This window comes from Pseudomonas sp. KB_15 (genome assembly GCF_052114525.1).
Taxonomy (GTDB): domain Bacteria; phylum Pseudomonadota; class Gammaproteobacteria; order Pseudomonadales; family Pseudomonadaceae; genus Aquipseudomonas.
Window position 1 is genome coordinate 1 of the sequence record NZ_JBFREX010000008.1, and the last position, 57,671, is coordinate 57,671.

Consider the following 57,671-nt stretch of genomic DNA (forward strand, 5'->3'; position numbering starts at 1 on the left):
GCACGATCTCTCTGACGTACCGCGAACTCTGATTTTACGACTGCTGCGCAGCCGGACGCAGGCTACGCCAGCTGCTACAAGGAAGGTGTAGCGTCTGGGTTCGCCTAACTGATCGGCATTAGGCTAGTTGGCATTATTCATGTCGGTCATTTGGCCTGCATGCAGAAGGCCTGTATTTTCCAGAGTGACTGAATCAGAACGACCGATCGATGAATCCTGAAAAACTCGAACTGCTGATCACCCGCGAAATGCCCTTCGGCAAGTACAAGGGGCGAATCATTGCCGACCTGCCCGGCCCTTACCTTAACTGGTTCGCCCGGGAGGGTTTCCCCCATGGTGAGTTGGGTGGCCTGCTGGCCCTGATGCAGGAAATCGATCACAACGGTTTGTCGGACTTGCTCGAACCGCTGCGCGCCAAACACGGCAAACCGGCCCCGCGCCACTGAATCACCTAGCGAGTACCCCATGCCCGACAACACCCGCCGCGCCCGTGATGAAGCCTTCTGGCAAACCTTTGCCGACCGTTACGATGTCGAACCCGGCCCGCTCAACCTGGAGAACGGTTACTTCGGGCGCATGTCGCGCACGGTGGTCGAGGAGTACCAGCGCAACATCGAGCTCATCAACCGCAGCAACTCGGTGTACGTGCGTCAGCGTTTCGAACAGGGCGACAGCCTGAAGATCCGCGCGCAACTGGCCAGGATGATTGGCGTACCCGCCGACAGCATCGCCCTGACCCGTAACGCGTCGGAAGGTTTGCAATCGCTGATCCGCAACTACAACCGGCTCCAGCCCGGCGATCAGGTACTGATTTGCGATCTGGAATACGACACCGTCAAAGGCGCCATGCGTTGGCTGGCACGCAATCGTGGTGTCGAAGTGATCGAGATCGAACACGCGCACCCGGCAACCTTCGACAGCCTGCTCAATACCTATCGAGAAGCCTTCGCGCGGCACCCACGGCTGAAGTTGATGGCCCTGACCCACGTCACCCATCGCACGGGCCTGGTAATGCCGGTGCAGGCGATTGCAGCCGCCGCGAAAGAACATGGCATCGACGTCATCCTCGACGGGGCCCATGCCCTCGGCCAATTCGAATTCGACCTGGCCGAACTCGGTGTCGCCTTCGCCGGCTACAACCTGCACAAGTGGATCGGCGCACCGCTGACGCTCGGTTTCATCTACATCGCCCCCGAACGCCTGGCCGACATCGATCCTGACATGGGCGAAATGCATTTTCCGCCCACTGACATTCGCGCCCGTACCTCGTACAGCACCCCCAACATCCCGGCGCTGCTGACCCTGCCGCTGGTGCTCGAAGAACATTGGGCGATGGGTGGTGCCGCGGCCAAGGGCGCGCGGCTCAATTATCTGCGCAATCGCTGGGTCGGTGCGGCGCGGCAGCTACCGGGAATCGAAGTCCTGACCCCGGATGACCCGCGCCTGTATTGCGGCATTACGTCGATGCGCTTTACCCGGCATGCCGACCAGCAAGTCATGGTCGAGCGCCTGCTCAATGAGTACAACCTGTTTACCGTGACGCGCAGTGGCGCGGCGTGCGGTCCGTGCATCCGCATTACACCGGGGCTGACTACTACGGCGGCCGACATGGATGTACTGACCAGGGCACTGACCGAACTGGGCTGACCTCAGACGGTGTACTTGTCGAAGTCTTCGGGCTTGATCTGTGTCGACACGGCGAACGTGTCGATGCCGATGGTCATCTGCCCGAAGTATCCGTCTTCAGCCGAATCCCGCCCCAGGGTGTGCACGCTCAAGGTCGATTTGTCACCACCCATGGTTGTATAAAAAAAGTCCTTATCGTTGCTCAATACCGGTACGGCTCGGCCGCTGTACGGTCGGCTGCCGAGCACCGAACGCGAGGCCACCTCAGGCAGGTAAAGCTGCCCGACCCAGGCGACATGCCGCTCCTGCAAATAGTTGTTGCCGGTCGTGATGCGCACGGCGACGTGAATGTGCAGGGCGCGACCGGCGTAAAAGCCCGGATAGATCGTGGTGAAGCGCACGATGCCCGACTTGTCGGTGAACTGCCCGCCGCGCAGGTAGGTATCGTCATCGGTTCGCGGGACAGCGCCGATGTCACCGGTATCGACCTCGACATCCGGGTTGATCTTGCTCCAGCCGGAATAGGCCCCCCGCGCATTGCAATGCCAGATATCCACCAGCGCATCGGGGACTGGCTCACCGGTCATGGCATCGACAATGGTCAGCCGCAGCACCAACGGAATGCCATCGGCACCTTCGCTGATGTTTCTGCGGATCAGTTTCGGATTGCGGAAATACGGGCCGGCAATCTGTTCGGGGGACAACAGGTAAACCGGTGCCGAGGGGACTGCGTAGGTGTTGTCTTCCATGACGTTCTCTCTTCCATAAGATGAACGCAGGCTAGCACCGGTCGACTTTCGGTATGCGGTAACTATGTATCGCATGATGTCCCTGCCCCTGCCCCTGCCCCTGTGGGAGCGAGCTTGCTCCGGGCAACTTTCTTCAGGCAAAAAAAAACGGTGCACCGACCAAGCGCACCGTAAAGCCGTAGAACACACAACGAGGTGTCGGGTGAAGCGATCAGTCCAGCAGCGCCAAAGCCTCGGCGGTGCATTCCTGAATGCGGGCCCAGTCGCCGTTCTTGATCCACTCCGGATCAAGCATCCAGCTACCGCCCACGCACATGACGTTTTTCAATGCCATGTAGCTCTTGATATTGGCAGGTCCCACGCCGCCGGTCGGGCAGAATTTCACTTCGCCGAACGGGCCGCCCAGGGCCTTGATGGCCGCGACGCCGCCGCTGACTTCCGCCGGGAACAGCTTGAAGCGGCGGTAACCCAGACCGTAGCCTTCCATGATGCCCGAGGCATTGCTGATACCCGGCAACAGTGGAATCGGGCTGGCGACACTGGCTTCGAGCAGGTCACGGGTGATGCCCGGCGTAACGATGAATTGCGAGCCCGCCGCCTCCGCCGCAGCCAGCATGTGGCGATCGAGCACAGTGCCGGCACCGGTCACCAGCTCCGGGCGCTGCTCGCGCAGAATCTGGATCGCCTTGAGGCCGAATTGCGAACGCAGGGTCACTTCCAGGGCCGTCAGGCCACCGGCCGCGAGAGCGTCAGCCAGCGGCAGAATGTCCTGCTCGCGGGCGATGGTGATCACCGGCAGAATCCGCGCTTTTGCGCAGAGGCTGTCGATCAGGGCAACTTTGTCCGCCATGGAAACGGTCGGGGATGGGTTTGTCATAGCGGCTGTTCCTTGGCTCATGGGCACCAGTAAATCTCTAACGTGGGTTGCAGAAATGCGCGAACCGGCATTGCGGCGACATCGTCACCCGCCAGTGCGGTACTCAGGGTAGTCAACTTGGACTGACCGGAAATCGACAGAACTTTGTGCTTGGCCGAGGCCAGCAGCGCGCGGCTCATGGTCAGGCGCTGATGCGGCACGGTTGGCGCCAGCATCGGCCAGCAACGACGGACACCGTCGGCCTGCAATGCCTCGGCAAGGTTCGGACTGTTGGGGAACAGCGACGCAGTGTGGCCGTCATCGCCCATGCCAAGGATCAGCACGTCGATCCCCGGCAGCTCGGACAGCAAACGGTCCGCCTGCTCGGCAGCCTGCTCAAGGTTGGCACTGGCGCTGTACAGACTCAGGAATTGCGCCTTGGCCGCCTGGCCTTGCAACAGATAACGCTTGATCAGGCCGGCGTTGCTGTCGGCGTGTTCGACCGGCACCCAGCGTTCGTCGGCCAGGCTGACCACCACGTTCGACCAGTCCAGCGTCTGCCTGGCCAGGTGCTGGAAAAACGCCACCGGGCTGCGGCCACCGGAAACCACCAGGGTCGCAGTGCCCTGGGCTTCGATCGCGTCGCTCAATTGTTTGGCCACATTCAGTGCCAAGCCTTCGGCCAGCAACACCGGGCTCTTGAACGCATGGGCGCTGACGCCCTGCGGCAGTTTCAGTTTAGATATCGCCATACCACGACCTCCCGTCCCGCGTGATCAGAGCAATGGAGCTCATCGGCCCCCAGGACCCGGCCGCGTACGGCTTGGGCGCATCACCGGATTTCTTCCACCCGGCGATCAACTGGTCACACCACTTCCACGCGGCTTCGATTTCATCTTTACGGACAAACAGGTTCTGATTGCCGCGCATCACTTCCAGCAACAACCGTTCGTAGGCATCGGGAATCCGTGCGCTGCTCCAGGTGTCGGAAAAATTCAGCTGCAACGGACCGCTGCGCAGCTGCATGCCTTTGTCCAGGCCTTGGTCTTTGGTCATGACACGCAAGGAAATGCCTTCGTCCGGTTGCAGGCGGATAATCAGCTTGTTGCTGATTTGCAGGCGCTGCTCGGGAGCGAAAATGTAGTGCGACGGTTCCTTGAAGTGGATGACGATCTGCGACAGCTTCTGCGGCATGCGCTTGCCGGTACGCAGGTAAAACGGCACGCCGGCCCAGCGCCAGTTGCGGATGTCGGCACGCAGGGCGACAAAGGTTTCGGTGTCGCTCTGGGTGTTGGAATTGGGTTCTTCCAGGTACCCCGGCACCGCTTTGCCTTCGCTGTAGCCGGCGATGTACTGGCCGCGCACCACCTGAGTGGTCAGGCCTTCCGGGCTGATCGGCGCCAGGGCCTTGAGCACTTTGACCTTCTCGTCACGGATGCTGTCGGCGGACAGGTCGGCCGGCGGGTCCATGGCGATCAGGCAGAGCAGTTGCAACAGGTGATTCTGAATCATGTCCCGCAGCTGGCCGGCCTTGTCGAAGTAGCCCCAACGGCCTTCGATGCCAACCTTCTCGGCCACGGTGATTTCCACGTGGGAAATGTAATTCTGGTTCCACTGGGTTTCGAACAGGCTGTTGGCGAAACGCAGGGCGATCAGGTTCTGGACGGTTTCCTTGCCCAGATAATGGTCGATGCGGTAGGTGCGGTTCTCCGGGAAGAATTGCGCCACGGCGTCGTTGACCTTGCGCGAGGATTCCAGGTCCGAGCCGATGGGCTTTTCCAGCACCACACGGGTGTTTTGCGCGAGGCCGACCTTGGCCAGGTTCTCGCAAATCGCGCCGTAGACCGCTGCCGGCGTGGCGAAGTAGGCAATGACACGTTGCGTGCTACCGGCAACTTCGGCCAGGGCCACATAATCTTCGGACTTGAGGAAATCGACGTGCAGGTAACTCAGTCGCGCCAGAAAACGCTCGACCACGGCTTCGTCCAGCTCTTTGGCACCGACATAGCGGCGCAACTCGGCGGCGATGAAGGTCAGGTGTTCCTGCTCGCTGCCAGCCTCACGGGCCAGCGCGATGATGCGCGTGTCCTCGTGCAGCAGGCCGGCACCGTCAAGTTGATAGAGGGCAGGAAACAGCTTGCGCAAGGCCAGATCGCCAAGGGCGCCGAACAAGGCAAAGGTGCACGGTTCAACCGTAATCGAGAGCATGATGTTTGTTCTTTTATCAAGTTAAGCTACAAATACCTTTTTTCAAGGCATCACTCAAGGGAAAATGTAGTAATAACCACAACATTTTCGCAAAATACAGATTCCGAGTGGTGGTCGGTCGGAGCCATCAGTAGGATAGGCCACCGTTACGGGCCTCACCAAAGGCCCTTTTTGCATTAGCCGCGCGCTTATCGGCGCCGGTGAATCAAGGAATCCCATATGGACCGCGTGCGAAATTTACTGGAACAAATCCAGAATCGCCTTGAAGAGCTGAACAAGGCCGAGCGCAAAGTCGCCGAGGTGATCCTGCTCAACCCGCAGCAGGCTACCCGGTTCAGTATCGCCGCCCTCGCCCAGGCTGCTTCGGTCAGTGAACCGACGGTCAACCGTTTCTGCCGTTCGTTCGGCGTCAGCGGTTACCCCGAGCTCAAACTGCAATTGGCGCAAAGCCTGGCCAGTGGCGCCGCGTATGTCAGCCGCGCGGTGGAAGCCGACGACAACCCTGAAGCCTATACCCGGAAGATCTTCGGCAGCGCCATCGCCTCGCTGGACAGCGCCTGCCAGGCCCTGGACCCGAACCTGATCAGCCGCGCTGTCGACCTGTTGATCCAGGCGCGGCAGATCCACTTCTTCGGCCTCGGCGCCTCGGCCCCGGTGGCACTGGATGCGCAGCACAAGTTCTTCCGCTTTAACCTCGCCGTCACCGCCCACGCGGACGTGCTGATGCAGCGCATGATTGCCTCGGTGGCGCATACCGGCGAATTGTTCGTGATCATTTCCTACACCGGCCGCACCCGCGAACTGGTGGAAGTGGCGCGCATCGCCCGGGAAAACGGCGCCTCGGTCCTTGGCCTGACCGCCGAGAACTCGCCACTGGCCAAGGCCAGCACCCTGAGCCTGAACATCCCACTGCCGGAGGACACCGACATCTACATGCCGATGACTTCGCGGATCATTCAGTTGACCGTGCTGGACGTGCTCGCCACCGGCATGACGTTGCGCCGGGGTGTGGATTTCCAGCCGCATTTGCGCAAGATCAAGGAGAGCTTGAATGCCAGCCGGTATCCGGTGGGTGATGAGTTCAACTGAGGCCAGATGCTTCTGTGTTGAATGATCCGGCCCCTTCGCGGGCAAGCCCGCTCCCACAGTGTCCGCGTCGAGCACAAAACCTGCGGCTGCCATTGAACCTGTGGGAGCGGGCTTGCCCGCGAAGGGGCCAGTCAAGACACCGCAATATCCTGAACTAAACCCCCACCCGCGCCTGCAAACTCAAATGCGCCCGCTCCCCCGGTTTGAGGCACAGGCTGTCGGTGCCGCCGCTTGCTGCCTCTACGCAAACGAATTCGGATATCTCGTTCCAGGTCACGCCAAGCAATGGCCGTGAACCGGGATGCCAAACCACCGTGTCGGCCGTTTCACCCGTATCGATGCACAACGCCCGCTGCCAGGCATGGTCATTGAGTTGCAATTCACCGTCGTGCTGGAACACCCGCTGACAACCGCCGTCCACGCGTAATTCGCCTTCCTGCTGACAAACCTGCCGGCTCAACTGGTCGTAACCCTGCGCACCTTCGAGCCCAGACAGCGCTACCTCACTGACATCGCCGATACGCCAGTAAGCATGCAAAGCCTGGCTCAACTGGCACGGCATGTCATCCTGATGCTCGGTGCTCAGGCGCAACTCCATGCGCTCACCCAGGTGCGCGTGCAGGTCTACCTGCCAGTCGCACAACTTCAGTTGCCAGTGCAACCGCACACCATCGTCGCCACTGTTGCTGTCGAGCAGTTTCCAGTCGAGCAATCGGGCCCAGCCATGGGACGGCCAGGCGTTTTCGCTCGGATGCCGGCCATACCACGGCCAACACACCGGCACGCCACCGCGAATGGCACCGACCTGCGGCCACTTCGCCGCGCACCACAGCCAGGGCTTTTGTCCCTTGGGCTGGAAGTGCAACAACTGCGCCCCCTGACGACTGAACACCGCCTGACACAGCGGATGATCGATCACCAGCACGTCGCGCATCTGATAGCGCTCCCACGCGAACACGGAACGCTCGCGCAAGGATTTGAAGAAGCGTTGTAGCGGATGCTCAAGCATGTGCCACGATCCTGAAAATCATCGGTCACCGGGGTGCGCGGCCCGCAAAAAAAAGCGGACAGCCATGGCTGTCCGCAAATATGCGCACATGGAGAGAAGCTTATCGCAGACGCGTCAGAACACCGACTGAATTTTCAGGCCAGCCACCAGCGCGTTGTCGACTTGATCCACACCACCCGGGTGCGTGATGTATTGCAGGTTGGGACGTACGGTCAGCCAGTTGGTCACGTGGAAACCATAGTTGAGCTCGTAGTTGTATTCGGTTTCACGAATGGGCGAGAACACCGGATCGTTGTAGTCCGAAACACCGTTGGCCGCGTTGGTCAGCTCGGCGTTTTTCTTCACATCATCGTTGACGTGGATACGGGCGAAACCGATGCCCACGTCATCCTTCGGACGCGCGTCGAACGGGCCCTTGTACACAAACATCAGCGACTGGTAGTTGTCGATGAAGTTGGTGTCCTTGTCGTGGAAAGTGGCGTTGGCGGCAATGTTCAGACCACGAGAGGCGTCGCCATTGTGGCTGGTGAGTTGCTGTTGCGCGACGAACCAGTAGCCATGCTTGCTATCGTGGACGCGGAATGCGTTGCCGGTGGTCGCTGCGTCCTGACCATTGTCGTCCTTGAGAACGTCATCAGCAGGGGCTGTGCTTTTGTAGTAACCGACACGGTATTCGCCCGGCAGGTTGTTGACCTTTGGCGACCAGACCAGCTCGACCGGCAGGACGGTGCCATTGGTACCACTGCCGCTGAGCTTGAAGCCGTTACCGTGCTCCAGTTGCGACGTGTTCTGGTTGTACGCGCCGATCTGGGCGTAGAGCTCGTCATTGATGTTGTACTTCACGCGGATCGCCGCCTGCATCACCGGCCAGTTGTACCAGATGTTGGTGGCCCAGTTACCCACCTGGGATCCGCAGAACGCCAGGTTCTGGAATTCGCACGGGAAGGTGTTGAAGTCTTCACCTTCACCGAAGTAACCGGCCTTGACGTCCAGTTTGTTGTCGAAGAACTGGTGCTGGATCCACAGCTGGGTCAGACGCACCATATGGCCACGACCGAAGACTTCCTGGGAGGAACTCAGGGTGCCGGCACGCGGGTCGCCGATACGGTCATTGGAGATGTTCTCGCCGTTCCGGTTGGTGAGCTGGATCTTGGCCTGGGTGTTGTCCCAGCCGAACAGTTTTTCCAGGTCCAGCGCCGCGCCCAGGCCGAACTGATCGCTGTAGCGCGCGGTCTTGTCATCGTTGAACCCGCCATGTAGGTTGGCCCCCACTTCACCGACGTAGTCCATCTTGATGTCGATGCCTTGCTCGATCAGCTTGGTACGCTCGCCACCCCAGTCGCCCGTCATCCACTTGGAGTCGGAGCTGAACGCTTCATCGGCCATCGCATTGCCGGCCAGAACCAGTGCTGCCGCTGCTGACACTTGGCAGATCAACCGGGCCTTGTTCTTCATCTTCATCCCTACATCCTCGTTTTATTGTTATTAACTTTTCTTTTTTAACGCGGTTACAACGGTTGCGACGGATGTCTCCACCCGACGCATATCCCCCCCTGTGGGAGCGGGCTTGCTCGCGAATGCGGTGTGCCATTCAACGCAGATGTCGACTGATCCATCGCCTTCGCGAGCAAGCCCGCTCCCACATTTCTTGTTCTTCAGCGGCTTTTGAATTGCGCTACGTTGGCAGCGTGAGTCTCCGCTTTTGGCACACCGGCAACCCCCAGCCGCTCCCCGCTCTTGGCATCGAACAGCAGCACTTTCGCCGGATCGAATTGCAGGGTCAGGGTCTCGCCCACCGCCGGCGCCACGTCCGGTGCCAGGCGGCAGCAGACCTTGGTGTCGTTGAGGTTGACGAAGACCAAAGTGTCGGGACCGGTCGGTTCGGTGACCTGGACTTCGGCACGAATGGTCGGCAAGCCATTCGCATCGCCGTTGGCCAGAATGATCTGTTCAGGGCGCATGCCGAGGATCACTTCACGATCTTCAAGACCGGCGTCCTGCATGCCCAGCGGCAATTCGCAACGAGCCTGGCCGCTGTCGAGCAGCGCCAGCAGACGACCGTCCTTGCGCTGCAGGCGCAGCGGGATGAAGTTCATTGGCGGCGAGCCGATGAAGCTCGCCACGAACAGGTTGGCCGGGTTGTTGTAGATGTCTTTCGGCGTGCCGAACTGCTGGATGATCCCGTCCTTCATCACCGCCACCTTGTCGCCCAGGGTCATGGCTTCGATCTGGTCGTGGGTCACGTAGACCGTGGTGGTTTTCAGGCGCTGGTGCATCAGTTTCATTTCGGTGCGCATCTCGACCCGCAGCTTGGCGTCGAGGTTGGACAGTGGTTCGTCGAACAGATAAATCTTCGGCCGCCGCGCCAATGCACGACCCATCGCCACACGTTGCTGCTGGCCACCGGAGAGCTGGCCAGGCTTGCGACTGAGCAGGTGCTCGATCTGCAACAGCTTGGAAACCCGAGCGACTTCTTCGTCGATTTCGGCAGTCGGCATTTTGCGAATCTTCAGGCCGAAGGCGATGTTGTCGCGCACGCTCATGGTCGGGTACAGCGCGTAGGACTGGAACACCATGGCGATGTCGCGATCCTTGGGGCTCATGCCGCTGATGTCCGCGTCGTCCACCAGGATTGCGCCACCGCTGATGGTTTCCAGGCCGGCGATGCAGTTCATCAAGGTCGACTTGCCGCAGCCCGACGGGCCGACCAGGATCAGGAACTCACCGTCATCGATTTTCAGTTCGATGTTTTTCAGGGTGTCCGGCAGGCCGGGGCCGTAGGTCTTGTTGACGTTGCGTAATTCGAGAGTTGCCATTTTTCTACCCCTTGACCGCGCCGGACGTCAGCCCACGCAGGAAATACTTGCCAGCGAATATGTAGACCAGCAGTGTCGGCAGCCCGGCGATCATCGCGGCGGCCATATCAACGTTGTATTCCTTGGCCCCGGTGCTGGTGTTGACCAGGTTGTTCAGGGCCACGGTAATTGGCTGGGCGTCGCCACTGGCGAAGACCACGCCGAACAGGAAGTCATTCCAGATCTGGGTGAACTGCCAGATCAGGCAGACCATCACGATCGGGATCGACATCGGCAGCAGGATCTTCAGGAAGATCGTGAAGAAGCCCGCACCATCGAGCCGCGCCGCCTTGACCAGCGCATCCGGAATGCTCACGTAGTAGTTGCGGAAGAACAGCGTGGTGAACGCCAGGCCGTAGACCACGTGCACCAGCACCAGGCCGGTGGTGGTGTTGGCCAGGCCGAACTTGCCGAGGGTGAACGAGGCCGGCAACAGCACGGTCTGGAATGGCAGGAAGCAACCGAACAACAGCAGGCCGAAGAACAGTTGCGAACCACGGAAGCGCCACATCGACAGCACGTAGCCGTTCATTGCGCCGATAAAGGTAGAAATCAAAACCGCTGGCACGGTGATCTTCACCGAGTTCCAGAAGTAGCCGCCAACCACATCCCAGGCCTTGATCCAGCCAATGCCGTCGATCACGGTCGGCCAGCTCAACAGGTTGCCGGTGCGGATGTCTTCCGGGGATTTGAAACTGGTCAGCAGCATCACCACCAGCGGGATCAAATACACTGCAGCCGCCAGCAGCAGGGTTGCGTAGATCGCAATGCGGCTGAAGCTCAAGGCTGGCTTGCCGAGTTGATTAGTCATGGCGTTTGCCTCGCAGCTCGGAGTACAGGTACGGCACGAGGATGGTCAGCACGGCACCGAGCATCAGCATGGCGCTGGCCGAACCGATGCCCATCTGGCCACGGCTGAAGGTGAAGGAATACATGAACATCGCCGGCAGGTCGGAGGAGTAACCCGGACCGCCCGCGGTCATCGCCGCGACCAGGTCGAAGCTCTTGATCGCAATGTGCGCCAGGATCATGAACGCACTGAAGAACACCGGGCGCAGGCTCGGCAGGACGATCTTCAGGTAGATGGTCGGCAGGCTCGCACCATCGACTTGCGCGGCACGGATGATCGATTGATCGACACCGCGCAGGCCGGCGAGGAACATCGCCATGACAAACCCGGAGGCTTGCCACACGGCGGCGATCACCAGGCAGTAGACGACGCGATCCTGATCCACCAGCCAGTCGAGACGGAAGCCTTCCCAGCCCCAGTCACGCAGCATCTTGTCCAGGCCCAGGCCGGGGTTGAGCAGCCATTTCCACGCGGTACCGGTGACGATCATCGACAGCGCCATCGGGTACAGGTAAACGGTGCGGATGAAGCCTTCCTTGCGAATGCGCTGGTCCAGCAGCACGGCGAGGAACACACCCAGCACCAGACTGATGCCGATGAACATGCCGCCGAACACCGCGAGGTTCTTGCTCGCGACCCACCAGCGGTCGTTGTCCATCAGGCGCATGTATTGCTGCAGGCCAACCCACTTGTAGCTCGGCATGAAGCTGGAATTGGTGAAGGACAGAATGAATGTCCAGATGATGTAACCGTAGAAACCAACCAACACGATCAGCATGCTCGGCGCGAGTACCAACTTGGGTAGCCAGCGTTGCAGGGCATCGAACGGTGAGGCTTTGCTGAAAACCGCCACAGAGCTCATCGGGATTATCCAGGTTTAGATGTAGGGATCGGAGTGCAATCCCTTGTAGGAGCGAGCCTGCTCGCGATAGCGGTGTATCAGTCGACATTGATGTTGAATGTCAGTCAGCTATCGCGAGCAGGCTCGCTCCTACAGGGTCACTCACAGCTGGGGATTACTGGGCAGCCTTGACAGCCGAAGCCAGTTGGGCGCTGGCCTTGGCCGGGTCTGCGTCCTTGTCGTTCATGAAGTTGGTGACCACGTCGAAGATCGCACCCTGCACGGCCAGAGACGTGGCCATGTTGTGCGCCATGCTCGGTTGCAGGCCGCCGGTCTTGTCGTCCGCGATGAAGTCCTTCGCCGACTTCTGGGCACACTCGTCGAAGCCGAGCTTGTCCATTTCGTTCAGCATGTCGTTGCGCACCGGGATCGAACCCTTGTTCATGCTGAAGACTTTCTGGAAGTCGGTACCCAACGCGACCTTGGCCAGGTCTTGTTGCGCGGCGATGTCACCCTTGCGATCAGCCTTGAGCTTGAACACCGCCAGGGAGTCGATGTTGTAGGTGAAGGCTTTTTCAGTACCCGGGAACGCTACGCACTGGTAGTCCTTGCCCGCGACTTTCTTCGCCGCAGTCCACTCGCTTTTCGCCCAGTCGCCCATCATCTGCATACCGGCCTTGCCATTGATGACGTCGGCGGCGGCGATGTTCCAGTCACGACCGGCGCGGTTCGGGTCCATGTAGCCGGTGATCTTTTTCAGCTCGGCGAACGACTTGGTCATCTCCGGGCCGGACAGGGTTTTCTGGTCCAGGTCGACCAGGGCTTTCTTGTAACCGTCAGCGCCCATCACCGAGAGCACCACGTCTTCAAACACGGTGCTGTCCTGCCAAGGCTGGCCGCCGTGGGCGAGCGCGATGAAACCTGCGGCTTTGAGCTTGTCGCCAGCGGCATAGAATTCTTCGAGGGTGGTCGGGGCCTTTTCGATCCCGGCTTTCTTGAACACCTCCGGGTTGATCCACAGCCAGTTGACGCGGTGGATGTTCACCGGCACGGCGACATAGTCACCTTCGTACTTCACCGTGTCGGAGACTTTTTTCGACAGCAGGCCATCCCAGTTTTCCGCCTTGGAAACGTCTTTCAGCGCGTCGGTGCTGAGCAGGCCAGTGCTGCCCCACTCCTGGATGTCCGGCCCCTTGATCTGTGCAACGCCCGGCGGGTTGCCGGCTACGGCGCGACTTTTGAGTACGGTCATGGCCGTGGAACCGCCACCACCGGCGACCGCGCCATCCTTCCAGGTGAAGCCGTCTTTTTCGACTTGTGCCTTCAGGACATCGACCGCTGCTTTTTCACCACCGGAAGTCCACCAGTGAACGACTTCAACGGAACCTTTGGATTCGGCGGCAAGGACACTGAGAGGGAGTGCAGACAGGGAAGCGAGAGAAATGACAGTAGCGAGGCGAGAAATCGCATTCATCTAGGAGCACCTTTCTTGTTGTTATGCATGCAAGTCTGTTGCTTGCGCTGCATAGGATTTTAAACAGGCGCCATCCCCCGGCAGGTAACGAAGGGACGCGCATATGTCACCGTATGGTTACATAGAACCGCTCTGGGACAGCTGTGCCAGCGCACTGGCCATGCTCGGCGCCAGGGGCAGGCGCGGAATCAGCACGGCTTGCCAGGCGTGATAAAGGTCAGGTTTGCCGGGCCAGATATCGGCACTCGGGCGGTTCAGCGGGTCGAGTTCGTGATGCCAGCTGCCGCCTTCGCGGTCGATGAAATGACGGTCACAGAACTCCCAGAATAGTCGGTACCAGTGTTCGTATTGCCCCTCTGCAGTGCGCTTGAGCAAGGCACTGGCGGCGGCGCTGGCCTCGCAATGGGTCCAGTGCAGGCGGTGGCGGACCACCGCTTTGTTGTCCCAATCGAGGGTGTAGACAATGCCCGGCGCGCCATCGATGTCCCAGCCGTGGAGGCAATTGTGCTCGAACAGTTTTTGCGCGTCGGTGACCAGCCAGCCCGGTGTGAGCATCCCGGCTTTCACCCGCGAAGCTTCGAGGTGCAGCAACAGTCGCGCCCACTCGAAACCGTGGCCCGGGGTGGTGCCGTAAGGGCGGAAGCCGTCGGCCGGATTGTCGCGGTTGTAGTCCCGCAGTGGCTGCCAGTCGCGGTCGAAATGCTCGATCACCAGGTAGTCGTTGGCGGCGGCGTGGCCATGGATCACACGCTCCACGATGCGCTGGGCGCGGCACAACCAGCGGTTGTCATCGGTGACATCGGCCAGGGCGAGGAAGGCTTCGGTGGCGTGCATGTTGCTGTTGGCGCCGCGATAGGCTTCTTCGCAACTGAAGTCGCGGTTGAAAGACTCGCGCATCGCACCTTCTTCTTCGCTCCAGAAACAGGTGTCGATGATGTCGATCGCATCATCGAGCAGGGCTTGAGCACCGGGACGCTGTGCGACCACCGCAGAGCTGGCGGCCAGCGCGACGAAGGCATGCAGATAGGCGTTCTTGCCGGTGTTGCCGTAGCGATGTTCGGCAGTGGCGAACCAGCCGCCGTGAACCGCATCGCGCAACGGCCCGCGCAGGGCCGCAACACCGTGATCGACCAGCTCGGCGAAACCCGGCAAGCCCTGAATATGGGCCATGGCGAAGCTGTGGGTCATACGCGCGGTGTTCATGGTCTGGGCTTGTGCATCAGCCGGGAGGCGACCTTTTTCATCGAGGTTGCCGAAGCCTTCAGGGAGTTTTGAAGCCCTGGCAAAACTCAACAAGCGCAGGCCTTCGGCGGCGAGCCATTGCTGATGGGCAGGTGCGTTCAGCCAACTGCTGAAGGCTGGTTGGAGGGTGTCCATGGCGTACCTTTTTTGTTGTTATGACTGAGGGGCAGTCTAAACAACGGGCAGCGGCGGGCTTGTAACGAAGGGGGCGAGTTATGTCACTGCCTTGTGACATTTGCCGTGAGAGCTGTGCTGAATGGTCTGGCGCCATCGCGAGCAAGCTCGCTCCCACAGGGGGGCTGCGCCGTATACAAGTCCAATGTGGGAGCGAGCCTGCTCGCGATGAACGATAACGCGGTCTAACTAGTCAACGCTGCGTGGCAACTGCAAGGTCACCCGCAACCCGCCCTCACGCAGGTTCTGCAAGCTGACCTCACCACCATGACTATGGGCAATGTTGCGGGCAATCCCCAAGCCCAATCCATACCCCTGCTGCTGCCCGGCCAGACGAAAGTGCGGCTCGAACACCTGCTCCAGCCGCTGCTCCGGCACACCCGGCCCTTCATCATCGACATGCAGGATGAACGCGCTGTCGTCGTCATCGATGTGCAGGTGCGCGTTCTGCCCGTACTTCAATGCATTGTCGATCAGGTTGCCGATGCAGCGCTTGAGCGCCAGCGGTTTGCCCGGGTATGCCGCCAGCGCCCGCCCCTGCTGGGTCACGCGGCCGTTGCCGTTCGGCGCGAGATAGGGCTCCACCAAACAATCGAGCACATGGTTGAGGTCCACCAACTCGATGTTCTCGTGGATGTCGGTGTCTTTCACGCATTGCAGCGCGCCTTTGACCAGCAATTCGAGCTCATCCAGATCGCGCCCGAACTTGGTTTGCAGCGTTTCGTCCTCGAGCAATTCGACCCGCAGGCGCAAGCGGGTGATCGGTGTGCGCAGGTCGTGGGAAATGGCGCTGAACAACTGACTGCGCTCCGTCAGGTAACGGCTGATGCGCTCGCGCATGGTGTTGAACGCGCGTCCAACCTCGACGACTTCGCTGCCCCCGCCTTCAGCCACCGGTTCCACGTCGGCTCCCAACGACAGATCCCGGGCCGCCCGCGCCAGGCGCTTGAGCGGACGACTCTGCCAGTGCACCAGCAGGCCGATGAACAACAGCAAAAAGCCGCTGGTCAGGAGGATGAACCACACCTGCTGCGCCGGCAGGCCCTGCTCTTCAAGACTGGTATAGGGCTCGGGCAACAGCGAGGCGATGTACAGCCATTCGCCTGGCGCCATCTGGATCTGCGTGACCAGCACCGGCGGGTTCACCGGTTCCAGGGTCAGCGCGTAGTGCGCCCAGGAGCGGGGCAACTCATCGAGCTTCAGGCCGCCATTGAAGATGCGCAGGTCTTCCGGGCTGACGAAGGTTACCGAGATGTCCGCGTCCTGGCCGAGGGACTGGCGCAGCACTTCGTCCACCGCTTTGAGCACGGCCGCTTTGCGCGGGGTGATGGGCAGTACTTCCATGCCCAGAGGTTTATCGTTGAGCGTCACCACGAACCGGGTGCCGCCCATGCTGCGCAACTGATCGAGCACCAACGGCCGAAACGCCACCGGCAACGAACGGAAGTAACTGACACTGGCCGTCATCGAATGGGCCAGGCTGCGGGCGCTGGTGACCAGGCCCTCGAGCTGCGTGGCGCGCAATTGCGAAACCCAGATCACGCTCGACAGCGTCTGGGCGAACAACACCGCCAGCAAGGTCAACAGCAACATCCGCCCGAGCAGCGAACGCGGCATCGGTATTTTGCCGGCGAGTTTGCGGAAAATCTCAGTGGCCATTGCTGGCAACCACATTGGCCGCCAACTGGTAGCCGCTGCCACGCACTGTGCGGATCAGCCGTGGCGGTTTTTCAGTGTCGCGCAGGCGCTGGCGCAATCGGCTGACCGCCATGTCGACGATGCGATCGAGGGGCATCAAATCGCGGCCACGGGTGGCGTTGCCGATGGTGTCGCGGTCGAGGATTTCCTGCGGGTGATCGAGGAACAGTTTCAGCAGTGCGAAGTCGGCGCCGGAGAGAATCACCTCTTCGCCGTCGATGTGAAACAGCCGATGGCTGACCATGTCCAGACGCCAGTCATCGAAGGCCAGCACCTCACCACCGTTACGTTCCTGGCCGAACTGCGCGCGGCGCAGCAACGCCTTGATCCGCGCCTGCAATTCCCGTGGGCTGAACGGCTTGCCCAGATAATCGTCGGCGCCCAGCTCCAGGCCGATGACGCGGTCGGCTTCGTCGGAACTGGCGGTGAGCATGATGATCGGCACCTGCGCCTGGCGTGGATGCTGGCGAATCCAGCGGCACAGGCTGAAACCGTCCTCGTCGGGCAGCATCACATCAAGGATCACCAGATCGCTCGGCGCCTCGTTCAACGCCTGGCGAAAACCGGCACCGTCGGGCGTGGTACGCACCTGGAAACCGGCGCGGGTCAGGTAGGTGTCCAGCAACTCGCGTATCTCTTGATCGTCATCGACCAACAAAATCGACTTGTTGACTGAGCTCACGGGCGGCGTCCTTGTTGTTTGAATTGGGCGGATTATGCCTGATGAACCTTGAAAAATTGTTGCCTGTTCTGGCCTCATCGCGGGCAAGCCCGCTCCCACAAGGTTATGTACACATTCTGAAAATGCCGGTGATCCTGTGGGAGCGGGCTTGCCCGCGATGAAGGCGACTCGATCTCAAGCCTGTTCGAGCGCTACTCCCGCACCAACAAGTCCCGAATACGGCGCCGTAACCAGCCACACTGGAATCCCCTTGAAGTAATCGCTCATGCAACCCTTGTCGGCGAAGCACCGGGCGAAGCCGCTTTCAAGGAAGAAATCGGCAAACCGCGGAATCACCCCGCCAACGATAAACACCCCACCGCGTCCACCGGTGGTCAGCACGTTGTTGCCGGCCACGCGACCAAGCCAGCAGCAGAACTGCTCAAGCACTTCCACGGCAATCGGGTCACCCGCCAGTCCGGCAGCGGTAATCGCTTCCGGTGTTTCGAGCACAGGCGTGTGTCCGTCCACCGCGCAGATCGCCCGGTAGACGCGCGGCAAGCCGCCGCCGCTCAGTGCCGTTTCTGCGCTGACATGGCCAATCTCGTTGAAAATGTGCTGCCACAGTTGGGTTTCACGCGGGCTGCTCAGTGGCAGGTCGACGTGACCGCCCTCCCCTGGCAACGCAGCGAATCGGCCCTCGCCCAGATCGAGCAAGGTGCCGACGCCCAGGCCTGTGCCCGGACCAATCACCACCGCCGGACGCAACGGCTCCGGCGTGCCTTCGCAGACCACGCGAAATTCGCCGGGCTGCAAACGGGTCATGCCCAGGGCCATGGCCGAGAAGTCGTTGACCAGCAGCAGTTGATCGACCTGCAAGGTCTGGCAAAAACCCTTGCGGCTCAAGCGCCAGTGATTGTTGGTGAACTTGAATTCATCGCCGCTCACGGGACCGGCCACCGACAGGCACACCGATCCGATCGAACCCGGCGCCAGCCCCAGGCCATTGAGGTAGAGGCTGATCGCCTCCTCCGGGCTGGGGAAATCTGCCGTTGCCAGCACCTGGACCGATTCCAGTTGCTGGTTTTTCCACAACGCGAAACGTGCGTTGGTCCCACCGATGTCACCGACCAAAGCCAGTTTCAATTAAGCGTCTCCAGGGCAGAAGTAAAGGCGCTGGCGCCCTGCTCCGCCGAGCTGAAGGCCATGCGCATGAAACCGAACAGCTCGCGACCGGTGCCGATGTTGTTGCCCAACAGGCCCTTGGCCGGCGTGCGCGCTGCGAATTCTTCGGCGTCCACCTTAAGCTCCAGGGTGCCTTTGACGCCATCGACGCGGATGATATCGCCCTCTTGCACCCGCGCCAAAGCGCCGCCTACATAGGCCTCGGGGCTGACATGAATGGCCGCCGGGATTTTCCCTGATGCGCCGGACATGCGCCCGTCGGTCACCAGTGCGACTTTGAAACCGCGATCCTGCAGCACGCCGAGGAACGGCGTCATCTTGTGCAACTCCGGCATGCCATTGGAGCGTGGGCCCTGGAAGCGCATCACTGCGACAAAATCCTTCTCCAGCAAACCGGCCTTGAACGCATCGGCCAGGTCCTGCTGATCCTGGAACACCATGGCCGGCGCTTCGACAATCTGGTTCTCCACGGCTACGGCGGAGACTTTCATCACACCGCGACCGAGGTTGCCTTCCATCACCCGCAGGCCACCTTCCGGCGAGAACGCACGAGCGACCGGACGCAGGATGCTTTCATCGAGGCTGTCGGTCACGCCTTCGCGCCAGACCAGCTGGCCATTGTCGAGGAACGGCTCCTGGGTGTAGCGGCTCAGGCCGTGGCCCATCACGGTGTTGACGTTTTCGTGGAGCAACCCGGCTTCCAGCAGTTCACGGATAAGGAACGACATGCCACCGGCGGCCTGGAAGTGGTTGATGTCGGCCTTGCCGTTCGGGTAGACGTGGCTCAGGGTCGGCACGACTTCGGAGAGGTCGGCCATGTCCTGCCAGGTCAATTGAATGCCTGCCGCCATGGCGATGGCCGGCATGTGCAGGGTGTGGTTGGTCGAGCCGCCGGTGGCGTGCAGCGCGACAATCGAGTTGACCAGGGAACGCTCGTCGACGATTTCGCCGATCGGCATGAAGTCGCCGTTCTGCTTGGTCAGTCGTGTGACCTGATGCGCCGCTTCGCGGGTCAGGGCATCGCGCAACGGCGTGTTCGGGTTGACGAAGGACGCGCCCGGCAGGTGCAGGCCCATGACTTCCATCAGCAACTGGTTGGTGTTGGCGGTGCCGTAGAAGGTGCAGGTGCCAGGGCTGTGGTAGGACTTCATTTCCGATTCCAGCAGCTCTTCGCGGGTCGCCTTGCCTTCGGCGTACTTCTGGCGCACGTCGGCTTTCTGCTTGTTGGAAATCCCCGACACCATCGGCCCGCCCGGCACGAAGATCATCGGCAGATGGCCGAAGCGCAGCGCGCCCATCATCAGGCCCGGCACGATCTTGTCGCAGATGCCGAGCAGCAGCGCGCCATCGAACATGTTGTGGGACAGCGCCACGGCCGTGGACAACGCGATCACTTCGCGGCTTGGCAGGCTCAGTTCCATGCCCGGCTCGCCCTGAGTCACGCCATCGCACATGGCTGGCGTGCCACCGGCGAACTGGCCGACGGAGCCGATCTCGCGCAGGGCTTTCTTGATCAGTTCGGGGAAGACTTCATACGGCTGGTGCGCCGAGAGCATGTCGTTATATGACGAAACTATCGCGATGTTCGCGGAGTTCATCATCCGCAGGCTGTGCTTGTCATCGCTGCCACAACCGGCCACGCCATGGGCGAAGTTGGCGCATTGCAGCTTGCCGCGCATCGGACCGTCGCTGGCCGCACCGCGGATCAATGCAAGGTAAGCCTCACGCGTGGCGCGGCTGCGGGCGATAAGCCGTTCAGTGACCTCAAGGACGCGGGGATGCATGTGTAGAACTCCAGGCTAACGGATGTGGCGACCTGATTGTCTATGCTGATCAAAGGCCGGTGTCGATGGGATGACAAACGGTTTTCTTGATCATTCGGACCAGTTGATTCAGGCCACTCGTTGTAGATTGAACAAAATATTGCCACTAAAAAGGCTTGTTTTCTATTTTTTTGCGAATAATCTTGTAATTCCAACAACAAAACGACGGCGGCGCTGATATATGACTCTTCGAATCGCAATCAATGGTTTTGGCCGTATTGGCCGTAATGTCCTGCGGGCACTCTATACCCAAGGCTATCGCCGGGATTTGCAGATCGTCGCCATCAACGACCTGGGCGACAGCGCGATCAATGCGCACTTGCTCAAGTACGACACTGTTCACGGCACGTTCGATGCCGATGTTCAACATGATCAGGAAAGCCTGACCGTCAACGGCGACCGCATTTCGGTCAGCGCCATCCGCAACCCGGCCGACCTGCCATGGGCCGCGGAAAAGATTGATGTGGTATTCGAATGCACCGGTCTGTTCACCGACCGCGCCAAAGCCGCCGCGCATATTACGGCCGGCGCGCGCAAAGTGATCATCTCGGCTCCCGCCAAAGGCGCCGACGCCACTGTGGTTTACGGGGTCAACCACGACATTCTGCGCCAGTCGCACCAGATTATTTCCAACGCCTCGTGCACCACCAACTGCCTGGCCCCGGTGGCCCAGGTGCTGCATCGTGAACTGGGCATCGAAAGCGGCTTGATGACCACCATCCATGCCTATACCAACGACCAGCACCTGACGGACGTCTACCACGTCGATCCGTACCGCGCCCGTTCGGCCACCCAGAACATGATCCCGAGCAAGACCGGTGCCGCCGAAGCGGTGGGCCTGGTGCTGCCGGAACTGGCGGGCAAATTGACCGGCATGTCGGTACGCGTACCGGTGATCAATGTGTCGCTGGTGGACCTGACCGTGCAGCTCAAGCGCGAAGCGTCGGCCGATGAGGTCAATGCGCTGATGAAAGAAGCCAGCCAGCACTCGAAGATCCTTGGGTACAACACCCTGCCGCTGGTCTCCAGCGACTTCAACCACAATCCGCTGTCGTCGATCTTCGACGCCAACCACACCAAATCCAGCGGCAAATTGCTCAAGGTATTGGCGTGGTATGACAACGAGTGGGGCTTCTCCAACCGCATGCTCGATAACTGTCTGGCGCTTTGCAACGCAGAATAAGCAGCACGCCCCCCGGTCTTGTAGGAGCGAGCCTGCTCGCGATGGTCGTTAACGATAACGCGGGGAACTTGATGCCCCGCGGTGTTCTACAGTCCATCGCGAGCAGGCTCGCTCCTACAAGGTGCGTGTCATTTCTGGAGTAACAATCGATGATCGGCATCAGCTTTACGCAAAAGACCATGGCAGCGCGCAAGCGTATTGCCCTGGTCGCCCATGACCACTGCAAGGTGTTCTTGCTGGACTGGGCCGAACGGCAAAAAGACAAACTGGCCCAGCATGATCTGGTCGCCACTGGCACCACGGGGTTGTTGTTGCAACAACGCCTCGACCTGCCTGTACAAAGCATGATCAGCGGGCCACTGGGCGGCGACCAACAGCTCGGTGCGCAAATCGCCGAGCAGCGGGTCGACATGCTGGTGTTTTTCTGGGACCCGTTCGAACCCCAGCCCCACGATCCGGATATCAAGGCATTGCTGCGGGTCGCGGCGGTGTGGAACATCCCGGTGGCGTGCAACGAATGCAGCGCCGACTATCTGCTCAGCAGTCCGCTGATGGATCAGGCACACCTCCATCGGATTCCCGATTACGCGACGTATTTGCAGGGTCGTGCGTAAAGCTTCACAAATCAGTGCTTGACCATTCGAGTAGATGATAAGCATTATCATTTGCTCGAAATGGATCAGGTCCTCCCGTGAGTCAGTCGCGCTTCAACCACGTTTTCCTCACCCAGCGCACTTCCCTGCTGCGCACGCTGGAACGGATGGTCAACAATCACAGCACCGCTGAAGACCTCTTGCAGGAAACCTATCTGCGAGTGACCCGCGCGTTGAGCGAACGGGCCATCGATCACCTTGAGCCCTTTGTCTTCCAGACGGCGCGCAACCTGGCGCTGGACCATTTGCGCGCGCGGCGCATCCATTCGCGCACCATGGTCGACGACGTGCCGCAGGAGGTGATGCACAGCATCGCCGCCCCCACCAGCAGCGCCGAAGACGCTGCCCATGCCGAACAATTGCTGGAGCGCCTGAACGTGAGCCTCAGTGAACTCAGCGCCCGCCAGCAGCGGATTTTCATCCTCAGCCGCCTGCACGGGCACAGCTATCAGGAAATCGCCGACGAGCTGAACGTATCCCTCAGCACCGTGCAGAAAGAACTCAAACTGATCATGTCGATCTGCATGGGTGTCGCCGAACGGAATGACAGCAGCGGCAAGCTTTAAGCGGCAAGCCGCAAGCTCAACGCCAAACCGAGCTTTAGCTTGCAGCCTGTAGCTTGAAACTTGAAACTGCTGCTCAAAAAGCCCCCGCCGAGGAAACACCGTGACGGACAACCACCGCTCCCCCGAGCCTTCACTGGCGCAGGATCCCGCAAGTGCGATGGACCAGGCCCTGGACTGGTTGATCGTGCTCGGCAGTCCCGACGAGGAGCAGAGCCGCCAATTCCACGCATGGCTCGACGCCGATCCGTTGAATGCCCAGGCGCTCGCCAAGGCCCAGGCGATCTGGGACGGCCCGCAAGTGGCGCAATGCGCGCAAAGCCTGGCTGCGCGTCCCGCGAAAGTCACGGTCCTCGCCCGCCTGCGTCCGCACTGGAAACCGCTGGCCACCGCCGCCGTGCTGCTGCTCGGGATGTTCAGTTTCAGCAATTTGCCAATGCGCCTGCAGGCCGATCACCTGACCGTGGTCGGGGAGCGTCAGCGCCTGCAACTGGAGGACGGCTCCAGGGTCCTGCTCAATACCAATTCGGCGTTCTCAAGCACCATCAACGACCAACAAAGAGTTGCCCGCCTGTACCGGGGCGAAGCGTTTTTCGAAGTGCAGGCCAACCACAGCCAGCCGCTGGAAATCGACGCCGGCCCGGTCACAGCCAGCGTTCGCGATACCGCGTTTGCCGTGCGTTACCTCGACGGCGTGGCACAGGTGCGGGTGCAGCGCGGCGATGTCGACTTGCGAGCCACCCGAGACGATGCGCGGGTGCGCTTGTCCGCCGGGGAAAGTATCCGCATCGGCCCCAACGGTTTCGACCACCCGGCCAGGCTGGATGCCGCCACCGACCTGGCGTGGGTCCAGGGGCGACTGGTGTTTGAAAACTGCCCGTTGAACCAGGTGCTGGCAGAACTTCGCCGCTACTACCCGGGCTGGATCATCAACAACAACGAGCAGTTGGCCGATGTCGCCGTAACGGGCAACTATCGCCTCGATCAGCCGCTGGACGTGGTTCGCGCCCTGGCCCACATCACCTCGGCACAGCTTCAGGAATTTCCGGCACTGGTCATCCTGAACTGAATGAGAATTATTTTTACTCGATAGCCAAACCCCGTACGTCTCGTTATAGCCAATGCAATTGATTCGCATCTAACCATGCCGATCAGCACCTATAAAGATTCGTGCGACACGGAGCGCTATCGATGTCCCCTCGCCTCACCCGCCAAGCCTCTTCACCTTCCCGCATGCTGTCGCTGCTGACTGCGGCCATCCTGACGGCCGGCACCGCACCGCTCATGGCCGCCGCCGCCAGCGAGCCGTCGACTCGCAAAATGGGCGACTACTCGTTCGCCATTCCCCAACAGTCACTGGTGTCGGCACTCAATGCCTTTACCGCGGTGACGGGCTGGCAGGTCGGCGTGTCGTCGCAGCTGGCGCAAGGCGTGGCCTCGCCGGGAGTACGCGGCTCCCTGTCACCGGAAAAAGCCCTGGATCGCCTGTTGGTGGGGACCAGCCTGAGCTATCGCAAACTGGGCAACAACAGCATCGTTCTGGAAAAGCGCGCCAACAGCGGTGCCCTCAATCTGGATCAGGTGACCATCAGCGCCACCCGTAATGAGCAGAGTGTGAACAGCGTGCCGAGCACGGTCTCTGTCTACACACGCGAGGATCTGGACCGCAACAACGTCAATACCATCAAGGAACTGGTGCGCTATGAACCCGGTGTTTCGGTGGGCGGTTCGGGCCAACGCGCCGGCATCACGGGTTACAACATTCGCGGCATCGATGGTGACCGGGTGCTGACCCAGGTCGATGGCGTGCAGGTGCCCGACGGTTTCTTCAACGGCCCGTATGCCCAGACCAACCGCAACTATGTCGACCCGGAAATCGTCAAGCGTGTGGAAATCCTCCGCGGCCCGGCCTCTGTTTTGTACGGCAGCAATGCCATTGGCGGCGCCGTCAGCTACTACACGCTGGACCCGGACGACATCATCAAACCGGGCAAGGATGTCGGCGCACGGCTGAAAACCGGCTACAGCTCCGCCGACGACAGCTGGCTGACTTCCGGCACCGTCGCCGGCCGCACCGGCGAGTTCGATGGCCTGCTGCATCTCAGTCAACGCAACGGTCATGAAACAGAGTCCTTTGGCGAAACCGGCGGCACTGGCCTGAACCGCACTGAAGCCAACCCCCAGGACGTGCGCACCACCAGCGTGCTGGCCAAACTGGGCTGGAACTACGCCGACGACGCACGCCTGGGCCTGATCTACGAGAATTACAAGGCCGACCGCGATACCAATCAATTGAGCGCGGTGGGCGGCCCGTTCAATGCCGGACGCGGTTTCGGCTTCTATAAGTCCCGCACCGGCAACGACACGATCACCCGCGAACGCTTTGGCCTGGAACACAGCTTCGGCCTGGACAGCGCACTGGCTGACAACATCAAGTGGACGCTGAACTACCAGATCGCCAAGACCGACCAGAGCACCGAGGAAATCTACGCGCCGTCGCGGACTGTGCTGCGTAACCGCGATACCAACTTCAAGGATCGCCAATGGATATTCGATGCCCAGGCTGACAAGTCGTTTGCCATCGCCGACACCGAACACCTCGTCACCTATGGCACCACCATCAAGCAGGACAAAGTCACCGGCCTGCGTACCGGTACCGGCACCTGCCTGACCGTGGCCGGTGCCTGCCGTGTCATTGGTGCCCCTAGCGCCCTCGACACACTGAAACCCGCCAGTGACTTCCCGGACCCGACCATCAATAGCTACAGCCTGTTCGCCCAGGATCAGATCAGCTGGGGCAACTGGACCTTCCTGCCCGGTGCACGCTACGACTACACCGAGCTCAAGCCGCACATCACCGAAGAGTTCCTGGCCACCGCCGACCAGAGCGGCAACGGCACGGTGAGCGACGACACCAAGACCTGGCATCGTCTGTCGCCGAAGTTCGGCACTACCTACAGCTTCAACGATAACTACACCTGGTACGGCCAATACGCCGAAGGCTTCCGCACACCGACCGCCAAGGCGTTGTATGGTCGTTTCGAAAACCTCGCCGGCGGCTATCGGGTCGCGCCTAATCCGGACCTGGAACCGGAAAAAAGCAAAAGCTACGAGACCGGTTTGCGCGGCAACTTCGAGCAGGGCTCGTTTGACGTGGCGGTGTTCTACAACAAATACCGCGACTTCATTAACGAGAACGCCATCACACCCGGCTACACCGAGACCACGTTCCAGAGCAACAACATCAAGCGAGCCACCATCAAGGGTGCCGAGGTCAAGGGACGCCTGAACCTCGACGCCTTCGGCGCGCCGCAAGGCCTCTACACCCAGGGCTCGGTGGCCTATGCCTACGGCCGCAACGACGACAGCGGCGAGCCGCTCAACAGCGTCAACCCGCTGACTGGCGTGTTCGGCCTCGGTTACGACCAGGACAACTATGGCGGTTTGCTCAGCTGGACCCTGGTGAAGAAGCAGGACCGCGTCGACAGCACCAGCTTCAAAACCCCGGACGGCACCAGCACCCAGTTCAAGACCCCGGGCTTCGGCATTCTGGACCTGAGCGCCTTCTATAAGGTGACCGACGACGTGACCGTCAGCGGCGGCATCTTCAACCTGACCAACAAGAAATACTGGCTGTGGGATGACGTGCGCGGCTACGACAGCGTCGGCGAAGCGTCGGTGACCCAGCCGGCCAACCTCGACCGCCTGACCCAGCCGGGTCGCAACTTTGCGGTCAACCTGATCTGGGACATCTGATCCGCTCATCTCGCCGGGCGGTTTCATCAAGCCGCCCGGTGAGGATTTTTTACTGTCAGGCGCCTGCTTGTTCGTCTCGTTACCAAGCGCCTTTTTTCCCCAAGGAATTGCCATGACTACCCAGGCCACCGAACAACGCCCCAACCTGCGTTCGCAACGTTTGAACCAGATCACCCACGAGCCGCACAGCAAGCTCGATGCCCTGGTCAAAGCCCATGCCCCGTTTGAAACCCCGGCCAATTTCGCCCGCTTCGTGGTCGCGCAGTACCTGTTCCAGTCGGAACTGGTCTCGTTGTACAACGACGCTGAACTGACCGCCATCGTCCCGGACCTGCCAGCCCGCTGCCGTGCCGATGCAGCCAAGGCCGACCTCGCGGACCTGGACACCGACGTGCCGGCGCCCGTCGCCGGTGCACTGAAGCACCCGACCAAGGCCGAAGCCCTGGGCTGGATCTTTGTGTCGGAAGGTTCGAAGCTCGGTGCTGCGTTCCTGATCAAGCGTGCCGTGGGCCTTGGCCTGAGCGAAACCTTTGGCGCCCGTCACTTGGGCGAACCGGCCGGCGGCCGTGCTGAAGGCTGGAAAAGCTTCGTCAAAACCCTCGACGGCCTGGCGTTCAGCGCCCGGGAAGAAGCCGAAGCAGAAAAAGGCGCCATCGACGCGTTCAACCGTTTTACCGTGTTGCTGGAGCGAGCTTACGCCAGCGCGCCGGAAGTCGCCTGACACACCACTGCCCCTGTAGGAGCGAGCCTGCTCGCGATAGCGGAGTACCAGTCAACAACAATGCTGTCTGGAATACCGTCATCGCGAGCAGGCTCGCTCCTACAGGGGATGTCGTAGCCTGTAAGATTTCGATCCGCCTCACGTGCTGCCTTGAGCCCATGCCCACCTCCTCCAGACTCTCCCGCCTCCTCTTCGGCCTTTTGGCCTATGTCAGCCTGGGTATCGGCCTGATCGCCATCGTCATTCCCGGCCTGCCAACCACCGAATTCATCCTGCTGGCCGCCTGGGCCGCGACCCGAAGTTCGCCGCGCCTGAGTGCCTGGCTGGAAAACCACCGGCTGTTCGGCCCCATCCTCCATAACTGGCGCAACGGCAAGATCATCGCGCGCCGGGCAAAAATCAGCGCCACTGTCAGCATGCTGTTATGTGCAGGTCTCATGCTGGCGATGCTCGATCACGGCTGGCCGGTCTACCTGGCGATCGCCGGCATGGGGCTGGGCAATCTGTGGATCTGGTCACGGCCGGAATCACTGCCGGAATCCTGCTGAACAACTCCGCGATATTTTTTCGTTTTAAAGCGCTTTTCGGCACATTTTTCTGCGCAAACGTTCAACCACTACCGTTCGTCGACTTGCCCCTCATGTAACCTCAGCGCCACGCCGATGTGCATTGATCGGCGCTAAATGGATTTAGCGAGTGAGCCGCAACGGCTCGCAGCCAACACTTCATCCATTCGCGAGTTCGCCCTATGTTCGACTCACTGTCCATCCGCCTGAAAATCGTCCTGCTGTCCGGTCTGTGCCTGCTGGGTGTAGTCGCCTTGATAGTGGGCATGAACATCTACCAGACCAATCAGAACGATGATCTGGTCAACGATTCCAGCAGCAGAATGCTCACCGCCAGTGTGCAGGACCTGCTTCAGGCCAAAGCCGCCGAGCAAGCGGTACGGGTGCAGAAGACCTTCGGTGAAACCCTGACAGTGGTGACCGCCCTGGCGGATCAGATCAAGGACATGCGCGCCATGGCCGCCAAGCGCTCGCTTGAGCCTGGCGCCCTGCGTGAAGAGTTGAACCAGAGCCTGAAAACCGCCTTCGAGCGCAACGGCAAGGTGCTGGGCATCTGGCTGGCGTTCGAGCCCAACGGCCTGGACGGCAAGGACAGCGAGTTCGTCAATGACGCTGCCCGTCAATCCAACGAGGCCGGTCGTTTCGCCACCTACTGGAGCCGCGCCGGGGGTGAGTCGTTGAACACGATCATGGTCGAAGAGGACATGACCAAAACCACCCTGAACCTCAGCGGCACGCCGTACAACGTCTGGTACACCTGCCCGCGGGACAGCAAGCGCACCTGCCTGCTCGACCCCTACGCCGATACTGTCGGCGGCAAGGAAGTGTTGATGACCACCATTTCCGTACCGCTGCTGGAAAATGGCAAGTCCATCGGTGTGGTCGGTATCGACATCGCCCTCGACGCCCTGCAAGCGGCGGCGGTCGGTTCCCAGCGTGAACTGTTCAACAACGCCGGGCACATGCTGATCGTCTCCGGCACTGGCGTAATGGCCGCCTACAGCGTCGATGCGGCGAAAGTCGGCAAGAGCATCGGCGACACCCTGGGCGCGGATGGCAAGGACATCCTGCAATTGCTCGGTAGTGGTGCCCCGAAGATTCTCCAGCAAGGCGACTTGATCCGTGCGGTGTACCCGGTCAGCCCGATTGCCGATGCCAAGGCCTGGGCCGTGGTGATCGACCTGCCCAAACAAGTGCTGCTGGCCGACTCGGTGAAGCTGCAAGCAGTGCTCGACGATGCCCAGCAAAGCGGCACGATCAAGGCCCTTTCGGTGGCGGTGATTGCCGGCCTGCTCGGTCTGCTGCTGATGTGGCTCACCGCGTCGGGCGTGACCCGACCGATCAACAGCGTGGCCGAAATGCTCAAGGCGATTGCCAGTGGCGACGGCGACCTGACCCAGCGCCTGCACTACAGCAAGAAAGACGAGTTGGGCGAACTGGTGGGCTGGTTCAACCGCTTCCTCGACAAGCTGCAACCGACCATCGCGCAGATCAAGCAAAGCATTACCGACGCCCGTGGCACGGCCGATCAGTCGTCCGAGATTGCCCGCCAGACCAGTGAAGGCATGCAGGTGCAGTTCCGCGAAATCGACCAGGTCGCCACAGCGTCCAACGAAATGAGCGCCACTGCCCACGATGTCGCCAACAGCGCCTCGAACGCGGCCAACGCCGCCAAGGGTGCCGACCAGTCGGCCCGCGACGGTCTGTCGATCATCGAGCGCAGTACCCGCGACATCAATCAACTGGCCGAGGAGGTCAGCAAGGCCGTGACCGAAGTCGAAGCCCTGGCGGTCAACAGCGAGCAGATCGGTTCGGTGCTGGAAGTAATCCGCAGTATTGCCGAGCAAACCAACCTGCTGGCACTCAACGCGGCCATCGAGGCCGCCCGTGCCGGTGAAAGCGGTCGCGGCTTCGCGGTGGTGGCCGACGAAGTGCGTAACCTGGCCAAGCGTACCCAGGATTCGGTGGAAGAAATTCGCCTGGTGATCGAGCGCATTCAGTCCGGCACCCGCGGCGTGGTCGCCACCATGCATTCAAGCCAGACCCAGGCCCACAGCAACGCCGGACAGATCCAGCAGGCGGTCCAGGCCTTGGGCAAAATCAGCGACGCGGTCACCGTGATCAGCGACATGAACCTGCAAATCGCCAGCGCCGCCGAGCAGCAAAGCGCCGTGGCCGAAGAGGTCAACCGCAATGTCTCGGCGATCCGCAGCGTCACCGAAACCCTGACCGGCCAGGCCACTGAATCGGCGCAAATCAGCAGCCAGCTCAATTCCCTGACCACTCACCAGATGAAGTTGATGGATCAGTTCCGCGTTTAAACAATCACCACCTTCCCTGTAGGAGCGAGCCTGCTCGCGATAGCTGACTGACATTCAATACAGATGTCGACTGATCCAGCGCCATCGCGAGCAGGCTCGCTCCCACAAGGTTTCACATGACCTGGTCATGTTTTGGACTAAGATCAGGCTCTCGCTCCGGAGGGCCTTCGATGACTGATCTGCTCACGTCCATTCAAGCCGCACTCGGTTTGCCTCGCAATCCGATTCCTTTCACCTCCAGCGGCGCCCTGCCCTCGGCGTTTGCTGTCACTGACCTGGCCTGCGCCAGCATTGCCGCCGCCGGACAGGCCGCCAGCGAACTGCTGCACCAACAAACCGGACACTTGCCCGACCTTGAAGTTGACCGACGCCTGGCGTCCTTCTGGTTCTCGACCTCGATTCGCCCGACAGGCTGGAGCGTTCCGCCGCTGTGGGATGCGGTCGCCGGTGACTACGCCACCTGTGATGGCTGGATTCGCCTGCACACCAACGCGCCCCATCACCGCGCCGCTGCCGAAAGCGTGCTCGGCGCCTGTACCGACCGCGTAGCGATGACCGGTAAAGTGGCGCAATGGACGAAAAGCGAACTTGAGCAGGCGGTGGTCGATGCTGGTGGTTGTGCCGCCGAAATGCGCACTTGGGAGCAATGGCAGACCCATCCTCAAGGCCAGGCGGTAAATGCCGAACCCTTGATTCATTTCGCCAACCACCCAAGCCAGAGTAGCCAACCGTGGATGGGGTCAGTGGTTCGACCACTGGCCGGCATCAAGGTGCTGGATTTGACGCGGGTGCTTGCCGGCCCTATTGCCAGCCGCTTTCTGGCTGGCCTCGGCGCCGATGTCTTGCGCATCGATCCGCCGACCTGGAACGAGCCGGGGGTGGTGCCGGAAGTCACTTTGGGAAAACGCTGCGCGCGTCTTGATCTGAACGACAAGTCCGACCGCGGCGTATTCGAATGCCTGCTCAAGGATGCCGACATTCTGCTCCACGGTTATCGTGCCGATGCACTGGAGCGGCTTGGCTTGGGCATGCATGAGCGCCGGCAACTGAACCCGGGGCTGATTGATGTTTGCCTCAACGCCTATGGCTGGAGCGGCCCCTGGCAAAACCGTCGGGGCTTCGACAGCCTGGTGCAGATGAGCAGCGGCATCGCCGAAGCGGGCATGCGCTGGAAGCAGGCGGACAAGCCGACGCCGTTACCGGTACAGGCCCTTGATCACGCCACCGGGTACTTGATGGCGGCCAGTGCGATCAGGTTGTTGGCGCAACGGTTGAGCGACGGTACAGGCGGCTCGGCGCGATTGTCGTTGGCGCGTACGGCGAAGTTGTTGATCGAGCACGGGCCCGGGACGGGCGAGGCGTTACGCGCGGAAGATGTGCAGGATCAGGGAATGTTCGTGGAGCAAACACCGTGGGGGGCGGCGCATCGGTTGCTCGCGCCTTTGAAGATCACGGCGACGCCGTTGCAATGGGCGCTTCCGGCAACGGAACTGGGTTCGCATCCTGCGCAGTGGTGGTGACCGTCAGATCGCCTTCGCGAGCAAGCCCGCTCCCACATTTGATCGCGATCACCTGTGGGAGCGGGCTTGCTCGCGAAGGCGTCAGGGTTATCGGTACAAATTCCGGATCAACTCAGTCCGCCCGACTCAACGAAGTCCAAAGAAGCTGCGCCGCATACCCTCGCCAGGGCCGCCATGGTTCAGCTCGCGCCAAAAGCTGCCGCGCCGTTACCGGCCCACCCTCCAGCGCTGCCAACGCATTGATCAGCCCCACGTCGCCATTGGGAAACCCATCCATCTCCCGCAACTGGCGCAACGCAATGTATTGCGCCGTCCAGTCACCAACCCCGTGCAAGGCCAGCAACCGCGCTACGCCCCCCTCCCGCCCGGACTCGAATAACCGCGGATCATCGAGTAATGCCTGAGCCACTCCCGACAACGTCCGGCCTCGGCTTTTCGGCATGCCCAGCGTCGCCAGATCCGCCCCCGCCAGCACGTCAGCCGTGGGAAACACATGGCTCAATCCCGGCTGCGGTGAACTCAATGGCACACCGTATTGCGCCACCAACTTCCCCGCCAACCGGATCGCCGCCACTACCGTAATCTGCTGCCCCAACACCGCACGGATCGCCAGTTCCAGCCCATCCCACGCCCCCGGCACTCGCAACCCGGGGCGCTCGGCAATCAACCGAGCCATCAGCGGATCAACCGCCAGGTGCCGGTGAATCGTGGACAGGTCGGCATCCAGGTCGAACATCCGCCGCAGCCTTGCGACAATTTCAGGTACGGCGCCCGGGTCAGGAATATCCAGGGTCAGCTCAAGTGCATCGGATGTAGCAGGCTGGATCGAAAACGTGCCGTGAACGCCATGCAAGTCGATGCTGCGCGAGTAAACACCCTCGACCACCGTTTCCAGGCCAACAATCGCCCGCGCCGACAAGAACCCCAGCATCGCCGGCCAGTCATAGGGCGGCTGGTACGCCAGCAACAACCTCACAGACTGAGCACCCCGCTGTACAACCCAAAAGCCGCCAGCCCCGCACCACCGATGACACAGGTGAAAATGCCTTTCTCGACAACCGTGAACAATGGCTTGCCCTGCTCATGACGTGCCTTGGCAAACAGGATCACACCCGGCGCATACAGCAACGCCGACAGCAGCAAATACTTCAGGCCGCCGGCATACAGCAACCACACCGCGTAGCCCAGAGCGATGCCACCGATCAGCAGATCCTTGATCCGCTCGGCGGGTGCCTGTTGGTAGGTTTCACCCCGCGCGCACAACAACACCGCATAGGCCGCCGACCACAGATACGGCACCAGAATCATCGAGGACGCCAGATAAATCAGACTGGTGTAGGTGCCGGCGGAAAACAGCGTGATCAGCAGGAACAACTGGATCATCGAGTTGGTCAGCCACATCGCATTGACCGGCACACGGTTGGCATTTTCCTTGGTCAGGAATGCCGGCATGGTCTTGTCTTTCGCCGTGGCAAACAGAATTTCGGCGCACAGCAGCGCCCAGGACAACAAGGCCCCCAACAGCGAGATCGCCAGGCCGACGCTGATCAGCAACGCCCCCCAGGGGCCGACGATATGTTCCAGCACCGCCGCCAACGAGGGGTTCTGCAGTTTCGCCAACTCCGGCTGGGTCATGATCCCCAGCGACAGCACATTCACCAGTACCAGCAGCGCCAAGACCCCAAGAAACCCGATAACCGTCGCCCGGCCCACGTCGGAACGTTTCTCCGCCCGGGCCGAATAGACACTGGCCCCCTCGATCCCGATAAACACGAACACGGTGACCAGCATCATGTGCCGGACCTGATCCATCACGCTGCCGAATTCCGGGTTGTTGCGCCCCCAGATATCGAGAGTAAAGACGTCCGCCTTGAACGCCACGGCGGCAATCACGATGAACATGATCAGCGGCACAATCTTGGCCACGGTGGTCACTTGATTGATGAACGCAGCCTCCCTGATCCCGCGCATCACCACAAAATGCACCGTCCAGAGCAGCAGCGAAGCGCAGACGATAGCGATCGGCGTGTTGCCTTCGCCAAAGACCGGAAAGAAATAACCGAGGGTGCTGAACAGCAGCACGAAGTAACCGACGTTGCCCAGCCAGGCGCTGATCCAGTACCCCCAGGCCGAAGAAAAGCCCATGTAGTCGCCGAACCCGGCCTTGGCGTAGGCGTACACCCCGGAGTCCAGCTCCGGCTTGCGATTGGCCAGGGTCTGGAACACGAACGCCAGGGTCAGCATGCCGACGGCAGTGATCGCCCAACCGATCAGGATCGCCCCGGCATCGGCCTTGGCCGCCATGTTTTGCGGCAGGGAAAATATCCCGCCGCCAATCATCGACCCCACCACCAACGCGATCAATGCACTCAGGCGAAGCTTGCTCGGTGATTGCGGCATCGTTGCATCTCCATTTTTCTGGGGGGCGACAAGTGCCGCGAGATCGTCACATAACGAGCGTCAACTAAACTGTTGAAGAGTAATAACGTTTATTGGATAACGCCAACATACGTCTTTTTACTTGCACAAAACGGCTATTAGAAGCGCCGATATAATCTTTTGTTGTATACGTTTTTCCAATACATCAATTTTGTACAAAAAACCCACGGGAAAGATTGGCGGATTCTGAAAAACCAACTAGCGTCATAATTCGAAATAAAATACAGAATAACTGAAATAATCTACAAAAAGGCTCTAGAACAAGCATTACAAGCAGCCGCCTTGCAAATGATGGCACTCCGCCAACAAACTGGGAACGCTCTCATTTAGTGATCCAGGTCAGCTGATTGGATAGCCAACGGAATTAGTCTGTTGCCTCTCTTCTCCTGCATTGGAGCCATGCAATGTCTGAAGCCCCCGGAAAACTCAAACTCGGCGCACTGGTTGCATTAGTCGTCGGTTCGATGATTGGTGGCGGGATCTTTTCCTTGCCACAAAACATGGCGGCCAGTGCGGATGTCGGCGCCATTCTGATCGGTTGGGCGATCACTGCCGTCGGCATGCTCACCCTGGCGTTCGTATTCCAGACCCTGGCCAACCGCAAACCCGATCTTGATGGCGGGGTTTATGCCTACGCCAAGGCCGGGTTCGGCGACTACATGGGCTTTTCGTCCGCCTGGGGGTACTGGATCAGTGCCTGGCTGGGCAACGTTGGCTACTTCGTTTTGCTGTTCAGCACGCTCGGCTACTTCTTTCCGCTATTTGGGGAGGGGAATACCCCTGCTGCCGTGATCGGTGCCTCGGTGCTGCTGTGGGCCGTACATTTCCTCGTACTGCGAGGAATAAAGGAAGCAGCGTTCATCAACCTGGTGACCACCGTCGCCAAGATTGTGCCGCTGGTATTGTTCATGTTGATCGCGTTGTTCGCCTTCAAACTGGAGATCTTCACCGCCGACATCTGGGGCCTCAAGAACCCGGACCTGGGCAGCGTGATGGACCAGGTGCGCAAAATGATGCTGGTCACCGTGTGGGTGTTCATCGGCATCGAAGGCGCGAGCATCTTTTCCGCCCGGGCGGAAAAACGCAGCGATGTGGGTAAAGCCACCGTTATCGGCTTCGTCACCGTGCTGTTGTTTTTAGTCCTGGTCAACGTGCTGTCGCTGGGGATCATGACTCAGCCGGAACTGGCCAAGTTGCAGAACCCGTCGATGGCCGCCGTACTGGAACACGTGGTCGGTCACTGGGGCGCGGTGCTGATCAGCGTCGGTTTGATCATCTCGTTGCTGGGGGCGTTGTTGTCGTGGGTACTGCTGTGCGCGGAGATCATGTTCGCAGCCGCCAGGGACCACACCATGCCAGCGTTTTTGCGTAAGGAAAACGCCAACCATGTACCGGTCAACGCCCTGTGGCTGACCAACGCCATGGTGCAGATTTTCCTGATCATCACGCTGTTCTCGGCCAGTACTTACCTGTCGCTGATCTACCTCGCCACCTCGATGATTCTGGTGCCCTACCTGTGGTCGGCGGCCTACGCACTGCTGTTGGCGGTGCGTGGCGAAAGCTACGAAGGCGCGGCGGGCGAGCGGCAGAAGGATCTCGTCATCGGCGCCGTGGCCCTGGTCTACGCGATCTGGCTGCTGTACGCCGGCGGCATCAAATACCTGCTGCTGTCCGCCCTGCTCTACGCCCCCGGCGTGATCCTGTTTGCCAAGGCTAAGCTTGAAGTAAACAAACCGGTTTTCACCAACGTCGAGAAGCTGATTTTCGCCGCGGTGGTCGTCGGCGCCGTGGTGGCGGCCTACGGCCTCTATGACGGCTTCTTGACTCTGTAACTACCCTGTTTTGTCATCTGGAGGATCACTGTAATGACCAAGGAAAAAGTTAAGTACGGCGTCCATTCCGAAGCCGGCAAACTGCGCAAAGTCATGGTTTGCTCCCCAGGGCTTGCCCATCAGCGGCTGACCCCGAACAACTGCGACGAACTGCTGTTCGATGACGTGTTGTGGGTGGCCCAGGCCAAGCGCGACCACTTCGACTTCGTCACCAAGATGCGTGAACGCAACATCGATGTACTGGAAATGCACAACCTGCTGACGGACATCGTCGCCATCCCCGAAGCCCTGGACTGGATTCTGCAACGCAAGATCACCGCCGACTCGGTGGGCCTGGGCCTGATCTACGAAACCGCCTCGTGGCTGCGCAGCCTGGAGCCGCGCAAGATCGCCGAGTTCCTGATCGGTGGCGTATCGGGCGACGACTTGCCCACCAGTTTCGGTGGCAAGGCCATCGAGATGTTCCGCGACTTCCTCGGCAACTCCAGCTTCATCCTGCCGCCGCTGCCCAACACCCAGTTCACCCGCGATACCACCTGCTGGATCTACGGTGGCGTCACCCTCAACCCGATGTACTGGCCGGCGCGCCGTCAGGAAACCCTGCTGACCACCGCCATCTACAAATTCCACCCCGAGTTCACCAACGCCGACTTCCAGATCTGGTACGGCGACCCGGACAAGGACCATGGCAACTCCACCCTTGAGGGCGGTGATGTGATGCCGATCGGCAACGGCGTGGTGTTGATCGGCATGGGCGAACGCTCCTCGCGCCAGGCCATTGCCCAACTGGCGGTGAACCTGTTCAAGAACAAGGCCGTGGAGAAAGTCATCGTCGCCGGCCTGCCGAAATCCCGCGCGGCGATGCACCTGGACACGGTGTTCAGCTTCTGTGATCGCGACCTCGTCACGATCTTCCCGGAAGTGGTGAACCAGATTGTCGCCTTCACCCTGCGTCCCGATGAAAGCAAAGCGGGTGGCATCGACATCCGCCGCGAAGAAACCAATTTCCTCGACACCGTGGCCCAGGCCCTCAACCTCAAGGCCCTGCGCGTGGTGGAAACCGGCGGCAACAGCTTCGCCGCCGAACGCGAGCAATGGGACGACGGCAACAACGTGGTGGCCGTGGAGCCAGGCGTGGTCATCGGCTACGACCGCAATACCTACACCAATACCCTGCTGCGCAAGGCCGGGGTGGAGGTCATCACCATCAGCGCCGGCGAACTCGGCCGGGGACGGGGCGGCGGCCATTGCATGACCTGCCCGATCATCCGCGACCCGATTGACTACTAACCTATTAGCCTTGGCCCGCGCTGCCCAAGGGCATGCCCGGACAAGGGGATAACCGACACCTTAGGAGATCCAAAATGGCGTTCAACATCCATAACCGCAATCTGCTGAGCCTGGAACACCACACCCCTCGCGAATTGCGCTACCTGCTCGACCTGTCCCGCGACCTCAAACGTGCCAAGTACACCGGCACCGAACAGCAGCATCTCAAGGGCAACAACATCGCGCTGATCTTCGAAAAAACTTCGACCCGCACCCGCTGTGCGTTCGAAGTCGCAGCCTATGACCAGGGCGCCAATGTCACCTACATCGACCCGAACTCCTCGCAGATCGGTCACAAGGAAAGCATGAAGGACACCGCCCGCGTGCTCGGGCGCATGTATGACGCCATCGAATACCGTGGCTTCAAGCAGGAAATCGTCGAGGAGCTGGCCAAGTTCGCCGGCGTACCGGTGTTCAACGGCCTGACCGACGAGTATCACCCGACACAAATGATCGCCGACGTGCTGACCATGCGTGAGCACGCCGACAAGCCAATCCACGAGATCAGCTACGCCTACCTCGGCGACGCACGTAACAACATGGGCAACTCGTTGCTGCTGATCGGCGCCAAACTCGGCATGGATGTGCGCATCTGCGCGCCAAAAGCCCTGTGGCCGGCGGACGATCTGGTCGCCCGCTGCAAACAGTACGGTGAAGAAAGCGGCGCGCGCATCACTCTCACCGAAGATCCGAAAGCCGCCGTCAAGGGCGTGGATTTCATTCACACCGACGTCTGGGTGTCGATGGGCGAGCCGGTCGAAGCCTGGGCCGAACGTATCCAGCAACTGCTGCCGTATCAGGTCAACGCCGAACTGATGAAAGCCACCGGCAACCCGCGCACCAAGTTCATGCACTGCCTGCCGGCGTTCCACAACTGTGATACCAAAGTCGGCAAGCAGATTGCCGAGCAGTACCCGCACCTGAGCAACGGCATCGAAGTGACCGATGACGTGTTCGAGTCGCCGGCCTGCATCGCCTTCGAGCAAGCGGAAAACCGCATGCATACGATCAAGGCGATTCTGGTGTCGACGCTGGCTGATCTCTAACGGCTGACTCGGCTCCCACTGACGGAAAAGGGTCAATGTGGGAGCGGGCTTGCTCGCGAAAGCGGAGTGTCAGTCGACATCAATGTTGACTGATGCACCGTCTTCGCGAGCAAGCCCGCTCCCACACTGGTCCGGGTTCCACAGAAAGACCGCGTTGCTTGCAACCTCTTTGCTTAGAAGGACTGCACCATGCGTATCGTCGTTGCTCTGGGCGGTAATGCCCTGCTCCGCCGGGGCGAACCCATGACCGCTGACAACCAGCGCGCCAACATCCGGATCGCCACCGAACAGATCGCCAAGATCCATCCCGGCAACCAACTGGTCATCGCCCACGGCAATGGCCCCCAGGTCGGCCTGCTGTCATTGCAGGCGGCGGCCTACACCTCGGTTTCGCCCTATCCACTGGACGTGCTCGGTGCCGAAACCGAAGGCATGATCGGCTACATCATCGAACAGGAACTGGGTAACCTGCTGGACTTCGAAGTGCCCTTCGCAACCCTGCTGACCCAGGTCGAAGTCGATGCCAATGACCCGGCCTTCAAGAACCCGACCAAACCCATCGGCCCGGTCTACAGCAAGGCCGAGGCGGAGAAACTCGCCGCCGAGAAAGGCTGGGCCATCGCCCCGGACGGCGACAAATACCGCCGCGTGGTCGCCAGCCCGAAACCCAAGCGCATTTTCGAAATCCGTCCGATCAAATGGCTGCTGGAAAAAAGCAGCATCGTGATCTGCGCCGGTGGCGGAGGCATTCCGACCATGTATACCTCGCCCGGCAAGCTCGAGGGCGTCGAAGCGGTCATCGACAAAGATCTGTGCTCGGCGCTGCTGGCCGAACAGCTTGAAGCCGATCTGCTGGTGATCGCCACCGACGTCAACGCCGCCTTCATCGACTTTGGCAAACCCACGCAGAAAGCCATCGCCCAGGCGCACCCCGACGAAATGGAAAAACTCGGCTTCGCCGCCGGCTCCATGGGACCGAAGGTGCAGGCAGCCTGCGAATTCGCGCGCCATACTGGAAAAGTGGCGGTGATCGGCTCGCTCGCGGACATCGAAGCGATCGTCCAGGGCAAGGCCGGTACGCGCATCAGTACGGCGACACCGGGCATCAGCTATCAGTAACCGAAACTTCGGGGGCAGGCCTGGGGCCTGCCCTGATTCAAGACCTTTTGAAGGAGAGTCAACAATGGCAACGTTCGAGCCGGGTCACCTGCACATCGAGCGACACGCGCTGAACAAGGACGACGTCAGCTACAACATCTACCTCGACTATGAAGTCAGCCAGGATCCCAAGGAAGGCAAAGGGATGCTGTTCAAAATGCACGGCAGCATTCAGAACAAAGACATGAGCGAGTCGTTCTTCCTGCCCAAGGACATGGCCTACAACTTCGCCAGCAACGTGACCAAGATCGCCGAGAAGTACGGCATCCCGAAAACCCACAGCAACATCGGTTCGGTCCACAAGCATTACGACTCGATGTTCGAAGATGTACGGGTGCAGCTGAACATGAAATCGGGCGACCCGGTCAAACCCGAGCATCTGGAATAACTGATTCACCACAATCTACTGTGGGAGCGAGCTTGCTCGCGAATGCGGTGTATCAGTCGCCAACGATGGTGCCTGACACGACGCTTTCGCGAGCAAGCCCGCTCCCACAGGGATCGTCGTTGCCTGCAAATCCCGCGCAAAATTTCACCATTAGCCCGCCCCAAGGCATACTTGCCACCCTCCGCACTGCAGAACCCAAAACCGCCCCATGCGTATCCACGTCAGCTTCATCGACCGCGTCGGTATCACCCAGGAAGTCCTGGCCCTGCTCGGCGGGCGCAATCTGAACCTGGATGCGGTGGAAATGGTCCCGCCCAATGTTTATATCGACGCCCCGACCCTGAGCCCGCAAGTCCTCGAGGAACTGCGCGATGCCCTGTTCAGCGTGCGTGGCGTGCAAGCGGTGACGGTGGTCGACATCCTGCCCGGCCAGCGCCGGCACTTGCAGCTCGACGCGTTGCTTGCAGCCATGACCGACCCGGTGCTGGCACTGGACAGCGACGGCAAGGTGCTGCTGGCCAACCCGGCATTGATCGCCCTGTACGGCCGCGAACCTGCCGGTGAAAGCGTGGCCGACCTGTTTGCCGACCCGGCTTTGCTCGACGCCCTGCTCGAACACGGCTTTCGCCTGCCACTGCGGGAAATCACCGTCAACGGCCAGACCTTGCTGCTCGACGCCACACCGATCACCGACGCCGGCGCCCTGCTGACCCTGTATCAACCGAATCGCATCGGCGAACGCCTGTCCGCGCTGCACCATGATCATGCCGAAGGTTTCGATGCACTGCTCGGCGAGTCCCCGGTGATCCGCACTCTCAAGGCGCGTGCCCAGCGGGTGGCGGCCCTCGATGCACCGCTGTTGATCCAGGGTGAAACCGGCACCGGCAAGGAACTGGTGGCCCGTGCCTGCCACGCCATCAGCGCCCGGCACAGTTCACCGTTCCTGGCGTTGAACTGCGCGGCATTACCGGAGAACCTCGCCGAAAGCGAACTGTTCGGCTACGCCCCCGGCGCTTTCACCGGCGCGCAACGCGGCGGCAAGCCAGGGCTGATGGAGCTGGCCAACCAGGGCACGGTGTTTCTCGATGAAATCGGCGAGATGTCGCCGTATTTGCAGGCCAAATTGCTGCGTTTCCTCAACGACGGCAGTTTTCGCCGGGTCGGCGGTGACCGTGAGGTCAAGGTCAACGTACGGATCCTCAGCGCGACCCATCGCGACCTGGAAAAAATGGTCAGCGAAGGCCTGTTCCGCGAAGACCTGTTCTATCGCCTCAACGTCCTCAACGTTGAAGTGCCGCCGCTACGCGAGCGCGGCCAGGACATCCTGCTGCTGGCCCGCTACTTCATGCAGCAGGCCTGTGCGCAGATCCAGCGCCCGATCTGTCGCCTGGCGCCGGGCACTTACCCGGCGCTGCTGGGCAACCGCTGGCCGGGCAACGTGCGGCAATTGCAGAACGTGATCTTCCGTGCCGCGGCGATTTGCGAAAGCAGCCTGGTGGACATTGGCGACCTCGACATCGCCGGCACCTCGGTGGCCCGCCAGAGCGACCATGACGTCGACAGCCTGGAACAGGCCATGGACGAATTCGAGAAGACCCTGCTGGAAAAACTCTACGTCAGTTATCCCTCGACCCGGCAACTCGCCACCCGCCTGCAAACCTCCCACACCGCGATTGCCCATCGGTTGCGCAAGTACGGGATTCCCGGCAAGGCTTGAGGCACTGCCGGAACATGTTACCCACCCACAACACAGAACCACTGTGGGAGCGAGCCTGCTCGCGATGAGGGCCTGTCAGTCGGCATCAGTGTTGAATGTCGCACCGCTATCGCGAGCAGGCTCGCTCCTACAGGTTTTTGTGTTCGGTGAGAAATCACGCCAAAAACGACCTCCACCTGTACTGAAAGCGCTACAGCGGAACGATATCGCTACACCCCTCTCCGGTCACGGCTGTGCAAGGCTTTGATCCACCTCGGCTTTTATCCTCGACATATGCCGTATCGATTTCGCTACAGCGAGTGAATTTCGGCGTTTGTCGAAACCACCTAAATCATTGATCAATAACCATAAAAACAACATTGGCCGCGTTCTTGCTATGTAGTCCTCCATAACCAGGGCATCGCCCAAGCATTCAATCGCGTCCACCAGACGAGTCTGGCCCCTTAGGAGTTTCCATGAGCGAGTTGCGTTTTACTGAAGATCACGAATGGCTGCGCACCGAAGCTGACGGCAGCGTCACGGTCGGCATCACCGCTTTCGCACAGAACGCTCTGGGCGATGTGGTTTTCGTTCAACTGCCTGAGCTGCAGTCCTACGACAAAGGCGCCGAAGCCGCCACCGTGGAATCGGTAAAGGCTGCAAGCGGCGTGTACATGCCGCTGGACGGTGAAGTGCTGGAAGTGAACCCGGCCCTGGACAGCAGCCCTGAACTGGTCAACGAAGATCCGCTGGGTGAAGGCTGGTTCTTTCGTTTCAAACCAAGCGACGACACCGCTGTCGGCCAACTGCTGGATCAGGACGCCTACGACCGCCTGATCAAAGCGCAAGCCGAAGCCTGAGGAGCAATGACATGACTCAAATCAACCCTGCCGTTGTAAACATAAGCACCGCCAACGAATTCATCGCCCGTCACATCGGCCCGCGCGCCGGTGACGAGCAAGCCATGCTCAACAGCCTCGGCTTCGACTCCCTGGAAGCCCTGAGCGCCAGCGTGATTCCCGACAGCATCAAGGGCACCAGCGTTCTCGGCCTGGAAGACGGCCTGAGCGAAGCCGATGCCCTGGCCTTGATCAAGTCCATCGCAACTAAAAACCAGCTGTTCAAGACCTTCATCGGCCAGGGCTACTACGGCACCCACACGCCGTCGCCGATCCTGCGCAACCTGCTGGAAAACCCGGCCTGGTACACCGCCTACACCCCGTACCAGCCAGAAATTTCCCAGGGCCGTCTCGAAGCGCTGCTGAACTTCCAGACCCTGATCAGCGACCTCACCGGCCTGCCGATCGCCAACGCCTCCCTGCTCGACGAAGCCACCGCCGCTGCCGAAGCCATGACCTTCTGCAAACGCCTGAGCAAGAACAAGGGCAGCCACCAATTCTTCGCCTCCGTGCATTGCCACCCGCAGACCCTCGACGTACTGCGCACCCGTGCCGAGCCTTTGGGCATCGACGTGGTGGTTGGCGATGAACTCGAACTGACCGACGTGACGCCGTTCTTCGGCGCCCTGCTGCAATACCCGGCGAGCAACGGTGACGTGTTCGACTACCGCGAGCTGACCGAACGCTTCCACGCCGCCAACGCCCTCGTTGCCGTGGCTGCCGACCTGTTGGCCCTGACCGTGCTGACCGCACCGGGCGAGTTCGGTGCCGACGTGGCCATCGGCAGTGCACAACGCTTCGGCGTGCCGCTGGGCTTTGGTGGCCCGCACGCGGCGTACTTCTCCACCAAGGATGCGTTCAAGCGTGACATGCCAGGCCGCCTGGTCGGTGTTTCCGTAGACCGTTTCGGCAACCCGGCCCTGCGCCTGGCCATGCAGACCCGCGAACAACACATCCGTCGCGAGAAAGCCACATCGAACATCTGCACCGCGCAAGTACTGCTGGCCAACATCGCCAGCATGTACGCCGTGTACCACGGTCCAAAAGGCCTTACACAGATCGCCAATCGCGTGCATCACCTGACTGCAATCCTGGCCAAAGGCTTGAGCGCATTGGGTCTGAACGTCGAGCAAGCGAGCTTCTTCGACACCCTGACCGTGAAGACCGGCGCCCACACCGCCGCCCTGCACGACAAGGCACACGCCCAGCGCATCAACCTGCGCGTGGTCGATGGCGAACGCCTGGGCCTGTCCCTGGACGAAACCACCACTCAGGCCGACGTTGAAACCCTGTGGAGCCTGCTGTCCGACGGCAAGGCCCTGCCAGACTTCGCCGCCCTCGCCGCCTCGGTGGTGAGCGCCATCCCGGCCGCGCTGGTGCGTCAGTCGCCGATCCTCAGCCACCCGGTGTTCAACCGTTATCACTCGGAAACCGAGCTGATGCGTTACCTGCGCAAACTGGCGGACAAGGACCTGGCGCTGGACCGCACCATGATCCCGCTGGGTTCGTGCACCATGAAACTCAACGCCGCCAGCGAAATGATCCCGGTGACCTGGGCCGAGTTCGGCGCCCTGCATCCGTTCGCCCCGGCCGAGCAAAGCGCCGGTTATCAGCAATTGACCGACGAACTGGAAGCCATGCTGTGTGCTGCGACCGGCTACGACTCGGTTTCGCTGCAACCGAACGCCGGTTCCCAGGGTGAATACGCAGGTCTCTTGGCGATCCGTGCCTACCACCAGAGCCGTGGCGAAGACCGTCGCGACATCTGCCTGATCCCGTCGTCGGCCCACGGCACCAACCCGGCCACCGCTCAGATGGCCGGTATGCGTGTGGTCGTGACCGCGTGCGATGCCCGCGGCAACGTCGACATCGAAGACCTGCGCGCCAAGGCCATCGAGCACCGCGAACACCTCGCCGCGCTGATGATCACCTACCCGTCGACCCACGGCGTGTTCGAAGAAGGCATCCGCGAAATCTGCGGCATCGTTCATGACAACGGCGGCCAGGTGTACATCGACGGCGCCAACATGAACGCCATGGTCGGCCTCTGCGCGCCGGGCAAGTTCGGCGGCGACGTGTCGCACCTGAACCTGCACAAGACCTTCTGCATCCCGCACGGTGGTGGCGGCCCGGGCGTCGGCCCGATTGGCGTCAAGTCGCACCTCGCGCCGTTCCTGCCGGGCCACGCCCAGATGGAGCGCAAGGAAGGCGCCGTTTGCGCGGCACCGTTCGGCAGCGCGAGCATTCTGCCGATCACCTGGATGTACATTCGCATGATGGGTGGTGCGGGTCTCAAGCGCGCATCGCAGCTGGCGATCCTCAACGCCAACTACATCTCCCGTCGCCTCGAAGAGCACTATCCAGTGCTGTACACCGGCAGCAACGGCCTGGTGGCGCACGAATGCATCCTCGACCTGCGTCCGCTGAAAGACAGCAGCGGCATCAGCGTCGATGACGTGGCCAAGCGCCTGATCGACTTCGGTTTCCACGCGCCGACCATGTCGTTCCCGGTAGCCGGCACGCTGATGATCGAGCCGACCGAAAGCGAATCGAAGGAAGAACTTGACCGCTTCTGCGACGCCATGATCCGCATTCGCGAAGAAATCCGCGCAGTGGAAAACGGCACCCTGGACAAGGACGACAACCCGCTGAAAAACGCTCCGCACACCGCCAAGGAACTGGTCGGCGAGTGGTCGCACCCGTACAGCCGTGAGCAAGCGGTTTACCCGGTTGCGTCGCTGATCGAAGGCAAGTACTGGCCGCCGGTCGGTCGCGTCGACAACGTGTTTGGCGATCGCAACCTGGTCTGCGCCTGCCCGTCGATCGAAAGCTACGCTTAAACCAATGAGGGGGCGGATTGATCCGCCCCCGATTTCCAGAACACCCCACAACCCTGTGGGAGCGAGCTTGCTCGCGATGACGGACTGACAGCCACCATCAATGTCGACTGAACGACCGCTATCGCGAGCAAGCTCGCTCCCACAGGGATCTGTGCCAAGTCTTATGTTCCGTGAATTCCTATAACAAGAAACCGGAGAACCACCATGTCGTTAAGCGTGTTCGACCTGTTCAAGATTGGCATCGGCCCCTCCAGCTCCCACACCGTCGGTCCGATGCGCGCCGCTGCGCGCTTCGTCGAAGGCCTGCGCCGTGAAGGGCTGCTGACGGCCACCACCTGCGTCAAGGTCGAGCTGTACGGCTCGCTCGGCGCCACCGGCAAGGGGCATGGCAGTGACAAGGCTGTGTTGCTGGGCCTGGAAGGCGAACACCCGGACACCGTGGATACAGAAACCGTCGCTGCGCGCCTGCAGGAAATTCGTGGCAACGGTCGCTTGAACCTGCTCGGCGAACACAGCATTGCGTTCAACGAGAAAGAACACCTGGCGATGATTCGCAAACCGTTGCCCTATCACCCCAACGGCATGATTTTTCGCGCCTTCGACGCGGCGGGTCTGCAAGTCCGCAGTCGCGAGTACTACTCGGTGGGCGGCGGTTTTGTCGTTGATGAGGACGCTGCCGGCGCCGATCGTATCGTCGAAGACGCCACCCCCCTGACCTTCCCCTTCAAAAGCGCCAAGGACCTGCTCGCTCATTGCGCCAAATACGGCCTGTCGATCAGCCAGGTGATGCTGACGAATGAAAGCGCCTGGCGCCCGGAAGCGGAAACCCGCGCCGGCCTGTTGAAGATCTGGCAAGTCATGCAGGACTGCGTCGCCGCCGGTTGCCGCAATGAAGGCATCCTGCCCGGTGGCTTGAAGGTCAAACGCCGGGCGGCAGCGCTGCATCGGCAATTGTGCAGCAACCCCGAATCGTCCTTGCGCGATCCGCTGTCGGTGCTGGACTGGGTCAACCTGTACGCCCTGGCCGTCAACGAAGAAAACGCCAACGGCGGGCGCGTGGTCACGGCGCCCACCAATGGTGCGGCCGGGATCATTCCGGCGGTGCTGCATTACTACATGCGTTTTATTCCCGGCGCGAATGATGACGGGGTGGTGCGTTTTCTGCTGACTGCCGCGGCCATTGGCATTCTGTACAAGGAAAACGCCTCGATCTCCGGTGCCGAAGTCGGCTGCCAGGGCGAAGTCGGCGTCGCTTGCTCGATGGCCGCCGGTGCCTTGTGCGAAGTACTGGGCGGCACCGTGCAACAAGTGGAGAACGCCGCCGAAATCGGCATGGAACACAACCTCGGGCTGACCTGCGACCCGATTGGCGGGCTGGTGCAAGTGCCTTGCATCGAGCGCAACGCCATGGGCTCGGTCAAGGCCATCAATGCCGTGCGCATGGCCATGCGCGGCGACGGGCAACACTTCGTCTCCCTCGACAAGGTTATCCGCACCATGCGCCAGACCGGCGCCGACATGAAAAGCAAATACAAGGAAACCGCCCGTGGCGGTTTGGCGGTCAACATTATCGAGTGCTGATGAGCGCTCATCTGCACCCTTCTTCAGGAGCTGAATATGTCCACCGAACAACTGTTGAAAACCCCGTTGCACGCACTGCACATCGAACTCGGCGCGCGCATGGTGCCGTTCGCCGGCTACGACATGCCAGTGCAATACCCGCTGGGCGTGATGAAGGAACACCAGCACACCCGCGACCAGGCCGGGCTGTTCGATGTCTCGCACATGGGCCAGATCCGCCTGACCGGTGCCAACGCGGCCAAAGCCCTGGAAACCCTGGTGCCGGTGGACATCATTGACCTGCCGGTGGGCATGCAGCGCTACGCGATGTTCACCAATGCGACGGGCGGCATCCTCGATGACCTGATGGTCGCCAACCTGGGCAACGACGAATTGTTCCTGGTGGTCAACGCCGCCTGCAAGGATCAGGACCTGGCACACCTGCGCAAGCACATTGGCGACCAGTGCACGATCGAGCCGCTGTTCGAAGAACGCGCCCTGCTCGCCCTGCAAGGTCCGGCAGCGGTCACCGTGCTGGCACGTCTGGCACCTGAAGTGGCCAGGATGACCTTCATGCAGTTCGCTCGAGTGAAACTGCTGGGCGTGGACTGCTTTGTCAGCCGCTCGGGTTACACCGGTGAAGACGGGTTCGAAATCTCCGTTCCGGCCGCCAACGCCGAAGCCCTGGCTCGTGCACTGCTGGCTGAAGCGGAAGTGGCCGCCATCGGCCTTGGCGCCCGCGACTCCCTGCGCCTGGAAGCGGGTCTGTGCCTGTACGGCCATGACATGAATACCGACACCACCCCGATCGAAGCGAGCCTGCTGTGGGCGATCTCCAAGCCACGTCGCGCCGATGGCGCACGGGCCGGCGGCTTCCCCGGCGCCGAAACCGTATTCGCTCAGCAACAGGCAGGCGTAAACCGTAAACGCGTAGGCCTGCTGCCGCAGGAACGTACACCGGTGCGCGAAGGTGCCGAGATCGTCAACGAAGCCGGCGACATCATCGGTAGCGTCTGCAGCGGCGGTTTCGGCCCGACCCTGGGCGGGCCGCTGGCCATGGGTTATGTCGACAGCGCTTACATCGCACTGGACACACCCGTTTGGGCGATTGTTCGTGGGAAAAAGGTGCCTTTGCTTGTAAGCAAAATGCCATTCGTTCCACAACGCTACTATCGTGGCTGATTGAATGTTTCTATAAGTAACGCGGTTGCGTTAACTGTGCACTAATGTGTAACGCAACCGCCATAAAATAGTGCATTGTTTGACTCTAAGCTTCGATTATGAACTTTGCTTATAACGATCGAAAACAATTGAACAGCGTTAACGTATAAGGCACCACGAGTGGACTGACTTTGCCATCAACCTGAGGAAATACGGGGCCTTCACAGGGCTTGTTTTTTCTCCCGTAGTTGGCGTAGAGTTTGTTCACTGTGTTTGCATGGGTCGCTTGGAATCGTGACCTGGGCAGTAGCCTACAAGTTAGCTACATCCCGTTCGACGTCTTCTTACTCTCCTGCAACCAGCCCCAGTACTCTTTCACGAGAAGGAGACTGTCATTAATTTTTTGCGTCAAAGGAAATAAGAAATGTCCCAACGTCAGAGCGGTACCGTCAAGTGGTTTAACGACGAGAAAGGTTTTGGTTTTATCACTCCTGAAAGCGGTCCGGATCTGTTCGTGCATTTCCGCGCCATCCAGGGCAACGGCTTCAAGAGCCTGAAAGAAGGCCAGAAAGTGACTTTCATCGCCGTGCAGGGCCAGAAAGGCATGCAGGCTGACGAAGTACAAGCAGAAGCCTAATCTTCTGTAACGAAAAAGCCCCTGATGCTGACATCAGGGGCTTTTTTGTGCGCGTAAATCCGTAAAATGGCTTCTTTTTTCGCCGAGAGCCTGCCATGTCGAAACACCTGCTTACTCCCCAGGGCGACTTTCCTGCCGCCGGCCTGGGTCGTCGCCTGGCAGCCATGTTCTATGATTTCCTGCTGTGCACCGCCCTGCTGATCGTCACCAGCGGCATCTACAAGATGGTCCAGATGGCGATCATCGGCGAAGAAAGGATGCGTACCCTGACCGAAGCCGGCGCGCTGGACGGTGACCCCCTTCTCTCGACGGTGCTGTTGTTCGTACTGTTCGGCTTCTTCGCCAAATTCTGGACCTGGTCCGGTCAGACCCTGGGCATGCAAGTCTGGTGTATCCGGGTACAGAACGCCGATGGCTCGTCCATCAGCCTGTGGCAGGCGCTGCTGCGTTTTGTGGTATCGATGGCTTCGCTGCTGTGTGTTGGCCTGGGCTTCTTCTGGTCGCTGTTCGACAAGCAAAAGCGCAGCTGGCATGACATGTATTCCAACACCGAACTGGTGCGGATTCCGAAGAAGACCAAATAGCTTCCCGACGCAGAAACCAATGTGGGAGCGAGCTTGCTCGCGATGGCGTAGTGTCAGTCAATTTCAATGGTGACTGATACGCCGCTATCGCGAGCAAGCTCGCTCCCACAGTTTTTTGCGCTTGGTTGAAAGATCTTATGCGTTACCCGCCAGCTTCATCCGCGCCGCCTGAGTGAAGTCGAGCATACGCTTGAGCGGCCGGATCGCCTGCGGAATCAGCGCCGGGTCGACAAAGATCTCGTTCGCCCCTTCTTTCAACGCCTTGAGCGTGCGCTCAAGGGTGTTCATGGCCATCCACGGGCAATGCGCACAACTGCGGCACGCGGCGCCGTTACCCGCCGTCGGGGCTTCGATAAAGACCTTGTCCGGGCACAGCTGCTGCATCTTGTAGAAGATGCCGCGATCGGTCGCAACGATCAGCGTCTTGTTCGGCAGGTTCTGTGCCGCCGCGATCAACTGACTGGTGGAGCCAACGGCGTCGGCCAATTCAATCACCGAGGTTGGCGACTCGGGGTGCACCAGAATCGCCGCATCCGGGTACAGCGCCTTCATGTCTTCAAGCTGCTTGGACTTGAACTCTTCGTGCACGATGCAGGCACCGTCCCACAGCAGCATGTCGGCACCGGTCTGGCGCTGGATGTAGGTACCCAGGTGCTTGTCCGGACCCCAAATGATGGTCTCGCCGTTGTCCATCAGGCTTTCGACGATTTCCAGTGCGCAGCTTGAAGTCACCACCCAATCCGCTCGGGCTTTAACCGCAGCCGAAGTGTTGGCGTACACCACCACCGTGCGCTCCGGGTGTTGATCGCAGAACGCGGAAAACTCATCCACCGGGCAACCCAGGTCGAGCGAACAGGTCGCTTCGAGCGTCGGCATCAGCACGCGCTTTTCCGGGTTGAGGATCTTGGCAGTCTCACCCATGAACTTCACGCCGGCGACGACCACGGTCTTGGCCGGATGGGCGTTACCGAAACGGGCCATCTCCAGCGAGTCGGAGACACAGCCGCCCGTTTCTTCGGCCAGCGCCTGAATGACAGGGTCACAATAGAAGTGGGCCACCAGCACCGCGTCCTGAGCCTTGAGCTCGGCAGCGATGGCAGCACGGTAATAAGCCTCTTCATCGGCGGTCAGCGGCTTGGGCTGCTTGGCGTCGAGGTGGGCTTGAACCAGAAGGCGTTCGGAAATTTGCGTCATGTTCGCAAGACCTGCAGGCGCATTCGCGCGAAAGTCGAGTATACACCCGGCTCCGTACCCTTCAGGGTACCGCCGGGAAAGTGAGTATTCATCAGGCACGGACAGCGTTGAAGTTGCGCAAGGCTACAGAATATCCGACGGATGCAAAAGGTGATTCTGACCTGCGTCATGCGCAGCAGCCTGGAGCAAGGCGGACCTGAATCGCGGGCAAAAAAAAACCCGGAAATCCTCACTTGCGTGGGCCTTCCGGATTTTCTAAACCGCCAAAAATGGTGGGTCGTGTGGGATTCGAACCTACGACCAATTGGTTAAAAGCCAACTGCTCTACCAACTGAGCTAACGACCCGCTGTGTGGTGGCGCGTATAATACTGATTTTTAAGGACTATTCAACACCTATTTTGAAATAAATCAAAAATAAGGGGTTGGATCGCTGATTCCGGCTGCCGCAAAGCCTTCTGCACGCAGTCGGCAGCTGTCGCACTTGCCGCACGCGCGACCGTTATCGTCGGCCTGATAGCAGGAAACGGTCAGCCCGTAGTTCACGCCAAGCTTCACGCCCGCCTGGACGATCTGCGCTTTGCTGAGGTTTTGCAGCGGTGCCTGAATGCGGAAACCATTGCCTTCCACGCCGGCCTTGGTGGCCAGATTGGCCAAGCGCTCGAACGACTCAATGAACTCGGGACGACAGTCCGGGTAGCCGGAGTAATCCACCGCATTGACGCCGATGAAGATGTCGCGCGCGCCGAGCACTTCTGCCCAGCCAAGGGCCAGGGACAGGAACACCATGTTACGCGCAGGCACGTAAGTGACAGGAATGCCCTCACCCAGCTCTTCCGGAATATCGATGCTGCTGTCGGTCAGCGCCGAGCCGCCCATTCCGTTCAGGTTCAGACCGATTACCTTGTGCTCGACCACACCCAGGTCTCGGGCCACACGCTCGGCGGCGTGCAACTCGGCGTGAGAACGCTGACCGTAGTCGAAGCTCATGGTGTAGCAGCTATAGCCTTCGGCGCGCGCCATGGCCACGACGGTTGCCGAGTCCAGGCCACCGGACAGCAGGATGACCGCACGTTTTTCAGGAGTATTCAGTTGTTCAGTCATTTCAGCGCCCCGGCTCGTCATTCCATAGATATTTATGCAGCTGCAATTGCAAACGCACAGGCAGGTTGTCCGCCACCACCCAGTCCGCCAGGTCCCGAGCATTGAGATCATGGTGACTTGGCGAGAACAGGACTTCACCGGCGCGCTGGTCCAGACCGTACTGGATCAGCTTGGAAACGGACCAGTCATAGTCCTCCCGCGAGCAGATGACAAACTTCACCTGGTCGTTGGACGTGAGCAGCTCAATGTTTTCGTAGCGATTGCGGTGTGCTTCCTTCGAACCCGGGGTTTTCAGGTCGACGACGCGACTGACCCGGGAATCTACCGCCGAGATATCAATAGAGCCACTGGTTTCCAGTGACACTTCGTAACCGGCGTCACACAAGCGCTTGAGCAAGGGAATGGCGTTGGGTTGCGCCAGGGGTTCGCCGCCCGTGACGCAGACATAGCGCGGGCGGAAACCGGCGACCTGCTCGAGGATGTCGTCGAGCGTGCGAATGGTTCCGCCCGTGAACGCGTAGGCGCTGTCGCAGTATTGGCAACGCAGAGGGCAACCGGTCAGGCGCACAAAAACAGTGGGCAGGCCGGCAGTCCGCGTTTCACCCTGCAACGAGTAGAAAACTTCGGTGATTCTCAATGTGTCTTGCATAGTCGCCACGGGCGTAACAGCTAAACAGGCTGTCCGCCTCCGTCAGGCACTTCAAGGAACCCCGGCAATGCGCAGATCCCAAAAAGCGTGTTTCAGAAAAAGGGTGTGAATTCTAACGAAAAAACCCGCGACAAGCGCGGGTTTCTTCGAAACGGGTCAAACTGGCTTACATCTTCTGCAGATCGCGTTGAGCCAGCTGAGCGGCGGAAGTGCCCGGATACTGGGACACAACCTGCTGCAGAATGCCTTTGACCCGGTCGGTATGACCCAGGCGGCGCTCCACATCAGCGAGCTTGTACAGCGAATCAGGCACTTTGGCGTGCTTCGGATACAGCTGCGAAACCTTGGCAAATGCCTGACCTGCACCTTGCAGATCACCTTTGGCCAGGTTTACTTCGCCCAACCAGTACTGGGCATTGCCCGCGTATTGACTATTCGGATATTTGCGCAGGAATGCGGCGAAAGCCTGGCTGGCCTTGTCGAAATCCTTGGCCTTGATCAGGTCGAAGGCAGCATCGTAATAGAGCTTTTCCTTCGCCGGATCTGCCGGTTCGCTACCCGCGGCGGGTGCTTGAGCGGCGGCGGCGCCAGCTGCCGCACCTGCGGCTACACCGGAGGCATTCGAATCACCACCGGTGGAAGAATTTTCAGGAGTCGCGGCTGGTGCAACGCCGGTTCCTATGCGCCGATCAAGATCCTGATATCGCTCCAGGTTTTCCTGCTTCATGCGCGCTACATCATTTTGCAGAACTTCAATCGCACCTTGCTGGCGCTCGATCTGTTGCTGCATTGATTGCAGTTGGTTGAACAGCTCGCCCTGTGCCGAGACAGGGGCCGAAACCCCTCCCCCGGCATAGGCGCCGTTCGTACCGTAACCTGCAGGCGGATAACTGCTCCCGCTATTGTTATAGCCGGAGTCGTTATCGACCACAGGAACCGCAGCCCACACCGCAAGCGGCGCGAGGCTGAGAGCCAGAACAGTTACAGCACGACGGCACGTTCGCATGACGAATTACTTACGCAGTTCGACGCGACGGTTTTGAGCCCAGGACTGCTCGTCGTTGCCGGTAGCAACTGGACGCTCTTCGCCGTAGGAAACCAGTTCCAGCTGAGCTGGGGAAACACCTTGCAGTACCAGGTAGCGCTGAACGGCTTTCGCACGACGCTCGCCCAGTGCCATGTTGTACTCACGAGTACCACGTTCGTCGGTGTTGCCTTCCAGAACAACGCGAGCGCCGTTTGCTTTCAGGTCTTTGGCGTGAACGTCCAGAGCGCGCATGGCTTCTGGCTTCAGGTCCGAACTGTCGTATTCGAAGTAGAAAGTGGTGATAGCGCGCAGTGCAGCTTCTTCGCTCAGGGAGCCGTCAACTGCACCAGTGTTTGCGCCGTAACCAGCGTTTGGATCTACCGCGCCTTCACCGGCATTGTCGCCGCCTTTGGACGAGCAACCTACAGCTACAGCCATGGCCAGTGCCAGCGCAGCAAATTTACCAAACTTCAGCATTTCCATCGTGAAACTCCTAATGAACCCCAGTGTGTTAAGTACAACGTATAGCGCCGCGTCAGTTCAGGTAAGGGGACCAGGAAGGTTCTCTGACTTCGCCTTGTGCGGTAGGAAGCGGGAGCCTTACGCGTCCATTGATGGACACGAGCATCAAGACTCCCCGGCCCTGCTGGCGGGTGGCGTAGATTACCATGGTGCCGTTGGGCGCGACAGTAGGCGACTCGTCCAGAGTGCTATCAGTGAGGATTTTTACACTACCACGTTGCAAATCCTGGGCCGCCACCTTGAAATTGGTGAAGCCATCCTGACGGTGAATCATGACAAGCGTCTTTTCATCAGCCGACAGTTTAGGGTTGGCGTTGTAGTTACCGACGAAAGTCACACGTTCGGCACCGCCACCACCCACGCTGGTTTTATAGATTTGCGGTTTGCCGCCACGGTCGGAAGTGAAATAGATGGTCGAGCCATCCTTGCCCCAGAACGGTTCGGTGTTGATGCCGGGACCGCTGGTGACGCGGGTGATCTGACGCGAACCCAGGTTCATCACATAGATGTCCGGGTTGCCGTCTTTCGACAGCACGAATGCCAGGCGGTTGCCATCCGGCGACCAGGCTGGCGCACCGTTCAGGCCTTCGAAGTTGGTGATCTGCTCACGGCGACCGGTGTCGATGTTCTGCATGAAGATGCGTGGACGCTTCTGCTCAAAGGAGACATAGGCGATGCGCTTGCCATCCGGTGCGAAACGCGGCGACAGGATCGGCTCGCGCGACTGCAGCAGTGTCACGGCGCGAGCACCGTCGTAGTCCGAACGTTGCAGGGTGTAGCGAGTGTTGTTCTCGGAGAAACGCTCAGCCGTTACGTACAGCAGACGAGTCGAGAAGGCACCCTTGATACCCGTGAGCTTTTCGAACGACTGGTCAGAGATGTAGTGCGCCATGTCGCGCAACTGATCGACGCCGCCCGACACGCTGCCGGTCAGCACTTGCTGCTCGGTGGCCACGTTGAACAGTGCGTATTGCACCTGCAGGCGACCGCCCGCCGGGACAATGCTGCCGACCATGACGTACTGGGCACCCAGTGCCTTGAAGTCACGGAAGATGATTTCGCTGGCCTGGCTCGGCTGGCTGATCATGTTCTGCTTTGGAAGCGGCGAGTAGTAACCCGAGTTGCGCAGGTCGTTACCGATGATTTCCGCCATGTCGTCTGGCAGCACGCTACCGCCCTGGAAGCCGAACGGCACAACGGCGATCGGGGTGGCCCGATCGCTGCCGCTGGTAACCAGAATGTTTTTCTCGTCTGCCATCGCCATCCCTGCCATGCAGCAGATAACGACCAGCATTCCTCGTAGAAGGTTTCTCACAAGGCTAGATCCTCAGGTGTGAATGTCATCTTGAATGAACGATACGGAGCGAAATCACTCGGCTTCATTCCCTGCATTTCTGTCAAACGTCCAATATTCTTCACCGCGGCAACAGCCGATGCGTCATACGGACCGTCGCCACTGGACCTGGCCACGCTGACCGAGGTCACCGTACCGTCCGGCAACATGCCGATTTGCAACACGACCGTCATGCCTTTGCGTGCCGAAGGTGGACGAGCCCAGCCTTCCGCTGCACGAGCACGAATCAGATCATCGAAACTGCCGGCGACTTCGTCACCCTGCTCATCGGCCAAGGCCTGCTGACGCTGCGGCGTATCGGAAAGCAAATCTGCCAGGGCCTGGGCCTTTTTGTCTTCGGCGGATTTACGTGCCGCGTCCTGCGATTTCTTCTTCGCAGCATCGGCAGCAGCTTTCTTCTTCGCTTCCTCGGCGACTTTCTTCTTCGCCTCTTCAGCCTCGGCTTTCTTCTTGGCGTCTTCCGCGGCTTTCTTCTTCGCGTCTTCGACGATCTTTTTCTTGGCTTCTTCAGCGGCCGCTTTCTTGGCCTCTTCTTCAGCAGCCTTCTTGGCTTCTTCTTCGGCTTTCTTCTTGGCTATATCAGCCAATTGTTTCTCTTCTGCCTTCTTGGCTTCCGCGGTTTTCTTCGCATCGTCGGCTTTCTTGGCTTCATCAGCCTTTTTCGCCTCGTCCGCTTTCTTCGCCTCGTCCGCTTTCTTCGCCTCGTCGGCCTTCTTGGCTTCTTCGGCCTTTTGAGCCGCCTCTTCTTTCTTTTGTTCCGCAGCCTTCACCGCTTCCTGCTCGACCTTTTTCTGTTCCATCTGTTCGACTTCGGTCTGACGCGCAGCAGATTTCTGCGCTTCACCGGCAATCTTCTGATTGGTCTGGGTGGTCGCCCGACTTTTCGATTTCAGCTGGTACAAGGTCGCCTGGACAATCGGCTTGGCCGGCGGCAGTTCCGGGGTAAAGGCAAAACTGACGAACAGCATGCCGAACACCAGCACGTGCAAGCCAATCGCCCAGACACTAGGCCAGAAGTAGCTTTCCGAGGCGGACGGCTCTCGCTGTTGCTGCATCAGGGCGCCTCGGTAATCAAGCCAACATTACCGACCCCGGCTTTCTGCAACCCGCCCATGGCCCCCATGACGGAACCGTAATCGACAGATTTGTCGCCGCGAATGAAGACCTGGGTACGCTTGCCGCCTTCGTTGCCGACGCGAATGATCTTGGTCACCGCGTCAGTCATCTGCGGCAGGGTCATGGCCCGGTCTTGCTGCTTGTCTGTGTCGACTTCGCTGCCAAGGTTCCAGTAGTAGGTCTTGTCGGATTTGATGGAAATGGTCAGGACCTGGGTGTTGTTGTCCTGCGGCAAGGCTTCGCTGGAAACCTTGGGCAGATCAACTTTCACGCCCTGATTGAGCATCGGCGCGGTCACCATGAAGATGACCAGCAGCACCAACATCACGTCGATGTAAGGCACTACGTTCATCTCGGCGACCGGCTTGCGCTTTTTGCGAGCTCGAGCGATTAAAGCCATTGGAAATTACCTGCTTATTCTTCGCTGGTGTGCACTTTGCGGTGCAGGATCGCCTGGAACTCATCGGCGAAGGTGTAGTAGCGGCCCAGCAGGGTTTCGCTGCGAGCAGCAAAACGGTTGTAAGCGATAACGGCTGGAATGGCAGCGAACAGACCGATCGCCGTGGCGATCAGTGCTTCGGCGATACCTGGCGCCACAGTGGCCAGGGTCGCTTGCTGGGCGGTTGCCAGACCACGGAAGGAGTTCATGATGCCCCAGACGGTGCCGAACAGACCGATGTACGGGCTGACGGAACCGACGGTGGCCAGGAAGGGCAGGCTCTGCTCGAGCTTTTCTTCTTCGCGGGAAATGGCAACGCGCATGGCACGGGCCACACCTTCCATGACCGCTTCCGGGTCAACGCCTGGCTGCTGGCGCAGACGGGAGAATTCCTTGAATCCGGCACGGAAGATTTGCTCGACGCCCGAATCCGGGTCCGGGTTGCTGCCGGCCTGACGGTAGAGTTTGGACAGGTCGATTCCCGACCAGAAGCGCTCTTCAAAGCTCTCCAGGGCACGTCGACCGGCGCGCAGCAGGTTGCTGCGCTGAAAGATCATGATCCACGAGGTCACCGATGCGGCTACCAGGGTCAGCATTACCAGTTGCACCACGATACTGGCATTGCTGACCAGGCTCCACATGGAGGAATGGTCGACGACGTTAGCTTCCACGCTTTATCTCCTGCTTTGAGTGTGTACCCGCGCCGCTCACGTCGGCAAAGGCCGCTCGTAGAGCTTCGGGAATGGCCCGGGGTTTCAAACTTTCAGTGCGCACACAGGCCACCAGAAACTGCCCTTCGCAGAGCAGCACATTATCCGTCGCCCGCCTGACCTGCTGTTTAAAGCGCAGGCTGGCACGGTTCAATTCGATTACTTCAGCGCTTACCAGCAGCTCGTCATCCAGTCGCGCCGGCGCGTGGTAGCGCGCTTCGCTGGAATGCACGACGAACAACAGGTCCTCCCCTGCCAGCTGCGATTGGGCAAAGCCCAGATCTCGTAGCCGCTCGGTTCGAGCCCGTTCCATAAACTTGAGGTAATTGACGTAATACACGATGCCGCCCGCATCGGTGTCCTCGT

Annotated in this window: 51 protein-coding genes, 1 tRNA gene and 1 pseudogene (1 of these 53 running past the window's edge); 25 read left to right on the forward strand and 28 right to left on the reverse strand. The window is 60.3% G+C overall.

Translation table 11 applies throughout. From position 1 onward, the window contains the following. Window positions 1-209: 209 nt before the first annotated feature. Both AB4Z35_RS10735 and AB4Z35_RS10740 read left to right on the forward strand, forming a co-directional pair. On the forward strand, window positions 210-446 hold the full coding sequence (locus tag AB4Z35_RS10735) for a DUF3820 family protein (RefSeq protein WP_003227425.1): 237 nt from the start codon (window positions 210-212) through the stop codon (window positions 444-446). A gap of 19 nt (window positions 447-465) precedes the next feature. Beyond that, on the forward strand, window positions 466-1,647 hold the full coding sequence (locus tag AB4Z35_RS10740) for an aminotransferase class V-fold PLP-dependent enzyme (RefSeq protein ID WP_442096991.1): 1,182 nt from the start codon (window positions 466-468) through the stop codon (window positions 1,645-1,647). A gap of 2 nt (window positions 1,648-1,649) precedes the next feature. On the opposite strand, the gene AB4Z35_RS10745 is transcribed toward AB4Z35_RS10740, so the two are convergent. The 4 genes from AB4Z35_RS10745 to zwf form a co-directional block, all read right to left on the reverse strand. Continuing rightward, a complete protein-coding gene (locus tag AB4Z35_RS10745) occupies window positions 1,650-2,375 on the reverse strand; it encodes an intradiol ring-cleavage dioxygenase (protein WP_442096993.1) in 726 nt (241 codons plus the stop codon). A gap of 211 nt (window positions 2,376-2,586) precedes the next feature. Next, window positions 2,587-3,252, reverse strand: coding sequence for a bifunctional 4-hydroxy-2-oxoglutarate aldolase/2-dehydro-3-deoxy-phosphogluconate aldolase (locus AB4Z35_RS10750; protein ID WP_007995989.1), 666 nt, complete (start codon window positions 3,250-3,252; stop codon window positions 2,587-2,589). Window positions 3,253-3,269: 17 nt separating this feature from the next. Continuing rightward, the gene (gene pgl / locus AB4Z35_RS10755) at window positions 3,270-3,983 is read right to left on the reverse strand and encodes a 6-phosphogluconolactonase (RefSeq protein WP_442096994.1); all 714 of its coding nucleotides are present in this window, start codon (window positions 3,981-3,983) and stop codon (window positions 3,270-3,272) included. Continuing rightward, window positions 3,970-5,439: a glucose-6-phosphate dehydrogenase gene (zwf, locus tag AB4Z35_RS10760; RefSeq protein WP_442096995.1), complete on the reverse strand. Its 1,470-nt coding sequence runs from the start codon at window positions 5,437-5,439 to the stop codon at window positions 3,970-3,972. Before zwf ends, pgl begins: the two co-directional genes overlap by 14 nt. Before the next feature lie 228 nt (window positions 5,440-5,667). On the opposite strand from zwf, the gene AB4Z35_RS10765 reads away from it, so the two are divergent. Next, window positions 5,668-6,528 (forward strand): MurR/RpiR family transcriptional regulator, encoded by an 861-nt coding sequence (locus tag AB4Z35_RS10765; RefSeq protein ID WP_177336938.1) that lies wholly within the window; start codon window positions 5,668-5,670, stop codon window positions 6,526-6,528. Between the two features lie 154 nt (window positions 6,529-6,682). Here the strand turns inward: AB4Z35_RS10765 and AB4Z35_RS10770 are convergent, their stop codons facing one another. From AB4Z35_RS10770 to edd, 11 genes are all read right to left on the reverse strand, one after another. Next, a complete protein-coding gene (locus AB4Z35_RS10770) occupies window positions 6,683-7,537 on the reverse strand; it encodes a D-hexose-6-phosphate mutarotase (protein ID WP_442096996.1) in 855 nt (284 codons plus the stop codon). 114 nt (window positions 7,538-7,651) lie between these two features. Beyond that, window positions 7,652-8,998, reverse strand: coding sequence for a carbohydrate porin (locus tag AB4Z35_RS10775; RefSeq protein WP_442096997.1), 1,347 nt, complete (start codon window positions 8,996-8,998; stop codon window positions 7,652-7,654). A gap of 194 nt (window positions 8,999-9,192) precedes the next feature. Beyond that, window positions 9,193-10,353: an ABC transporter ATP-binding protein gene (locus AB4Z35_RS10780; RefSeq protein WP_007995996.1), complete on the reverse strand. Its 1,161-nt coding sequence runs from the start codon at window positions 10,351-10,353 to the stop codon at window positions 9,193-9,195. A gap of 4 nt (window positions 10,354-10,357) precedes the next feature. Further along, window positions 10,358-11,203, reverse strand: a complete 846-nt coding sequence (locus AB4Z35_RS10785; RefSeq protein WP_007995997.1) for a carbohydrate ABC transporter permease — start codon at window positions 11,201-11,203, stop codon at window positions 10,358-10,360. Then, window positions 11,196-12,104 carry a carbohydrate ABC transporter permease gene (locus AB4Z35_RS10790; protein ID WP_007974433.1) on the reverse strand — a complete coding sequence of 303 codons (909 nt, stop codon included), beginning with the start codon at window positions 12,102-12,104 and terminating at the stop codon, window positions 11,196-11,198. Before AB4Z35_RS10790 ends, AB4Z35_RS10785 begins: the two co-directional genes overlap by 8 nt. 154 nt (window positions 12,105-12,258) lie before the next feature. Beyond that, the gene (locus AB4Z35_RS10795) at window positions 12,259-13,557 is read right to left on the reverse strand and encodes an ABC transporter substrate-binding protein (protein ID WP_116261965.1); all 1,299 of its coding nucleotides are present in this window, start codon (window positions 13,555-13,557) and stop codon (window positions 12,259-12,261) included. 117 nt (window positions 13,558-13,674) lie between these two features. Next, window positions 13,675-14,934, reverse strand: a complete 1,260-nt coding sequence (locus tag AB4Z35_RS10800) for a D-mannose isomerase (RefSeq protein ID WP_442096999.1) — start codon at window positions 14,932-14,934, stop codon at window positions 13,675-13,677. A gap of 228 nt (window positions 14,935-15,162) precedes the next feature. Further along, window positions 15,163-16,632, reverse strand: a complete 1,470-nt coding sequence (locus AB4Z35_RS10805) for an ATP-binding protein (RefSeq protein WP_442097000.1) — start codon at window positions 16,630-16,632, stop codon at window positions 15,163-15,165. Then, window positions 16,622-17,353 (reverse strand): response regulator, encoded by a 732-nt coding sequence (locus tag AB4Z35_RS10810; protein WP_007996002.1) that lies wholly within the window; start codon window positions 17,351-17,353, stop codon window positions 16,622-16,624. The genes AB4Z35_RS10805 and AB4Z35_RS10810 overlap by 11 nt, the downstream gene beginning before the upstream one ends. Before the next feature lie 174 nt (window positions 17,354-17,527). Next, complete coding sequence (locus AB4Z35_RS10815) at window positions 17,528-18,478, reverse strand: glucokinase (protein ID WP_442097002.1); 951 nt, start codon at window positions 18,476-18,478, stop codon at window positions 17,528-17,530. Then, window positions 18,475-20,301 carry a phosphogluconate dehydratase gene (gene edd, locus AB4Z35_RS10820; protein WP_007996005.1) on the reverse strand — a complete coding sequence of 609 codons (1,827 nt, stop codon included), beginning with the start codon at window positions 20,299-20,301 and terminating at the stop codon, window positions 18,475-18,477. Before edd ends, AB4Z35_RS10815 begins: the two co-directional genes overlap by 4 nt. 220 nt (window positions 20,302-20,521) lie before the next feature. Between edd and gap the strand changes: the two genes are divergently transcribed. The 10 genes and pseudogenes from gap (at window position 20,522) to AB4Z35_RS10870 (ending at window position 31,623) form a co-directional block, all read left to right on the forward strand. Next, window positions 20,522-21,523: a type I glyceraldehyde-3-phosphate dehydrogenase gene (gene gap / locus AB4Z35_RS10825; RefSeq protein ID WP_007987291.1), complete on the forward strand. Its 1,002-nt coding sequence runs from the start codon at window positions 20,522-20,524 to the stop codon at window positions 21,521-21,523. A gap of 149 nt (window positions 21,524-21,672) precedes the next feature. Next, a complete protein-coding gene (locus AB4Z35_RS10830; RefSeq protein WP_007996008.1) occupies window positions 21,673-22,137 on the forward strand; it encodes a methylglyoxal synthase in 465 nt (154 codons plus the stop codon). Between the two features lie 77 nt (window positions 22,138-22,214). Further along, a complete protein-coding gene (locus tag AB4Z35_RS10835; protein ID WP_442097003.1) occupies window positions 22,215-22,742 on the forward strand; it encodes an RNA polymerase sigma factor in 528 nt (175 codons plus the stop codon). Between the two features lie 100 nt (window positions 22,743-22,842). Continuing rightward, window positions 22,843-23,808, forward strand: a complete 966-nt coding sequence (locus AB4Z35_RS10840; protein WP_442097005.1) for a FecR family protein — start codon at window positions 22,843-22,845, stop codon at window positions 23,806-23,808. A 122-nt stretch (window positions 23,809-23,930) separates the two neighbouring features. Then, on the forward strand, window positions 23,931-26,495 hold the full coding sequence (locus AB4Z35_RS10845) for a TonB-dependent receptor (protein ID WP_442097006.1): 2,565 nt from the start codon (window positions 23,931-23,933) through the stop codon (window positions 26,493-26,495). 112 nt (window positions 26,496-26,607) lie between these two features. Next, window positions 26,608-27,216 (forward strand): biliverdin-producing heme oxygenase, encoded by a 609-nt coding sequence (locus AB4Z35_RS10850; protein ID WP_442097008.1) that lies wholly within the window; start codon window positions 26,608-26,610, stop codon window positions 27,214-27,216. A gap of 158 nt (window positions 27,217-27,374) precedes the next feature. Continuing rightward, entirely contained in the window at window positions 27,375-27,764 is a 390-nt protein-coding gene (locus AB4Z35_RS10855; RefSeq protein ID WP_442097009.1) for a YbaN family protein, read from the forward strand. Between the two features lie 473 nt (window positions 27,765-28,237). Continuing rightward, window positions 28,238-29,245 (forward strand): annotated as a pseudogene (locus AB4Z35_RS10860) (PDC sensor domain-containing protein); the annotation flags it as partial. 102 nt (window positions 29,246-29,347) lie between these two features. Then, window positions 29,348-30,103, forward strand: a complete 756-nt coding sequence (locus AB4Z35_RS10865) for a methyl-accepting chemotaxis protein (protein WP_442097087.1) — start codon at window positions 29,348-29,350, stop codon at window positions 30,101-30,103. 170 nt (window positions 30,104-30,273) lie between these two features. Continuing rightward, a complete protein-coding gene (locus AB4Z35_RS10870; RefSeq protein WP_442097011.1) occupies window positions 30,274-31,623 on the forward strand; it encodes a CoA transferase in 1,350 nt (449 codons plus the stop codon). Between the two features lie 112 nt (window positions 31,624-31,735). On the opposite strand, the gene AB4Z35_RS10875 is transcribed toward AB4Z35_RS10870, so the two are convergent. Next, window positions 31,736-32,599: a DNA-3-methyladenine glycosylase family protein gene (locus AB4Z35_RS10875; protein WP_442097013.1), complete on the reverse strand. Its 864-nt coding sequence runs from the start codon at window positions 32,597-32,599 to the stop codon at window positions 31,736-31,738. After that, the gene (arcD, locus tag AB4Z35_RS10880; RefSeq protein WP_442097014.1) at window positions 32,596-34,023 is read right to left on the reverse strand and encodes an arginine-ornithine antiporter; all 1,428 of its coding nucleotides are present in this window, start codon (window positions 34,021-34,023) and stop codon (window positions 32,596-32,598) included. The genes AB4Z35_RS10875 and arcD (AB4Z35_RS10880) overlap by 4 nt, the downstream gene beginning before the upstream one ends. Window positions 34,024-34,466: 443 nt before the next feature. On the opposite strand from arcD (AB4Z35_RS10880), the gene arcD (AB4Z35_RS10885) reads away from it, so the two are divergent. From arcD (AB4Z35_RS10885) to AB4Z35_RS10940, 12 genes are all read left to right on the forward strand, one after another. Further along, complete coding sequence (gene arcD, locus AB4Z35_RS10885; RefSeq protein WP_442097015.1) at window positions 34,467-35,894, forward strand: arginine-ornithine antiporter; 1,428 nt, start codon at window positions 34,467-34,469, stop codon at window positions 35,892-35,894. A 33-nt stretch (window positions 35,895-35,927) separates the two neighbouring features. Beyond that, window positions 35,928-37,184 carry an arginine deiminase gene (gene arcA / locus AB4Z35_RS10890; protein WP_442097016.1) on the forward strand — a complete coding sequence of 419 codons (1,257 nt, stop codon included), beginning with the start codon at window positions 35,928-35,930 and terminating at the stop codon, window positions 37,182-37,184. 74 nt (window positions 37,185-37,258) lie between these two features. Further along, window positions 37,259-38,269, forward strand: a complete 1,011-nt coding sequence (locus AB4Z35_RS10895; RefSeq protein ID WP_007974406.1) for an ornithine carbamoyltransferase — start codon at window positions 37,259-37,261, stop codon at window positions 38,267-38,269. A 189-nt stretch (window positions 38,270-38,458) separates the two neighbouring features. Next, window positions 38,459-39,388, forward strand: a complete 930-nt coding sequence (gene arcC, locus AB4Z35_RS10900) for a carbamate kinase (protein ID WP_007996028.1) — start codon at window positions 38,459-38,461, stop codon at window positions 39,386-39,388. 64 nt (window positions 39,389-39,452) lie between these two features. Then, window positions 39,453-39,815 carry a DUF5064 family protein gene (locus tag AB4Z35_RS10905; RefSeq protein WP_007996030.1) on the forward strand — a complete coding sequence of 121 codons (363 nt, stop codon included), beginning with the start codon at window positions 39,453-39,455 and terminating at the stop codon, window positions 39,813-39,815. Between the two features lie 208 nt (window positions 39,816-40,023). Beyond that, on the forward strand, window positions 40,024-41,532 hold the full coding sequence (locus AB4Z35_RS10910) for a sigma-54-dependent transcriptional regulator (protein WP_007996032.1): 1,509 nt from the start codon (window positions 40,024-40,026) through the stop codon (window positions 41,530-41,532). Window positions 41,533-41,987: 455 nt separating this feature from the next. After that, window positions 41,988-42,371, forward strand: a complete 384-nt coding sequence (gene gcvH / locus AB4Z35_RS10915; RefSeq protein ID WP_442097018.1) for a glycine cleavage system protein GcvH — start codon at window positions 41,988-41,990, stop codon at window positions 42,369-42,371. 11 nt (window positions 42,372-42,382) lie between these two features. Next, window positions 42,383-45,250 carry an aminomethyl-transferring glycine dehydrogenase gene (gene gcvP / locus AB4Z35_RS10920; RefSeq protein WP_442097019.1) on the forward strand — a complete coding sequence of 956 codons (2,868 nt, stop codon included), beginning with the start codon at window positions 42,383-42,385 and terminating at the stop codon, window positions 45,248-45,250. Between the two features lie 204 nt (window positions 45,251-45,454). Then, complete coding sequence (locus AB4Z35_RS10925; protein ID WP_108228649.1) at window positions 45,455-46,831, forward strand: L-serine ammonia-lyase; 1,377 nt, start codon at window positions 45,455-45,457, stop codon at window positions 46,829-46,831. A 36-nt stretch (window positions 46,832-46,867) separates the two neighbouring features. Further along, window positions 46,868-47,992, forward strand: coding sequence for a glycine cleavage system aminomethyltransferase GcvT (gcvT, locus tag AB4Z35_RS10930; RefSeq protein ID WP_442097021.1), 1,125 nt, complete (start codon window positions 46,868-46,870; stop codon window positions 47,990-47,992). A 403-nt stretch (window positions 47,993-48,395) separates the two neighbouring features. Then, entirely contained in the window at window positions 48,396-48,608 is a 213-nt protein-coding gene (locus AB4Z35_RS10935) for a cold-shock protein (RefSeq protein WP_007977299.1), read from the forward strand. Window positions 48,609-48,703: 95 nt separating this feature from the next. Continuing rightward, window positions 48,704-49,192 (forward strand): RDD family protein, encoded by a 489-nt coding sequence (locus AB4Z35_RS10940; protein WP_442097022.1) that lies wholly within the window; start codon window positions 48,704-48,706, stop codon window positions 49,190-49,192. A 135-nt stretch (window positions 49,193-49,327) separates the two neighbouring features. On the opposite strand, the gene nadA is transcribed toward AB4Z35_RS10940, so the two are convergent. From nadA to ybgC, 11 genes are all read right to left on the reverse strand, one after another. Further along, window positions 49,328-50,386: a quinolinate synthase NadA gene (nadA, locus tag AB4Z35_RS10945; protein ID WP_007982288.1), complete on the reverse strand. Its 1,059-nt coding sequence runs from the start codon at window positions 50,384-50,386 to the stop codon at window positions 49,328-49,330. A gap of 270 nt (window positions 50,387-50,656) precedes the next feature. Beyond that, a tRNA-Lys gene (locus AB4Z35_RS10950) sits at window positions 50,657-50,732 on the reverse strand. 63 nt (window positions 50,733-50,795) lie between these two features. Next, window positions 50,796-51,488 carry a 7-cyano-7-deazaguanine synthase QueC gene (queC, locus tag AB4Z35_RS10955; protein WP_442097024.1) on the reverse strand — a complete coding sequence of 231 codons (693 nt, stop codon included), beginning with the start codon at window positions 51,486-51,488 and terminating at the stop codon, window positions 50,796-50,798. A gap of 1 nt (window position 51,489) precedes the next feature. After that, a complete protein-coding gene (gene queE, locus AB4Z35_RS10960) occupies window positions 51,490-52,137 on the reverse strand; it encodes a 7-carboxy-7-deazaguanine synthase QueE (RefSeq protein ID WP_442097026.1) in 648 nt (215 codons plus the stop codon). Window positions 52,138-52,303: 166 nt separating this feature from the next. Next, complete coding sequence (ybgF, locus tag AB4Z35_RS10965) at window positions 52,304-53,143, reverse strand: tol-pal system protein YbgF (protein WP_442097028.1); 840 nt, start codon at window positions 53,141-53,143, stop codon at window positions 52,304-52,306. A gap of 6 nt (window positions 53,144-53,149) precedes the next feature. Then, the gene (gene pal, locus AB4Z35_RS10970) at window positions 53,150-53,647 is read right to left on the reverse strand and encodes a peptidoglycan-associated lipoprotein Pal (RefSeq protein ID WP_003178634.1); all 498 of its coding nucleotides are present in this window, start codon (window positions 53,645-53,647) and stop codon (window positions 53,150-53,152) included. Between the two features lie 52 nt (window positions 53,648-53,699). Further along, window positions 53,700-54,980, reverse strand: coding sequence for a Tol-Pal system beta propeller repeat protein TolB (tolB, locus tag AB4Z35_RS10975; protein WP_204930258.1), 1,281 nt, complete (start codon window positions 54,978-54,980; stop codon window positions 53,700-53,702). A gap of 17 nt (window positions 54,981-54,997) precedes the next feature. Further along, window positions 54,998-56,095: a cell envelope integrity protein TolA gene (tolA, locus tag AB4Z35_RS10980; RefSeq protein ID WP_442097030.1), complete on the reverse strand. Its 1,098-nt coding sequence runs from the start codon at window positions 56,093-56,095 to the stop codon at window positions 54,998-55,000. Next, a complete protein-coding gene (gene tolR, locus AB4Z35_RS10985; protein WP_162130673.1) occupies window positions 56,095-56,547 on the reverse strand; it encodes a protein TolR in 453 nt (150 codons plus the stop codon). The genes tolA and tolR overlap by 1 nt, the downstream gene beginning before the upstream one ends. A 23-nt stretch (window positions 56,548-56,570) precedes the next feature. Further along, window positions 56,571-57,266 (reverse strand): protein TolQ, encoded by a 696-nt coding sequence (tolQ, locus tag AB4Z35_RS10990; protein WP_007995636.1) that lies wholly within the window; start codon window positions 57,264-57,266, stop codon window positions 56,571-56,573. Next, window positions 57,256-57,671: the 3' portion of a tol-pal system-associated acyl-CoA thioesterase gene (ybgC, locus tag AB4Z35_RS10995; RefSeq protein ID WP_007990726.1), read on the reverse strand. It continues 52 nt past the right edge of the window; only the last 416 of its 468 coding nucleotides appear in the window; its start codon lies off the right edge, out of view; it ends in the stop codon at window positions 57,256-57,258. Before ybgC ends, tolQ begins: the two co-directional genes overlap by 11 nt.

What these genes read in the sequence shown, in the direction of transcription:
- AB4Z35_RS10845 (WP_442097006.1), top strand. Translation starts at nt 23,931, where the DNA reads ATGTCCCCTCGCCTCACCCGCCAAGCCTCTTCACCTTCCCGCATGCTG.
- AB4Z35_RS10870 (WP_442097011.1), top strand. Translation starts at nt 30,274, where the DNA reads ATGACTGATCTGCTCACGTCCATTCAAGCCGCACTCGGTTTGCCTCGC.
- tolB (WP_204930258.1), bottom strand. Translation starts at nt 54,980, where the DNA reads ATGCTGGTCGTTATCTGCTGCATGGCAGGGATGGCGATGGCAGACGAG.
- AB4Z35_RS10895 (WP_007974406.1), top strand. Translation starts at nt 37,259, where the DNA reads ATGGCGTTCAACATCCATAACCGCAATCTGCTGAGCCTGGAACACCAC.
- gcvP (WP_442097019.1), top strand. Translation starts at nt 42,383, where the DNA reads ATGACTCAAATCAACCCTGCCGTTGTAAACATAAGCACCGCCAACGAA.
- ybgF (WP_442097028.1), bottom strand. Translation starts at nt 53,143, where the DNA reads ATGCGAACGTGCCGTCGTGCTGTAACTGTTCTGGCTCTCAGCCTCGCG.
- AB4Z35_RS10745 (WP_442096993.1), bottom strand. Translation starts at nt 2,375, where the DNA reads ATGGAAGACAACACCTACGCAGTCCCCTCGGCACCGGTTTACCTGTTG.
- AB4Z35_RS10850 (WP_442097008.1), top strand. Translation starts at nt 26,608, where the DNA reads ATGACTACCCAGGCCACCGAACAACGCCCCAACCTGCGTTCGCAACGT.
- nadA (WP_007982288.1), bottom strand. Translation starts at nt 50,386, where the DNA reads ATGACGCAAATTTCCGAACGCCTTCTGGTTCAAGCCCACCTCGACGCC.
- AB4Z35_RS10790 (WP_007974433.1), bottom strand. Translation starts at nt 12,104, where the DNA reads ATGAGCTCTGTGGCGGTTTTCAGCAAAGCCTCACCGTTCGATGCCCTG.
- AB4Z35_RS10785 (WP_007995997.1), bottom strand. Translation starts at nt 11,203, where the DNA reads ATGACTAATCAACTCGGCAAGCCAGCCTTGAGCTTCAGCCGCATTGCG.
- AB4Z35_RS10910 (WP_007996032.1), top strand. Translation starts at nt 40,024, where the DNA reads ATGCGTATCCACGTCAGCTTCATCGACCGCGTCGGTATCACCCAGGAA.
- AB4Z35_RS10805 (WP_442097000.1), bottom strand. Translation starts at nt 16,632, where the DNA reads ATGGCCACTGAGATTTTCCGCAAACTCGCCGGCAAAATACCGATGCCG.
- AB4Z35_RS10750 (WP_007995989.1), bottom strand. Translation starts at nt 3,252, where the DNA reads ATGACAAACCCATCCCCGACCGTTTCCATGGCGGACAAAGTTGCCCTG.
- queE (WP_442097026.1), bottom strand. Translation starts at nt 52,137, where the DNA reads ATGCAAGACACATTGAGAATCACCGAAGTTTTCTACTCGTTGCAGGGT.
- AB4Z35_RS10735 (WP_003227425.1), top strand. Translation starts at nt 210, where the DNA reads ATGAATCCTGAAAAACTCGAACTGCTGATCACCCGCGAAATGCCCTTC.
- gap (WP_007987291.1), top strand. Translation starts at nt 20,522, where the DNA reads ATGACTCTTCGAATCGCAATCAATGGTTTTGGCCGTATTGGCCGTAAT.
- zwf (WP_442096995.1), bottom strand. Translation starts at nt 5,439, where the DNA reads ATGCTCTCGATTACGGTTGAACCGTGCACCTTTGCCTTGTTCGGCGCC.
- arcA (WP_442097016.1), top strand. Translation starts at nt 35,928, where the DNA reads ATGACCAAGGAAAAAGTTAAGTACGGCGTCCATTCCGAAGCCGGCAAA.
- AB4Z35_RS10830 (WP_007996008.1), top strand. Translation starts at nt 21,673, where the DNA reads ATGATCGGCATCAGCTTTACGCAAAAGACCATGGCAGCGCGCAAGCGT.
- pgl (WP_442096994.1), bottom strand. Translation starts at nt 3,983, where the DNA reads ATGGCGATATCTAAACTGAAACTGCCGCAGGGCGTCAGCGCCCATGCG.
- edd (WP_007996005.1), bottom strand. Translation starts at nt 20,301, where the DNA reads ATGCATCCCCGCGTCCTTGAGGTCACTGAACGGCTTATCGCCCGCAGC.
- AB4Z35_RS10795 (WP_116261965.1), bottom strand. Translation starts at nt 13,557, where the DNA reads ATGAATGCGATTTCTCGCCTCGCTACTGTCATTTCTCTCGCTTCCCTG.
- pal (WP_003178634.1), bottom strand. Translation starts at nt 53,647, where the DNA reads ATGGAAATGCTGAAGTTTGGTAAATTTGCTGCGCTGGCACTGGCCATG.
- AB4Z35_RS10865 (WP_442097087.1), top strand. Translation starts at nt 29,348, where the DNA reads ATGCAGGTGCAGTTCCGCGAAATCGACCAGGTCGCCACAGCGTCCAAC.
- AB4Z35_RS10780 (WP_007995996.1), bottom strand. Translation starts at nt 10,353, where the DNA reads ATGGCAACTCTCGAATTACGCAACGTCAACAAGACCTACGGCCCCGGC.
- AB4Z35_RS10800 (WP_442096999.1), bottom strand. Translation starts at nt 14,934, where the DNA reads ATGGACACCCTCCAACCAGCCTTCAGCAGTTGGCTGAACGCACCTGCC.
- AB4Z35_RS10925 (WP_108228649.1), top strand. Translation starts at nt 45,455, where the DNA reads ATGTCGTTAAGCGTGTTCGACCTGTTCAAGATTGGCATCGGCCCCTCC.
- arcD (WP_442097014.1), bottom strand. Translation starts at nt 34,023, where the DNA reads ATGCCGCAATCACCGAGCAAGCTTCGCCTGAGTGCATTGATCGCGTTG.
- queC (WP_442097024.1), bottom strand. Translation starts at nt 51,488, where the DNA reads ATGACTGAACAACTGAATACTCCTGAAAAACGTGCGGTCATCCTGCTG.
- AB4Z35_RS10855 (WP_442097009.1), top strand. Translation starts at nt 27,375, where the DNA reads ATGCCCACCTCCTCCAGACTCTCCCGCCTCCTCTTCGGCCTTTTGGCC.
- AB4Z35_RS10775 (WP_442096997.1), bottom strand. Translation starts at nt 8,998, where the DNA reads ATGAAGATGAAGAACAAGGCCCGGTTGATCTGCCAAGTGTCAGCAGCG.
- AB4Z35_RS10935 (WP_007977299.1), top strand. Translation starts at nt 48,396, where the DNA reads ATGTCCCAACGTCAGAGCGGTACCGTCAAGTGGTTTAACGACGAGAAA.
- arcD (WP_442097015.1), top strand. Translation starts at nt 34,467, where the DNA reads ATGTCTGAAGCCCCCGGAAAACTCAAACTCGGCGCACTGGTTGCATTA.
- AB4Z35_RS10770 (WP_442096996.1), bottom strand. Translation starts at nt 7,537, where the DNA reads ATGCTTGAGCATCCGCTACAACGCTTCTTCAAATCCTTGCGCGAGCGT.
- arcC (WP_007996028.1), top strand. Translation starts at nt 38,459, where the DNA reads ATGCGTATCGTCGTTGCTCTGGGCGGTAATGCCCTGCTCCGCCGGGGC.
- AB4Z35_RS10905 (WP_007996030.1), top strand. Translation starts at nt 39,453, where the DNA reads ATGGCAACGTTCGAGCCGGGTCACCTGCACATCGAGCGACACGCGCTG.
- tolA (WP_442097030.1), bottom strand. Translation starts at nt 56,095, where the DNA reads ATGCAGCAACAGCGAGAGCCGTCCGCCTCGGAAAGCTACTTCTGGCCT.
- gcvH (WP_442097018.1), top strand. Translation starts at nt 41,988, where the DNA reads ATGAGCGAGTTGCGTTTTACTGAAGATCACGAATGGCTGCGCACCGAA.
- AB4Z35_RS10940 (WP_442097022.1), top strand. Translation starts at nt 48,704, where the DNA reads ATGTCGAAACACCTGCTTACTCCCCAGGGCGACTTTCCTGCCGCCGGC.
- AB4Z35_RS10740 (WP_442096991.1), top strand. Translation starts at nt 466, where the DNA reads ATGCCCGACAACACCCGCCGCGCCCGTGATGAAGCCTTCTGGCAAACC.
- gcvT (WP_442097021.1), top strand. Translation starts at nt 46,868, where the DNA reads ATGTCCACCGAACAACTGTTGAAAACCCCGTTGCACGCACTGCACATC.